The sequence below is a fragment of the Tateyamaria armeniaca genome, from assembly GCF_045797845.1.
GTDB classification, from domain to species: domain Bacteria; phylum Pseudomonadota; class Alphaproteobacteria; order Rhodobacterales; family Rhodobacteraceae; genus Tateyamaria; species Tateyamaria armeniaca.
Window position 1 is genome coordinate 853,841 of sequence record NZ_JBHDIY010000002.1, and the last position, 56,614, is coordinate 910,454.

General features: G+C 59.4%; 55 protein-coding genes and 4 pseudogenes (2 of these 59 cut by a window edge). 14 read left to right on the forward strand and 45 right to left on the reverse strand.

Features of this window, described 5'->3' with window-relative positions; translation table 11 throughout:
- The 9 genes from ACERZ8_RS04215 to puuE form a co-directional block, all read right to left on the reverse strand.
- Window positions 1-144, reverse strand: partial view of a DNA recombination protein RmuC gene (locus tag ACERZ8_RS04215; protein WP_407590881.1) — the beginning only. It extends 1,092 nt beyond the left edge of the window; only the first 144 of its 1,236 coding nucleotides appear in the window; it begins with the start codon at window positions 142-144; its stop codon lies off the left edge, out of view.
- On the reverse strand, window positions 141-1,937 hold the full coding sequence (gene mutL, locus ACERZ8_RS04220) for a DNA mismatch repair endonuclease MutL (protein WP_407590882.1): 1,797 nt from the start codon (window positions 1,935-1,937) through the stop codon (window positions 141-143). The genes ACERZ8_RS04215 and mutL overlap by 4 nt, the downstream gene beginning before the upstream one ends.
- Window positions 1,938-2,013: 76 nt before the next feature.
- Window positions 2,014-3,222, reverse strand: coding sequence for a urate hydroxylase PuuD (locus ACERZ8_RS04225; RefSeq protein ID WP_407590883.1), 1,209 nt, complete (start codon window positions 3,220-3,222; stop codon window positions 2,014-2,016).
- A gap of 119 nt (window positions 3,223-3,341) precedes the next feature.
- Window positions 3,342-4,352: a cytochrome d ubiquinol oxidase subunit II gene (locus tag ACERZ8_RS04230; RefSeq protein WP_407590884.1), complete on the reverse strand. Its 1,011-nt coding sequence runs from the start codon at window positions 4,350-4,352 to the stop codon at window positions 3,342-3,344.
- Window positions 4,353-4,356: 4 nt separating this feature from the next.
- On the reverse strand, window positions 4,357-5,745 hold the full coding sequence (locus ACERZ8_RS04235; protein ID WP_407590885.1) for a cytochrome ubiquinol oxidase subunit I: 1,389 nt from the start codon (window positions 5,743-5,745) through the stop codon (window positions 4,357-4,359).
- A 206-nt stretch (window positions 5,746-5,951) separates the two neighbouring features.
- Complete coding sequence (locus tag ACERZ8_RS04240; RefSeq protein ID WP_407590886.1) at window positions 5,952-7,271, reverse strand: uracil-xanthine permease family protein; 1,320 nt, start codon at window positions 7,269-7,271, stop codon at window positions 5,952-5,954.
- A gap of 45 nt (window positions 7,272-7,316) precedes the next feature.
- Window positions 7,317-7,805 carry an ureidoglycolate lyase gene (locus ACERZ8_RS04245; RefSeq protein ID WP_407590887.1) on the reverse strand — a complete coding sequence of 163 codons (489 nt, stop codon included), beginning with the start codon at window positions 7,803-7,805 and terminating at the stop codon, window positions 7,317-7,319.
- A complete protein-coding gene (locus ACERZ8_RS04250) occupies window positions 7,792-8,550 on the reverse strand; it encodes a bifunctional allantoicase/(S)-ureidoglycine aminohydrolase (RefSeq protein ID WP_407590888.1) in 759 nt (252 codons plus the stop codon). The genes ACERZ8_RS04245 and ACERZ8_RS04250 overlap by 14 nt, the downstream gene beginning before the upstream one ends.
- Window positions 8,551-8,599: 49 nt before the next feature.
- A complete protein-coding gene (gene puuE / locus ACERZ8_RS04255; protein WP_407590889.1) occupies window positions 8,600-10,018 on the reverse strand; it encodes an allantoinase PuuE in 1,419 nt (472 codons plus the stop codon).
- A 62-nt stretch (window positions 10,019-10,080) separates the two neighbouring features.
- Here puuE and uraH point away from each other — a divergent pair, with 62 nt between their 5' ends.
- Entirely contained in the window at window positions 10,081-10,440 is a 360-nt protein-coding gene (gene uraH / locus ACERZ8_RS04260) for a hydroxyisourate hydrolase (RefSeq protein ID WP_407590890.1), read from the forward strand.
- Here uraH and ACERZ8_RS04265 read toward each other — a convergent pair.
- Together ACERZ8_RS04265 and ACERZ8_RS04270 are read right to left on the reverse strand one after the other, a co-directional pair.
- Complete coding sequence (locus ACERZ8_RS04265) at window positions 10,437-10,889, reverse strand: RsmD family RNA methyltransferase (RefSeq protein ID WP_407590891.1); 453 nt, start codon at window positions 10,887-10,889, stop codon at window positions 10,437-10,439. The genes uraH and ACERZ8_RS04265 overlap by 4 nt on opposite strands.
- Before the next feature lie 88 nt (window positions 10,890-10,977).
- Window positions 10,978-12,180: an NAD(P)/FAD-dependent oxidoreductase gene (locus ACERZ8_RS04270; protein WP_407590892.1), complete on the reverse strand. Its 1,203-nt coding sequence runs from the start codon at window positions 12,178-12,180 to the stop codon at window positions 10,978-10,980.
- A gap of 87 nt (window positions 12,181-12,267) precedes the next feature.
- Between ACERZ8_RS04270 and ACERZ8_RS04275 the strand changes: the two genes are divergently transcribed.
- Window positions 12,268-12,756 (forward strand): peroxiredoxin, encoded by a 489-nt coding sequence (locus tag ACERZ8_RS04275; RefSeq protein ID WP_407594152.1) that lies wholly within the window; start codon window positions 12,268-12,270, stop codon window positions 12,754-12,756.
- Window positions 12,757-12,819: 63 nt separating this feature from the next.
- Here the strand turns inward: ACERZ8_RS04275 and ACERZ8_RS04280 are convergent.
- From ACERZ8_RS04280 to ACERZ8_RS04310, 7 genes and pseudogenes are all read right to left on the reverse strand, one after another.
- Window positions 12,820-13,675: pseudogene (locus ACERZ8_RS04280) on the reverse strand (mechanosensitive ion channel family protein).
- 5 nt (window positions 13,676-13,680) lie between these two features.
- Window positions 13,681-13,977 carry a 4a-hydroxytetrahydrobiopterin dehydratase gene (locus ACERZ8_RS04285; RefSeq protein WP_407590893.1) on the reverse strand — a complete coding sequence of 99 codons (297 nt, stop codon included), beginning with the start codon at window positions 13,975-13,977 and terminating at the stop codon, window positions 13,681-13,683.
- Window positions 13,974-15,161, reverse strand: a complete 1,188-nt coding sequence (locus ACERZ8_RS04290) for a GNAT family N-acetyltransferase (RefSeq protein ID WP_407590894.1) — start codon at window positions 15,159-15,161, stop codon at window positions 13,974-13,976. Before ACERZ8_RS04290 ends, ACERZ8_RS04285 begins: the two co-directional genes overlap by 4 nt.
- A 51-nt stretch (window positions 15,162-15,212) precedes the next feature.
- Window positions 15,213-15,980, reverse strand: a complete 768-nt coding sequence (locus tag ACERZ8_RS04295; protein ID WP_407590895.1) for a glycerophosphodiester phosphodiesterase family protein — start codon at window positions 15,978-15,980, stop codon at window positions 15,213-15,215.
- The gene (locus tag ACERZ8_RS04300) at window positions 15,977-16,435 is read right to left on the reverse strand and encodes a RidA family protein (protein ID WP_407590896.1); all 459 of its coding nucleotides are present in this window, start codon (window positions 16,433-16,435) and stop codon (window positions 15,977-15,979) included. Before ACERZ8_RS04300 ends, ACERZ8_RS04295 begins: the two co-directional genes overlap by 4 nt.
- A 72-nt stretch (window positions 16,436-16,507) precedes the next feature.
- Window positions 16,508-17,809 (reverse strand): HlyD family type I secretion periplasmic adaptor subunit, encoded by a 1,302-nt coding sequence (locus ACERZ8_RS04305; protein ID WP_407590897.1) that lies wholly within the window; start codon window positions 17,807-17,809, stop codon window positions 16,508-16,510.
- Window positions 17,806-19,541: pseudogene (locus ACERZ8_RS04310) on the reverse strand (type I secretion system permease/ATPase). The gene ACERZ8_RS04305 and the pseudogene ACERZ8_RS04310 overlap by 4 nt, the downstream one beginning before the upstream one ends.
- Before the next feature lie 215 nt (window positions 19,542-19,756).
- Here ACERZ8_RS04310 and ACERZ8_RS04315 point away from each other — a divergent pair.
- Window positions 19,757-20,464 (forward strand): MlaA family lipoprotein, encoded by a 708-nt coding sequence (locus tag ACERZ8_RS04315; RefSeq protein ID WP_407590898.1) that lies wholly within the window; start codon window positions 19,757-19,759, stop codon window positions 20,462-20,464.
- Between the two features lies 1 nt (window position 20,465).
- Entirely contained in the window at window positions 20,466-21,053 is a 588-nt protein-coding gene (locus tag ACERZ8_RS04320; RefSeq protein ID WP_407590900.1) for an MlaC/ttg2D family ABC transporter substrate-binding protein, read from the forward strand.
- Between the two features lie 23 nt (window positions 21,054-21,076).
- Here the strand turns inward: ACERZ8_RS04320 and ACERZ8_RS04325 are convergent.
- Window positions 21,077-23,231 (reverse strand): annotated as a pseudogene (locus ACERZ8_RS04325) (transglycosylase domain-containing protein).
- Window positions 23,232-23,483: 252 nt separating this feature from the next.
- Between ACERZ8_RS04325 and ACERZ8_RS04330 the strand changes: the two are divergent.
- Window positions 23,484-23,822, forward strand: a complete 339-nt coding sequence (locus tag ACERZ8_RS04330) for a P-II family nitrogen regulator (RefSeq protein ID WP_407590901.1) — start codon at window positions 23,484-23,486, stop codon at window positions 23,820-23,822.
- Between the two features lie 27 nt (window positions 23,823-23,849).
- Window positions 23,850-25,163 carry an ammonium transporter gene (locus ACERZ8_RS04335; RefSeq protein WP_407590903.1) on the forward strand — a complete coding sequence of 438 codons (1,314 nt, stop codon included), beginning with the start codon at window positions 23,850-23,852 and terminating at the stop codon, window positions 25,161-25,163.
- Between the two features lie 79 nt (window positions 25,164-25,242).
- On the opposite strand, the gene ACERZ8_RS04340 is transcribed toward ACERZ8_RS04335, so the two are convergent.
- The 3 genes from ACERZ8_RS04340 to smpB all read right to left on the reverse strand — a co-directional run bounded on the left by ACERZ8_RS04340 (window position 25,243) and on the right by smpB (window position 27,852).
- Complete coding sequence (locus tag ACERZ8_RS04340; RefSeq protein ID WP_407590904.1) at window positions 25,243-26,424, reverse strand: amino acid aminotransferase; 1,182 nt, start codon at window positions 26,422-26,424, stop codon at window positions 25,243-25,245.
- A complete protein-coding gene (sseA, locus tag ACERZ8_RS04345) occupies window positions 26,424-27,278 on the reverse strand; it encodes a 3-mercaptopyruvate sulfurtransferase (protein ID WP_407594154.1) in 855 nt (284 codons plus the stop codon). The genes ACERZ8_RS04340 and sseA overlap by 1 nt, the downstream gene beginning before the upstream one ends.
- Before the next feature lie 100 nt (window positions 27,279-27,378).
- Window positions 27,379-27,852 carry an SsrA-binding protein SmpB gene (smpB, locus tag ACERZ8_RS04350; RefSeq protein WP_407590905.1) on the reverse strand — a complete coding sequence of 158 codons (474 nt, stop codon included), beginning with the start codon at window positions 27,850-27,852 and terminating at the stop codon, window positions 27,379-27,381.
- Between the two features lie 185 nt (window positions 27,853-28,037).
- Between smpB and ACERZ8_RS04355 the strand changes: the two genes are divergently transcribed.
- The gene (locus ACERZ8_RS04355) at window positions 28,038-28,667 is read left to right on the forward strand and encodes a LysE family translocator (protein ID WP_407590906.1); all 630 of its coding nucleotides are present in this window, start codon (window positions 28,038-28,040) and stop codon (window positions 28,665-28,667) included.
- 57 nt (window positions 28,668-28,724) lie between these two features.
- Here ACERZ8_RS04355 and ACERZ8_RS04360 read toward each other — a convergent pair whose 3' ends face one another.
- Entirely contained in the window at window positions 28,725-29,543 is an 819-nt protein-coding gene (locus ACERZ8_RS04360) for a sulfotransferase family protein (RefSeq protein WP_407590907.1), read from the reverse strand.
- A gap of 141 nt (window positions 29,544-29,684) precedes the next feature.
- Here ACERZ8_RS04360 and ACERZ8_RS04365 point away from each other — a divergent pair, with 141 nt between their 5' ends.
- Complete coding sequence (locus ACERZ8_RS04365) at window positions 29,685-31,262, forward strand: DUF5928 domain-containing protein (protein WP_407590908.1); 1,578 nt, start codon at window positions 29,685-29,687, stop codon at window positions 31,260-31,262.
- A 148-nt stretch (window positions 31,263-31,410) separates the two neighbouring features.
- Window positions 31,411-32,508 carry a THUMP domain-containing class I SAM-dependent RNA methyltransferase gene (locus tag ACERZ8_RS04370; RefSeq protein WP_407594156.1) on the forward strand — a complete coding sequence of 366 codons (1,098 nt, stop codon included), beginning with the start codon at window positions 31,411-31,413 and terminating at the stop codon, window positions 32,506-32,508.
- A 1-nt stretch (window position 32,509) separates the two neighbouring features.
- Here ACERZ8_RS04370 and ACERZ8_RS04375 read toward each other — a convergent pair whose 3' ends face one another.
- The 10 genes and pseudogenes from ACERZ8_RS04375 to ACERZ8_RS04420 all read right to left on the reverse strand — a co-directional run bounded on the left by ACERZ8_RS04375 (window position 32,510) and on the right by ACERZ8_RS04420 (window position 41,916).
- The gene (locus ACERZ8_RS04375) at window positions 32,510-33,157 is read right to left on the reverse strand and encodes a DUF1523 family protein (RefSeq protein ID WP_407590909.1); all 648 of its coding nucleotides are present in this window, start codon (window positions 33,155-33,157) and stop codon (window positions 32,510-32,512) included.
- A gap of 11 nt (window positions 33,158-33,168) precedes the next feature.
- Window positions 33,169-33,432, reverse strand: a complete 264-nt coding sequence (locus ACERZ8_RS04380) for a hypothetical protein (RefSeq protein WP_407590911.1) — start codon at window positions 33,430-33,432, stop codon at window positions 33,169-33,171.
- Between the two features lie 3 nt (window positions 33,433-33,435).
- Window positions 33,436-34,770, reverse strand: a complete 1,335-nt coding sequence (locus ACERZ8_RS04385; protein WP_407590912.1) for a DUF6638 family protein — start codon at window positions 34,768-34,770, stop codon at window positions 33,436-33,438.
- Between the two features lie 360 nt (window positions 34,771-35,130).
- Window positions 35,131-37,066, reverse strand: a pseudogene (locus ACERZ8_RS04390) (ATP-binding protein).
- Window positions 37,063-37,314, reverse strand: coding sequence for a hypothetical protein (locus ACERZ8_RS04395; RefSeq protein ID WP_407590913.1), 252 nt, complete (start codon window positions 37,312-37,314; stop codon window positions 37,063-37,065). The pseudogene ACERZ8_RS04390 and the gene ACERZ8_RS04395 overlap by 4 nt, the downstream one beginning before the upstream one ends.
- Window positions 37,314-38,429 (reverse strand): hypothetical protein, encoded by a 1,116-nt coding sequence (locus tag ACERZ8_RS04400; protein ID WP_407590914.1) that lies wholly within the window; start codon window positions 38,427-38,429, stop codon window positions 37,314-37,316. Before ACERZ8_RS04400 ends, ACERZ8_RS04395 begins: the two co-directional genes overlap by 1 nt.
- A gap of 10 nt (window positions 38,430-38,439) precedes the next feature.
- Window positions 38,440-38,583, reverse strand: a complete 144-nt coding sequence (locus tag ACERZ8_RS04405; protein ID WP_407590915.1) for a hypothetical protein — start codon at window positions 38,581-38,583, stop codon at window positions 38,440-38,442.
- Between the two features lie 3 nt (window positions 38,584-38,586).
- The gene (locus tag ACERZ8_RS04410) at window positions 38,587-39,663 is read right to left on the reverse strand and encodes a hypothetical protein (RefSeq protein ID WP_407590916.1); all 1,077 of its coding nucleotides are present in this window, start codon (window positions 39,661-39,663) and stop codon (window positions 38,587-38,589) included.
- 153 nt (window positions 39,664-39,816) lie between these two features.
- Window positions 39,817-41,025, reverse strand: coding sequence for a M24 family metallopeptidase (locus tag ACERZ8_RS04415; RefSeq protein ID WP_407590917.1), 1,209 nt, complete (start codon window positions 41,023-41,025; stop codon window positions 39,817-39,819).
- Window positions 41,026-41,124: 99 nt separating this feature from the next.
- Window positions 41,125-41,916 (reverse strand): alpha/beta hydrolase, encoded by a 792-nt coding sequence (locus tag ACERZ8_RS04420; protein ID WP_407590918.1) that lies wholly within the window; start codon window positions 41,914-41,916, stop codon window positions 41,125-41,127.
- Between the two features lie 76 nt (window positions 41,917-41,992).
- On the opposite strand from ACERZ8_RS04420, the gene ACERZ8_RS04425 reads away from it, so the two are divergent.
- Entirely contained in the window at window positions 41,993-43,468 is a 1,476-nt protein-coding gene (locus tag ACERZ8_RS04425) for an NAD-dependent succinate-semialdehyde dehydrogenase (RefSeq protein ID WP_407590919.1), read from the forward strand.
- A gap of 37 nt (window positions 43,469-43,505) precedes the next feature.
- Window positions 43,506-44,306: a TylF/MycF/NovP-related O-methyltransferase gene (locus ACERZ8_RS04430; protein ID WP_407590920.1), complete on the forward strand. Its 801-nt coding sequence runs from the start codon at window positions 43,506-43,508 to the stop codon at window positions 44,304-44,306.
- A 70-nt stretch (window positions 44,307-44,376) separates the two neighbouring features.
- Here ACERZ8_RS04430 and msrA read toward each other — a convergent pair whose 3' ends face one another.
- Together msrA and msrB are read right to left on the reverse strand one after the other, a co-directional pair.
- Window positions 44,377-44,838, reverse strand: a complete 462-nt coding sequence (msrA, locus tag ACERZ8_RS04435; protein ID WP_407590921.1) for a peptide-methionine (S)-S-oxide reductase MsrA — start codon at window positions 44,836-44,838, stop codon at window positions 44,377-44,379.
- Between the two features lie 40 nt (window positions 44,839-44,878).
- The gene (msrB, locus tag ACERZ8_RS04440) at window positions 44,879-45,328 is read right to left on the reverse strand and encodes a peptide-methionine (R)-S-oxide reductase MsrB (RefSeq protein ID WP_407590923.1); all 450 of its coding nucleotides are present in this window, start codon (window positions 45,326-45,328) and stop codon (window positions 44,879-44,881) included.
- A gap of 125 nt (window positions 45,329-45,453) precedes the next feature.
- Between msrB and ACERZ8_RS04445 the strand changes: the two genes are divergently transcribed.
- Window positions 45,454-45,981, forward strand: coding sequence for a glutathione peroxidase (locus tag ACERZ8_RS04445; RefSeq protein WP_407594158.1), 528 nt, complete (start codon window positions 45,454-45,456; stop codon window positions 45,979-45,981).
- 238 nt (window positions 45,982-46,219) lie between these two features.
- Here the strand turns inward: ACERZ8_RS04445 and ACERZ8_RS04450 are convergent, their stop codons facing one another.
- From ACERZ8_RS04450 to ACERZ8_RS04460, 3 genes are all read right to left on the reverse strand, one after another.
- On the reverse strand, window positions 46,220-46,453 hold the full coding sequence (locus ACERZ8_RS04450; protein ID WP_407590924.1) for a hypothetical protein: 234 nt from the start codon (window positions 46,451-46,453) through the stop codon (window positions 46,220-46,222).
- Window positions 46,454-46,567: 114 nt separating this feature from the next.
- Complete coding sequence (locus tag ACERZ8_RS04455; protein WP_407590925.1) at window positions 46,568-47,107, reverse strand: YjbF family lipoprotein; 540 nt, start codon at window positions 47,105-47,107, stop codon at window positions 46,568-46,570.
- 143 nt (window positions 47,108-47,250) lie between these two features.
- Entirely contained in the window at window positions 47,251-49,263 is a 2,013-nt protein-coding gene (locus ACERZ8_RS04460) for a YjbH domain-containing protein (protein WP_407590926.1), read from the reverse strand.
- On the opposite strand from ACERZ8_RS04460, the gene ACERZ8_RS04465 reads away from it, so the two are divergent.
- Window positions 49,174-49,455, forward strand: coding sequence for a hypothetical protein (locus tag ACERZ8_RS04465; RefSeq protein WP_407594333.1), 282 nt, complete (start codon window positions 49,174-49,176; stop codon window positions 49,453-49,455). The genes ACERZ8_RS04460 and ACERZ8_RS04465 overlap by 90 nt on opposite strands.
- A gap of 3 nt (window positions 49,456-49,458) precedes the next feature.
- Here ACERZ8_RS04465 and ACERZ8_RS04470 read toward each other — a convergent pair whose 3' ends face one another.
- The 7 genes from ACERZ8_RS04470 to ACERZ8_RS04500 form a co-directional block, all read right to left on the reverse strand.
- Window positions 49,459-50,718, reverse strand: coding sequence for a UDP-N-acetylglucosamine 4,6-dehydratase family protein (locus ACERZ8_RS04470; protein WP_407590928.1), 1,260 nt, complete (start codon window positions 50,716-50,718; stop codon window positions 49,459-49,461).
- 414 nt (window positions 50,719-51,132) lie between these two features.
- Window positions 51,133-51,819 carry a sugar transferase gene (locus ACERZ8_RS04475; protein WP_407590929.1) on the reverse strand — a complete coding sequence of 229 codons (687 nt, stop codon included), beginning with the start codon at window positions 51,817-51,819 and terminating at the stop codon, window positions 51,133-51,135.
- Window positions 51,819-52,595 (reverse strand): NAD-dependent epimerase/dehydratase family protein, encoded by a 777-nt coding sequence (locus ACERZ8_RS04480; protein ID WP_407590930.1) that lies wholly within the window; start codon window positions 52,593-52,595, stop codon window positions 51,819-51,821. Before ACERZ8_RS04480 ends, ACERZ8_RS04475 begins: the two co-directional genes overlap by 1 nt.
- A 3-nt stretch (window positions 52,596-52,598) precedes the next feature.
- Window positions 52,599-53,846, reverse strand: a complete 1,248-nt coding sequence (locus ACERZ8_RS04485; protein ID WP_407590932.1) for a glycosyltransferase family 4 protein — start codon at window positions 53,844-53,846, stop codon at window positions 52,599-52,601.
- Window positions 53,847-53,898: 52 nt separating this feature from the next.
- Complete coding sequence (locus ACERZ8_RS04490; RefSeq protein ID WP_407590933.1) at window positions 53,899-54,885, reverse strand: GlxA family transcriptional regulator; 987 nt, start codon at window positions 54,883-54,885, stop codon at window positions 53,899-53,901.
- Window positions 54,875-55,273, reverse strand: a complete 399-nt coding sequence (locus ACERZ8_RS04495) for a thioredoxin family protein (RefSeq protein WP_407590934.1) — start codon at window positions 55,271-55,273, stop codon at window positions 54,875-54,877. The genes ACERZ8_RS04490 and ACERZ8_RS04495 overlap by 11 nt, the downstream gene beginning before the upstream one ends.
- A gap of 76 nt (window positions 55,274-55,349) precedes the next feature.
- Window positions 55,350-56,219 carry a DMT family transporter gene (locus tag ACERZ8_RS04500; protein WP_407590935.1) on the reverse strand — a complete coding sequence of 290 codons (870 nt, stop codon included), beginning with the start codon at window positions 56,217-56,219 and terminating at the stop codon, window positions 55,350-55,352.
- A 129-nt stretch (window positions 56,220-56,348) separates the two neighbouring features.
- On the opposite strand from ACERZ8_RS04500, the gene ACERZ8_RS04505 reads away from it, so the two are divergent.
- A protein-coding gene (locus tag ACERZ8_RS04505; RefSeq protein WP_407590937.1) for a DUF3179 domain-containing protein crosses the window boundary here: on the forward strand, window positions 56,349-56,614 show its start. The gene runs 1,102 nt beyond the window's last position; 266 of the gene's 1,368 nt are visible here — the first part of the coding sequence; its start codon is at window positions 56,349-56,351; its stop codon lies off the right edge, out of view.

The window sequence follows — 56,614 nt, forward strand, 5'->3', positions numbered from 1 at the left end:
CTCGGTTGCGCGGGCCGAGCGGGAGGCGACGCGCAATGCGGCGATCAGCAACGCAACGATCAACAGGGCCACACCTGCGCTGATCAATCCGGCCAGAACGAGCGGGTCGCTTGTGTCAATTGTCATGTCACCGATCTGGATCATGTGCGCCCGAACAGCCGTTCGATATCGGCCAGTTTGAGTTCGACGTAAGTGGGCCGCCCGTGGTTGCATTGGCCGGAATGGGGCGTCGCCTCCATCTCGCGCAAGAGCGCATTCATCTCTTCGGCCCGCATGCGACGGCCCGAACGGATAGAACCATGGCATGCAACGCGGGACAGGATCGCCTCAACCCGCGCCTGCACCGACTGGCTGGACCCAAGATCCGAGAGTTCGTCGAGGATGTCGTGGATCATCGCCTTGGCGTCGACTTCACCCAGAATGGCAGGTGTCTCGCGCACCGCAATTGCATCCCCGCCAAAAGGTTCAATGCCAAGCCCGGCACGTGACAACGCCTCGGCAATTTCCATCAGCCCGTCACGTTCAGCGGGAGACAAGGTTATGATTTCCGGAATCAGCAGGGCCTGCGCGGCGACGCCATTTTCGGCCATCTGGTTTTTCAGTTTTTCATATACCAGCCGTTCGTGCGCCGCGTGCTGATCCACGATCACCATGCCACTGGCGGTTTGCGCCACGATGTAATTTTCGTGCACCTGCCCGCGCGCCACGCCCAATGGCAAATCGGTTTCGTCGGCCTCGGCCGGTGTTTCAACGACCTGTGCGCTGAAATCCCGGGTCATCTCGGCAAACCCGGTCGAGGGGCGCGGGCCCAGACTGGGGCGGTCCATCTGGTAGATGCGCGGCTGCATCGGCTCGGGCTGCATCGCGCCCAGTGTGGCACTGGCAACGGTGGACGACGCGCGGTGTCCTGCATCGGCCAGCGCATGACGCAGTCCCGACACGATCAGCCCGCGGGCAAGGCCGGGATCGCGAAAGCGCACTTCGGACTTGGCCGGGTGCACATTCACATCGACCAGTTGCGGGTCGCAATCGACAAACAGCGCCGCCGCCGGGTGACGATCCCGGCTGAGGAAATCGAAATAGGCGGCGCGCAAGGCCCCGGTCAGCAGCTTGTCCTTGACGGGTCGCCCGTTCACGAACAGGAACTGCGCCACCGCCGCGCCCCGCGAATAGGTCGGCAAGGCGGCATAGCCGGTCAGGTGCAGCCCCTCGCGTTCCGTGTCGATGGCAATGCTGTTTTCCGCAAACTCGGCACCCAGCACATCCGACAGTCGCGCGCGCAAGGCAGACATGGGATCACGTGTCTGCGCCTCCGCCCGGAACACGGTGCGCGGGTCGCCCGAGACGTCACGCAATTCAAAACGGATGAACGGTTCGGCCATCGCCAAACGCTTGACCACATCGGTGATCGCCTGCGCCTCGGCCCGGTCGGTGCGCAGGAATTTAAGGCGCGCGGGTGTCGCATAGAACAGATCACGCAAGGTGATGACGGTGCCGGAATTGAGCGCGGCCGGTTTCACCGCAGACGTCTCACCACCCGCGACGGTGATCTCGGCGGCCGCTTCACCCGGTACGCGGCTGGTGATCGTCAGGCGGCCCACGGCCCCGAGGCTGGGCAGGGCCTCGCCTCGAAACCCGAACGTGTGGATGTTGAGCAGGTCAGATCCGTCGATTTTGGACGTGGCGTGGCGAGACAGAGCCAGAGGCAAATCCGACGGTGCAATGCCGCAGCCATCATCCGTGACCCGGATCAGGATTTTACCGCCGCCCGACACGTCGATGCCAATCCGTCTGGCCCCGGCATCTATTGCGTTTTCAACAAGTTCCTTGACCGCAGACGCGGGCCGCTCGACGACTTCGCCCGCCGCGATGCGGTTGACGGCAGCACTGTCGAGTTGGCGGATCACAGGACGTATGTTGGGGGTCTGATCGTTCATGCCACAAGACTTAGCATGCCGGGCTCCGATTCGACCACACCTTGCGGCGGGGCGGACGACACGTCCGCCTTACGGATCAGCGGCTGATCGCGGTGCGATACCACGCAACGATAGCCTGCCGCTCATCCTCTTCCATATAGCTCAGATTGGCCGGGGGCATTGCGTGGCTGATCCCGGATTGCAGATATACGGCGCGGGCATTTCGGGTCAGATCCGCCTCGGTTTCGAGCGCGACACCCTTGGGCGCCCACAGCAGCCCCGCCCAAACCGGTTCGGCGGCATGGCACATGCTGCACCGGCCCAGAACGATATCGTGGACCTCTTCGAACCCGTCAGCTTGAGCAAAGCGCGTGACCAACTGCGCCTCCCGCTCGGGGCTGGGCGCGACACTCAGCCAGATGATGGCGATGAAGATCAGGGCCGTCGCCCCCCATGTCCAATGCGGATTTTCGGCGCGCGCGTGATGGGTGTTGAACCAGTGCCGGATCGTGACCCCCATCAGAAAGACGAGGCTGGCGATGATCCAGTTGTACTCGCTCGCAAATGACAGCGGGTAGTGGTTGGACAGCATCAGGAAGATCACCGGCAGGGTCAGGTAATTGTTGTGGGTCGAACGCTGTTTGGCGATCTTGCCGTATTTCGCGTCCGGCGTGCGCCCTGCCATCAGGTCGGCGACAACGATTTTCTGGTTCGGGATGATCACAAAAAACACGTTGCCGGACATGATCGTGGCGGTGAACGCGCCCAGATGCAGCAGTGCGGCGCGACCCGTGAACACCTGCGTGTAAAACCACGCCATCGCAACCAACACGGCAAACAGCGCGACCATCAGCGTGGTCTGGTTCGCATTGACAAAGACGTTGCACAACTGCGTGTAGACGAGCCAGCCAAAGGCCAGGGACGCAAGCGAGATGCCAACGGCCTGCCATGGGGCGAGGTCCATCACATTGGGATCGATCAGGTAGAACTCAGCCCCGAGGTAATAGACCAGCACCAGCAGGACAAAGCCGCTGATCCATGTCCAATAGCTTTGCCATTTGTGCCAGATCAGCCCATCCGGCATGCCAGCAGGGGCCACGAGGTATTTCTGGATGTGGTAAAAACCACCACCATGCACCTGCCATTCCTCGCCATCCGCGCCGCTTTTGAGATTGCGGTCGCGGTGCAGACCCAGATCAAGCGCGATGAAATAAAACGACGACCCGATCCACGCGATGGCGGTGATCACATGCAACCATCGCACGGCGAATTCCGCCCATGCGCCCATTGCGGCCAAGTCATACATCTGCGGCGTCCCCTTGTTTCGACACCGAGAATAGACAGGGCCACAGGGATGCGAAAGGGAGGAAGGGGCTCTGCGCCCTGCCTTCCACCTCCCTCGTGGTATTTTTGGTCAGAAGAAGCCTAGTCGTAGCGCAGCTCGGCCGCCTTGCCCTTGAAGATCGTGTAAGCCAATGCCGTGTAACCCGCGATCATCGGCAACACGAAGACGGTTCCAACCAGGATGATGAACAGGCTTTCCGGTGCACTTGCCGCCTCGTAAATCGTGAGCTTTTCGGGCACGACGTAGGGGTAGAAGGAGTAGGCCAGCCCGCCGAAGGCGAGAACGAACAGGGCGATAGCATAAAGGAAGGGCGTGCGCGCGCCTGCATCCGTCGCGTTGGGAAGCCGTTGCAATGATCGCCAAAGAAGCCAGACCAGCAGCCCCGACAGGATCGGCATCGGTGCAAGCAGAATGATTTCGGGAAAGGTGAACCATTTGTCAAAGATCCGCGTGCTGACCAAAGGTGTGGCCAGTGATACGGCGCCAAGCCCAAGGACAAGCCCCCAGATGCCGCCCTTGGCCCAGTCCACGGCCTTGGACTGCAATGTGTATTCCGTTTTCAGGATCAACCAGCAGGCGCCGATGAACGAGTAGGCCACGGTGAGGAACACAGCTGTGATCATTGCGAAAACCCACGTGCCCAGAGTGCTTTCCAGCCCCATCACGTATTTGCCCAGCATGAAGCCCTGTGCAAGCGATGTCATGAGCGAGCCTGCAAAGAACAGCCAATTCCACGTGGCCTTGTGCGGCGTTGGGGCCTTGACCCGGAATTCAAACGCCACACCGCGGAGGATCAACCCAATCAGCATGATCGCGACGGGCAGGTAAAGCGCCGTCAGGATCGTGCCATGCGCCGAGGGAAAGGCCACCAGCAGCAAGCCGATGGCCAGAACCAGCCAGGTTTCATTCGCATCCCAGAACGGGCCGATCGATGCAACCATCATGTCCTTTTCGTCATCCGAAGCGAAGGGGAACAGAACCCCGACGCCCAGATCGAACCCGTCAAGCACGACGTAAACAAGGATCGACACGCCCATGAGCGCTGCGAAGGTAAACGGCAGCCATTGTGCCGGATCGCCAAATAGCTCCATGTCTTTACTCCGCAGGGACGGTGCGTGTGATCGCCTCGCCCGATTGAGGGGTGCGACGACGCGGAACGTCACCATGTGCCGCCTTGCGTGCGAGGTAAAACAGCACGCCGACATAGGCCGCAAGCAACAGGGCATAGATCGCAAGATAGGTCGTCAGCGTGATGGCCACAAAGGGTGCGGGCACGTCAGCCACCGCCATTTCGGTCGTCATCACACCCTGCACCAGCCAAGGCTGGCGTCCGATTTCGGTGGTGTACCAGCCCGCAAGCGTGGCTACCCAGCCCGAAAAGGCCATGGGCACCATGGCCAGCGTCATCAGCTTGGGCAGGCCGTCCGGTCCACGCCCCTTGCGCAGCATCAGGAAGGCCGCACTCCAACTGAGGAACAGCATCGCAAATCCGGTGCCCACCATAATGCGGAACGACCAGAACACGGGCGCCACAGGCGGGTGCGACACCTCGCCATCTTCGGTCACAAAATCATTCAGACCGGGCACGACGCCTTCGGCTTTGTGCTTGAGGATCAGCGAGGCCCCATTGGGAATGCCGACTTCAAACCTGTTCTCGCGCGCTTCTTCATCCGGCAGCGCAAAAAGCAGCAGCGGCACATTCGGCCCGGTTTCCCAGTTGCCTTCCATTGCCGCTACTTTCTGCGGCTGGTGTTCAAGGGTGTTCAGACCGTGCAAATCACCCATGAGGATCTGCAGCGGGATCAGCAATGCACCAAGGTAGACACCGGTTTTCAGCGTCACGCGCACCCCGTCCGAACGATCCCCCAGCAGCCAGCGGAACGCGCTGAAACCTGCCACAAGGAAAGCCACGGTCAGGCCCGAGGCCAGCAACATATGGGTGAAACGGTAAGGCATCGACGGGTTGAAGATGATCGCCATCCAATCCGTGGCAAAGGCGACGCCATCGCGCATTTCGTACCCTTGCGGTGTGTGCATCCAGCTGTTCAGCACGATGATCCAGAACGCCGACATGGTCGTCCCGAATGCCACAAGGAAGGTCGCCGTGGTGTGCAGCCAGCTTGGCACCCGGGAAAAGCCGAACAGCATGATGCCAAGGAACACCGCCTCAAGGAAAAAGGCGGTCAGCACCTCGTAGGCCAGCAAGGGGCCTGCGATATTGCCGACGGTTTCCATGAATCCGGGCCAGTTTGTCCCGAACTGGAAGGACATGGTGATGCCCGACACAACGCCCATCGCAAAGGACAGGGCAAAGACCTTGACCCAAAAGCGGTACGCTTCCATCCATTTGCCGTCGCCTGTCGCGTTAAAGCGCAATTTGAAGAACAAAAGCACCCAGCCCAAGGCGATCGTGATCGTCGGGAACAGGATGTGGAACGAAATGTTCGCTCCAAATTGAATGCGGGACAGCATTAGGGTGTCCATTTGAGCCTCCGGTGGTCAAAAGCTTCGATTATTGATGTCTTGACGCTCATGTAGGCCGCAAATCCCTAATAACATCATTGGTGCGACAGCATGCACAGCTTCAAAGGATGGGCGTATTGTCGCGGGCATTGAAATTTTTCGGCTGCAGGACGCAAAAAGCGAAGGCGCGTGCCTCCGCTTTCCGTTTTTGCGTGTCTGGATGGCTGCTAGACTTCGTCGGGCAGCAGCAGATTGAGGGCTATGGCGACAGCCGCAGTCGGGGCCACAGCGGACGTCATCAGCGTCTTGACCACACCCGGCAGATACTGGACCGCAGTCGGCACGAGGTTGAGGCCCAGACCGGCGGCGAGAGACACCGCAATGATCACCATGTTGCGCCGGTTCATGTTGACCTCGCTCAGCACGTTGAGGCCCGCAGCGGCCACCATGCCGAACATCACGATCACACCGCCGCCCAGAACGGGCAAAGGCATCGACGCGATGACAGCGCCGACTTTGGGCAAAAGCCCGCACAGGATCAGGAACAAGGCACCGATGGTCACGACATGGCGCGACATGATGCCGGTCATGCCGACAATCCCTACGTTCTGGCTGAACGACGTGTTGGGCAGCCCGCCGAACACGGCCGCCACCGCAGTGCCAAGACCGTCAGCATAGGTCGCGCCCGCAATCTCCTTGTCGGTCGCCTCGCGCCCGGCGCCTGCCTTGGTCGTGGCCGACGCATCGCCGACCGTTTCAATGGCCGACACGATGCTGACCAGCGTCACGGCAATGACTGCGCCAAGGCTGAATTCGAAACCGTAAGGCAGCGGCTGGGGCGTCATAAACAGCGACGCATTGGTCACGGCGCTGAAGTTCACCATGCCAAAGGCGATGGCCAGCAGATAGCCAACCACCAGCCCAATCAGGATCGCCGCGTTTGAAATGATCCCCTTGGTAAAGAATTTGAGCACAAGGGCCACAACCACAACGCTCAGCGCAACTGACCAGTGCATGAGAGAGCCGAAACTTTCAGCCTCCATCTGGAAGGTTGCTGCCCCGCCTGCGGCGTACTTGATCGCCACAGGGATCAGGTAAAGGCCGATGGCAAGGATCACGAGGCCGGTGATCAGGGGCGGAAAGAGAAAACGCAGATGCTGGATGACCGAGCCGAGGAAAAAGTGGATGACCCCGCCGATCAGACAGGCGGTAAGCGCGACGCTCAGCCCTTGTGTCGCGGCAATCCCTGCCAGCACACCCACAAAGGCAAAGCTGGTGCCTTGCATGATTGGCAAACGCGCGCCGATGGGCCCCAATCCGATGGTCTGGAACAGCGTCGCGATACCGGCAAACAGCATGGCCATCTGGATAAGATAGACCTGTTCCGGTCCGCCAAAGGCAAGTCCCGCCGCCCCGGCCACGATGATCGAGGGCGTCACGTTTGAGGCAAACATCGCCAGCACGTGTTGTAGCCCAAGGGGCACAGCTTCGATAAGGGGTGGCGTTTCGTTCGGGTCCGAATACACCCCGTCGGTCATGTCAGTCATAGATTTGTCCCTGGTTCAGGCCGTCTTGATCGCGGCTCGGGCAAACTATGAAACCACGCGATAGGGCGGATCAAGCGAAAACTCCTGCAGGTTCGCGCCCGGCCCGATCCGATCCACAACTGCAAACAAACCGGGCAGGTGCAGCGGCGTCAGCACACCATGCCATGTGCCGCGGTGCAGATTGATGCCCTGACCGGGGGCCGTCAGGAAGGCGAGCGGTTGCCCCGGCGTCCCGTCTTCATCAGGCGCGACGGTCACCAGAAACGGGTGTTCGGACATCGGGATAAAGGCCTGACTGCCCTTTGGATGCCGTTCCAGCAGATTAAGGGTGTAAGGCAATGTGCGGGGCGTCGCCTTGAACAGGCTCAGACCGGCCCGCCCATCGGTGAACTCCATCGACGCACGGTCGTGGAAGCGCCCGCACATGCCCTGGTTGATCATCTTGTCCGGCGCTCCGGCGCAGTCCAGCACGTCGCCGAAGGGCCCAAAAGCCTCTGCCGTCAGGGGCTGACAGCGGATGTCAGAGCGGAACATGCCGGTTCACATCCTTGTACAGCAGATAGCGGAAGGGTTCGGTGCCCGTCGCGATGCACGCTTGGGGGCAAAACGCACGCAGCCACATGAAATCGCCCGGCCCGACGCTGACCCAATCGGTGTTGAGCAGGTATTCCGCCGTGCCCTGCAGCACGTAAAGCCCGTGTTCCATCACATGCGTCTCGGCAAAGGGAATCCGTGCACCGGGCAGGAAGTTCACGAGGTTTACGTGACAATCGTGACGCAGGTCGAGCGGATCAACGAAACGCTGCGTGGCCCACGCACCGTCTGTTCCGGGCATCGGGACGGCGCGCACATCGGTTTCATGGGTGATGACCGGCTCAGGCAGGGTTAGCCCGTCGCCCTGCACAAAGCGTTTGCGCACCCAGTGAATGCCGCAAGGCACATCCTCCCGGTTCCAGAGCGTCCATTGCGCGCCCGGCGGGATGTAGGCGTAGCTGCCTGGCGTCATCACATGTACAGTTGCACCCAACGTCAGGTGCGCTGTGCCATGGGCCACAAACAGGATCGCCTGCGCGTCCATCTCCGGTTCTGGTGTGTTGCTGCCGCCCTCGGGGCCAAGCTCAATCGCGTATTGAGCGAAGGTTTCGGCAAAACCGGACAGCGGGCGCGCCAGTATCCATGCCCGCGTGCTGTCCCAACCGGGCAGGAACGAGGTGACGATATCGCGCTGCGTGACGGCGGGGATCACAGCATAGGCGTCAGTAAAGATGGCGGTGCCCACGGGCGAATTGCTTTGATCCGGATGACCCCCGGGGGGAAGGCGTAGGTGGTCATAGGGCCTCCAGCCGCAGACGCGCGATGCGTTCGACCTGCCGACAGGCTTCGGCAAATTCGGTGTCGGTGTCATTGGCGATGCGCCGTTCAAAGGCGCGCAGAATGCCCGCCTTGTCGTGATCTTTGACTGCGATGATGAAGGGAAAACCGTGCTTGGCCACGTAGGCGTTGTTGTGCGTATCAAACCGCTGGCGTTCATCGTCCGTCAGCGCATCAAGGCCCGCGCTTGCCTGTTCTTCGGTGCTTTCGCTGGTCAGCCGCTTGGCCGCCGCCAGTTTGCCAGCTAGGTCCGGATGGGCGCGCAGCACGTCCAGACGCTGATCATCCGATGCCGCACGAAAGACACGGCAAAGGGCGCTATGCAGCCCCTGCGGTGTGTCATGGGCAGGGCCCAGTTCCAGTGCATGTGCGCCTTCGGCAATCCATGGCGAGTGTTCAAAGATCCCACCGAATTTCGTAACAAAATCGGCGTGTTCCATCTGGTGCCAGTTGCGACGCGGCTTGGCTGGATGCGTCGCCGTCCAATGTGCGGCAATATCGGCCCGGCGGGCGCACCAGACACCTTCGTGTCCCTGCACATATTCAATGAACTTGCGCAGCGCCTGCACCCGACCGGGCCGCCCGATCAGGCGGCAGTGCAGGCCGATGCTCATCATGGCAGACCGCCCCGCCGCCCCTTCGGCATAGAGTGCGTCGAAACTGTCGCGCAAATAGGCAAAGAACTGATCGCCTGCATTGAACCCCTGTGGCGTGGCAAAGCGCATGTCGTTGCAATCAAGCGTATAGGGGATGATCAGCTGATCCTTGTCCGCGATGCGCGTCCAGTAGGGCAGATCGTCATCGTAGGTGTCGCTGATCCAGTCAAAGCCGCGTTCCGACGCCAGCGCCACGGTGTTGATCGAACAGCGGCCAGTGTACCAACCCTTGGGGCGTTCACCCGTGACCTCAGTGTGCAGTTTGATGGCTGCATCCATATCCGCAGCCTCGTCCTGAGGCGAATGATCCTTGTAGTCGATCCATTTCAGCCCGTGACTGGCGATTTCCCAATCCGCATCCTGCATCGCCTCGACCTGTGCCGGGCTGCGGGCAAGGGCGGTGGCGACACCATAGACGGTGACCGGCAGGCGGCTTTCGGTGAACAGACGGTGCAAGCGCCAGAACCCGGCCCGCGCGCCATAATCATAGATGCTTTCCATGTTCCAATGGCGTTGCCCGGGCCAAGGGGCGGCGCCCACGATTTCGGACAGAAACGCCTCGGATGCTGCATCTCCGTGCAGGATGCAGTTCTCGCCCCCCTCTTCGTAGTTCAGCACGAAAGACACCGCGATACGCGCACCACCCGGCCACGCCGCGTCCGGGCGATCAGGCCCGTGCCCGTAAAAATCGCGCGGGTAACGGGGGCTCGTGTCGGCCATGGACTTCCCTTCGGAAACGGAGTGAGATGCACATAATCTGAGCGATGAAGAGGCGGGATGCAATGGCTGCTGGATATCTGACCACCCATGTTCTGGACACGGCACGTGGCGTGCCAGCCGACGGGATTGCCATCGCGCTTTACCGTGTGTCCGGCAATTCCCACACAAAAATCGCCGAGGCGGTGACCAATGCCGATGGCCGGACGGACGCACCGATCCTGCCAAAGGGCAAGATGACCGCGGGACAGTACGAGCTGATCTTTTACTGCGGTGACTATCTGGATGCGCACGATCTGAACGACGATGCGGTCAAATTTCTGGATCAGGTGCCCATTCGTTTCGGGATCACGGACGAGGACGCACATTACCATGTGCCGTTGCTGCTATCGCCCTTTGGCTACTCGACCTATCGCGGCAGTTAGGTCCGCTCGATCAACGTGATGTGGGACGTGCCGAACTTGCGTTGATCCACTGGTGCAAACCCGTCGGGCGGGGCCATGAATGCACTTTCCTCCCAAACCACCAGCGCACCGGGGGCCAGCCAGTCGCGCACAGCGTCCAATGCACGCTCCCCAAGGCCTTTGTCATAAGGTGGATCGAGAAACACCAGATCAAAGGGCGCGCCGGGCCAAGGGCCGACACGTGTTGCATCGCCGCGCATGACTTGCGTCGCGTCCTGCGCCTGCAGCTTTGCAATATTGTCGGCAATCAGACGCTGCCCGACACGCCCATTTTCGACAAACACCGCATGCGCAGCGCCGCGCGACAGGGCCTCAAGCCCCAGCGCACCGGTGCCCGCAAACAGGTCAAGCACCTGCGCGCCCTCGATCACGCCACGGCTTGTCAGCATCGAAAACAGGGATTCGCGCACGCGGTCCGGGGTCGGGCGCAGATGCGCGCCGGGATCACCCTTGCCGACAGTTGCCAGGGTACCCCACGCCAGCGCCCGGCAATGATCCTCACTTCAGCAACGCCTTGAGGTCACTTGACGGGTCTGCGATCACATCTGCATCCGGGCTTTTGCCCGCCTCGATCAGGCGTTTGCCGATCATGTATCCGCGCGGATCGTTGGCCGCATCGACTGCCAGCAACGTGCCATCCTTGAAGTACCAGAACGATTTTGCCGCCCCGCCATCGCGAGTCACAACGTGGGTGTAGCCGGTGTTCAGGCCCGCGATCTGCAGTTTCACGTCATACTGATCCGACCAGAACCACGGGCGCGCGACGTAATCCTTGCCCGCGCCGATGATGTTCTCTGCCACGCATTCGGCCTGATCAATCGCGTTTGGCACGCTTTCAAGGCGGATGCGCGCGCCGCGATACGGGAATGACGCACAGTCCCCCGCCGCCCAGACGTGGCTGGCCGATGTCCGCCCTTGCGCATCCGTTGCGATGCCGTTGTCGATTGTGAGGCCTGCAGCTTCTGCCAGTGCGGTGCCGGGCGCGATGCCGACACCCACGATGACAAAATCCACATCCAAGGTGCTGCCATCGCTCAGGGCTGCCCCTGACACGGCCCCTTCACCGATCAAACGGTCAAGGCCCACACCCTCGCGAATATCGACACCGTGTTCAGCGTGCAAAGCGCGGAAATAATCACTGGTCTCGGGCGCGGCGACACGTTGCAGGATGCGATCCGCCATCTCGACCAGCACCACCTCCAGTCCCAGCTTGGACGCGACCGAGGCCGCTTCCAGCCCGATATACCCGCCGCCGACGATCAGGACGCGTGCGCCAGTCACAAACCTCGGGGCCATCGCATCCACATCCGTCAGATCACGCACAACGAACACGCCATCAAGATCACCGCCGATCGCAGCAGGCAGGCGTCGCGGCACCGAGCCTGTGGCCAAAACCAGATCGGAATAGCGCAACTGTTCGCCGCCTGCGGTAACTGTCTGCGCGTCCGTATCTATGGCGGACACTTCGGTGCCCAAACGCAGTGAAATGTCCTGGTCCGCGTAAAACGCCTCTGGGCGCAAAAACAGCCGCTCCAGCGGCATGTCACCCATGAGGTATGCCTTGGACAACGGCGGGCGCTGATAAGGCGGCGCTGTCTCGGCCCCGATCAAGGTGATGTCACCCTCAAAACCACCGTTGCGCAACTTGGCCACGCAGGATGCGCCCGCCTGCCCTGCCCCGATCACAACCACATGGTCCATCAAATTAACCTTTGTTCTCGCCCTTTGCCGACGCTCAGCCTATATCGCACAGCAAGACGCATGCAATTCCAAGAAAGGCCCAACACGATGGCAATTTCCCAAGGCGACACTCTTCCCGACGCATCTCTGGTCTATATGGGCGAGGACGGCCCCGAAACCGTCGCACTCAGCGACAAGACAAAAGGGCGCAAAGTCGTGATCTTTGCCCTGCCCGGCGCCTTCACCGGCGTGTGCAGCACGGCCCATGTGCCCAGTTTTGTGCGCACCAAGGATCAGTTCGCGGAAAAAGGCGTGGAAGAGATCATCTGCATCTCGGTCAATGACCCCTTCGTTCTCAAGGTCTGGGGCGAGGCGACAGGCGCGACCGAGGCTGGCATTACCATGCTGGGCGATGCGGATTCGGCGTTCACCAAGGCTATGGGCCGCGAATTCACAGCACCCCCTGCCGGGTTGATCAACCGTTCCAAACGCTACGCGATGGTGGTCGAGGACGGCACAGTCACGCTCCTGCAGGAAGACGAAAATCCCGGTGTCTGCGACGTATCCGGCGGCGAAGGCCTGCTTGCATCCATGTAAGCCCACGCCAATTCAGGCATGAAACAAAAGGCCCCCGATTTCCGGGGGCCTTTTTCATTTGGATCACTCCGCGGCCTGAATGATTGTGCGGGTCGGGAAAGGAATGGGCACGTCGGCATTGTCCAGCGCCTCCTTCACCCGGCGTTTCATATCCGCCTGATACTGAAAGTAGTCGCCGCTTTTGCACCAGACACGCACCAGAAAATCCACCGAGCTGTCATTGAGGTTGTTGACCTGAATGAACGGGGCAGGTTCGGAATGCGACCGCTCATCCGCCATGATCGTGTCGCGGATGACGTCCTCTGCCTGTTTGAGGTTGGCGCCATAGCCCACACCGAACGTCCACTCGACCCGGCGCGTCGGGTAGGTCGAGTAGTTGTCGATCACATTGCCCCAAACCTCGGAATTGGGGATGATCACCTGCACATTGCTCAGGTTTGCCAGTTCAGTGAAGTTCAGCGTGACATCCTTGACCGTGCCCATCTTGCCCGCGACTTCAACGAAATCGCCGATCTTGAGGGGGCGAAACAGGATCAGCATGACGCCTGCCGCCACGTTTGACAGCGTGCCCTGCAAGGCCAGACCAATGGCCAGACCCGCCGCACCAACAGCAGCCACAACCGACGTGGTCTGCACGCCGAACGTGTTGAGCACGATCAGAGCGGTGAACCCAAGGACCACGTAGCGCACGATGGACCCAAGGAAGTTGAACAGCGTGTCATCCAGATGCTCGGCTGCGCGCGCCGACGCGGGCCACGCGGCGGCCAAGCCATGCGGCGATGGTCCAGCCGACGATCAGAATCAGGATGACGGCCAGGACCGACCCCATGAAGGACACGAGGAATTCAAGCGACAGGTAGTCGCCAACGGTGTTGCCCGCCCATATTTCGATGGACAGGAATTGCTGCAATTGTTCCATGTTGATTACCCTGCCAGCCCGTCCATTTTGCGCGCCAGCTTGATGTCCAGCGGGCTCAGGCCATCGACATCATGCGTGGTCAACGTGACCTCGACGGTCTTGTAGACATTGGACCATTCCGGGTGGTGATCCCATTTTTCGGCCCAGATGGCCACGCGGGTCATCCAGCCGAACGCGTCAACAAAATTATTGAATTGAAAGGTCTTTTGAATGGCGTCACGCCCCTGCGTGACCTCCCACCCGGTTTTCAGAAGCGGATCCAGCAGGGTGTCCCGCGTCTCTTCGCTTAGGCGTTCTGTCATTCCTGTTCCTCGATCTTGACCCGTTTGAAGGGCCCATATTCCGTGAGAATTTCAATTTCTTCCTCGACCGCCTCACGCTCGGCCCTGAGGTAGTTGGCGATGGCGTCGGCAAAACCGGCGTCATTCACCCAGTGCAATGAATGGGTCTGCGTCGGCAGGTACCCCCGGGCCAGCTTGTGTTCGCCCTGCGCTCCGGCCTCGACCCGCGCCAATCCTTTGGCGATGGCGATATCGATGGCCTGATAATAGCACAACTCGAAATGCAGGCACGGGTGATGCTCCACACACCCCCAATAGCGCCCGTACAACGTCTCTGCCCCGATAAAGTTCAATGCGCCCGCCACATAACGTCCATCCCGCTCGGCCAGAACCAGCGCCATGTCATCCCGCAGGGTCTCTTGTGCGATCTGGAAGAACCGGCGGGTGAGGTACGGCGTGCCCCATTTGCGCGCGCCTGTGTCCTGATAGAATTCCCAGAATGCGTCCCAGTGTTCAGGTCGCAAGTCGTCGCCGGTAAAGGTGTGAATGGTCCCGCCAAAGTCCTGCGCCTGTCTGCGTTCCTTGCGGATATTCTTGCGCTTGCGGCTGCTGAGGGTCGCAAGAAATCCGTCAAAATCCGCGTATCCATCGTTCAGCCAGTGAAACTGTTGCGTGGTGCGCGCCATGAGGCCCAGTTCGGCACCGGCATCCCGCTCGCTTTCGGTGCAAAACGTGACGTGCAACGAGCTGAGGCTGTTGCTGTCGGCCAGTTGAACCGCCCCCTGCACCAGCGCCGCCAACCCCGTTTCCGCAAAATCGGGATGCGTCAGAAATCGCCGCCCGGTGGCGGGCGTGTGCGGCACAGCGATCTGCAGTTTTGGATAATATCGCCCGCCGGACCGCTCATAGGCATGCGCCCAGTTGTGATCAAAGATGTATTCGCCCTGGCTGTGCCCTTTGGCATACATCGGCGCGACTCCGATGGTTTGGCCCTGCATCACCGCTTGCAGATATTGCGGCTGCCAGCCTGTGCCCGGCCCCACCGAATTGCTGTCCTCAAGCGCCTTGAGAAAGCGATAGGTCGTGAAGGGATCGGTCGGACGTGCACCATTGACGGCCTCCGGACAGGCGCAGGCATCCCAGGTCGCCGCGTCAATGGCCCCGAGGCTGGGCAGCACACGAATTTCAATCTCTTGCTCGGACACACCGGTTCCCTATGGCCTGTGGCGTTCAATGTGTGGCGCGGGACCAAGGCTTCAACCGGGGTGGGCGGCCAGATATCCTTCAAAGGTCACATTCTCGGCGATCTTGCGCGCCTCGGCCTCGGCCTCTGGCGATTTGATGGTCCAGCACAGGATATTTGCGCCTCGCGCCTTCAACTCCGCAATGCGCGGACGCGCCAGATCTGCGGCCTCGTGACTGACAAAGCTAGCACCGACACGGTCATAATCCGGTATCTCGCGTAGGTGCGCGCAGACCGCCTTGGGCAGGGGCCAATCGTCGGGATCATACGCGCTGGTCACAAGACCACGTGGGATATCGGGACACAGCGCGCGCATGTGCGCAACGGAATGCGGATTGAACGACATGACCGCAACCGGACCTTCATAGCCCTCAAGGGCCGCAGCGGTGGCCGCCTCAAGCGGGCCGATCCGATCTCCCATTGCCCCATCCTGATCCTTGATTTCGATCAGCAAGGGGACACGGCCGGACACCATCCCAAGGACTTCGGGCAAGTCCGGTATCCCTTCACTGACGCCACGCAGAGGGGTATTGGACAACGCAGATGCTGACACCGCACGGACAAGGCCGGACCCTTCGGCCAGCCGATCCAGAGCATAGTCATGAAACACCATGGCCGCGTTGTCAGCGCTCAACTGCACATCAATTTCGATACCATATCCGTGCTCAATTGCGGCCTTGATGGCCGCCCGGCTGTTTTCAGGTCGGCCATCTCTCACATCGTGCAAAGCGCGGTGCGCCAACGGAGCGCCCAGAAAGGCGCGATCAAGGTGCGGTGTCATTTGATCTGAAAAATGCCTTCGATCTCGACCGCGACGCCAAGGGGCAGAGATGCCGCCGACACGGCCGAACGGCTGTGGCGTCCGGCATCGCCAAGGGCTTCGACCAGAAAGTCGGACGCGCCGTTGATGACCTTTGGCTGGTCCGTGAAATCAGCAGTCGAATTTACAAATCCTGTCAGTTTCACGACGCGCACGAGGCGTTCGATGTCGCCGCCGCAAGCCGCCTTGACCTGCGCCAGCAGGCTGATGGCACAGGTTTTGGCCGCTGTCGCACCGCCTGCCACGTCCATGTCCGCGCCCAATTTGCCGGTGATCAGGCCATCGGGCCCATTTGAAATCTGGCCGGACACGTAGACGATGTTGCCAACTTGCACGAAGGGCACGTAGTTTGCCGCAGGGGCGGGCGCGTCAGGCAATGTGACGCCAAGGTCGGAAAGGCGGGAAGCGATGGACATCTGGTGATCCTTTCTGGGTGTGTTTCTGATGCGGACGCTAGACGTAAGCCCTGCAACACAAAAGACCCAAGATCAGGATTCGCGAAACGCCCGGTTGAAATAGTCCGCCATTGGGCGGATCAGATAGGCAAGGGGCGACCGGTCAGCCGTGCGAATGAAGGCCTCGACCGGCATGCCGGGGATCAGAACCTGTCCTGCGTCCAACTTGGCCAACTCACCGGGGTTGAGGACAATTTCCGCCCGATAGTAAGTGGCGCCGCGCGCCTCGTCCTCGAACGCGTCGGCCGACACCAGTATCACCTGCCCGACAAGTTCCGGCGTTGTGCGCTGATCAAGCGCCGAAATGCGCAAGTTCACCTGCTGCCCGGCCACGATCTGGTCGATATGCAGCGGATCAACGCGCGCGGCGATGACCAGTGGGCGATCTTGCGGGATCAGAAACAAAAGCGGATCGGCACCGCGTACAACCGAACGACGCACTTCAACACGCATGTTGTGGACGATGCCGGAAACAGGTGCGCGGATCTCCATCAAGTCAATTTGCGCGGCGAGAGCCATGCGTTCCTGCTGCAATTCCAATTCGCGGGCGCGCAGGTCGCGCAGACGCGAAATGGCTTCTTCGCGCCGGTTTGAGGTCAGGCGCAGCACCTCGATCTCGATTTCCGTGATCCGTTGTTCGGACTGTGCGCGCGCAGCGGCCAGTTCGCCCAACTGCCCGTCAAGCGAGGCGGCCTGTCGTTGCAGCGCCAAAACCCCTGCCGCTTGGGTCAAGCCACGCGCCAGCAGACTTTGCTGCGCTTCAAGTTCCTGTTCGATCAATACCAACTGACGGGCAAGGGAGGCCTCTTGCGCGTTGATCCCGATAATCTGATTGCGGGTCTGCCCGATGCGTTTGCCCAGCTGTTCCCGTTGCCGGTCGACCGAGTCGCGCCGTGCAAAGAACAGGGCGCGCTGCCCGTCCATCATTTCGCGCACCTCTGCGCGGATCTGCGCGGCATCCACCAGCATCGGGTCGAACGTCACCGCGTCATGACCATCCCGTTCGGCAGCCAGACGGCCACGCCGCGCCATGAATTCGAACATCTGCCCTTCGACGATGGCAAGGCTCGACTGCATCTGCGCGACGTCAAGGCGGATCAGCAGATCACCGGTCTTGACGGTATCACCTTCCTTGACTGCAATTTCGGCGACAACGCCGCCGCTTGGGTGCTGCACCACCTGCCTGTTCTGATCGACCTCTATCCGTCCGGGCGCAATGATGGCGCCCGCGATCTGGGTCAGGGTCGCCCAAGCCGTAAAGCCACCCAGCAAGACGACCAATCCCACCAGCCCTAGCAAGACGGGCACCGTCGCAGGCCATCGTTTGTCGCTCATGCCACACCTCCGGCCCGGGCGGGCGCGCGCTGAATGTCATGGTGGTTCCTGATCATGGACTTGAGGATGTCGTCCTTGGGTCCGAACGCGGTGCAGGCACCACCATCCAGCACCAACAGCAGATCGCATTCCTGAATGGCCGCCGGACGGTGCGCCATGATCATGACCGACCGCCCCGCGGATTTGGCGGTGCGGATCGCATCGTTCAGCGCCTGCGTCCCTTCGTTGTCGAGATTGGAGTTGGGTTCGTCCAGCACCAGAATGACCGGGTCGCCATAAAGGGCGCGTGCGAGGCCGATGCGCTGGATCTGACCACCCGACAGACGCTGCTGCCCGGCGCGGATGCGGGTATCGTAACCGTCAGGCAGTTCAAGGATCATCCGGTGCGCATCGGCCTTTTGCGCGGCAGCCACCACCATTTCCGCGTACGGCTGCAAGGACAAGCGCGCGATGTTTTCAGCGATGGTGCCGTCAAACAGTTGCACCCGCTGTGGCAGGTATCCGATATGGCGGCCCAGCACGTCAGGTGCGTATTGATCCAATGCCGCATCATCCAGCCGGATCGACCCTGCCGCCGGGTGCCAGACCCCGTAAGACAGCGGGCCAGCGTGGACTTGCCCGCGCCGGATGGTCCGATCACACCCAGCGCCTTTCCGGGTGGCAGATCAAAGGCCAGCCCCCGCAATGCCGCCACCTTTTCACCGGGCGGTACAACCGTCAGTCCCTTGGCGACCAGATGCGCGGCAGGCACGGGCAAAGCAGTGCGCGGCGTTTCCGGATGCACTGCGTCCAACAGAACGCTCAAGCCATCCCAGCCGCGCAATCCGCGCTGCACAATGGGCCACTGGTTCAACATCACCTCGATCGGCGCAAGTGCGCGACCCAGCAGAATCGAACCGGCGATCATCGCCCCCGGCGTCATCTGCCCCTGCAACACCAGCCAGGCCCCAAGACCCAGCATCGCACTTTGCAGAAACAGGCGCAGAGTCTTGGTCAGGGACGAAAACCCGCCCCCGATGTCCGTCGCGCGTATCTGCTCTTCGAGCGCTTGACCGCGTGCCTGTTGCCAGCGATCAAACCCGGCATCGCGCATGCCCATGGCCTGTACCATTTCCGCCTCGACGCGCAGTTGATCGGACATCGTGTCAGCAACCTGACCGGCCTGCCCGGCCCGCATTTGCGGCTGGCGGGACAGCAACTGGTTGGACACGGCAATCACGATCAAAAGCGCACCACCCCCCACGGCCAGCCAGCCAAGCATCGGGTGAAACACAAAAATCACGGCGAGGAATATCGGCGTCCAGGGCAAATCGAAAAACGCCATCAAAACCGGCGAGGTCATCAGCCGCTGGATCGCCTCAAGATCGGCAAGGCCGGACTGTGTGCGGGTGTCCGGTGCAAGGGCCGATTTGCGCACAACCGCATCAAAAACGCGACGATCAAGGTCAGCCTGAAAACGCGCCCCGACACGCGCCATGATGCGTCCACGCACAAAATCAAGAAGCCCCATGACCCCGTAGAGGAACACGACCAAGAGCGACAGGGCGATCAGCGTTTCCTCGCTCTTGCTGCCGAGCACGCGGTCATAGACCTGCAACATATACATCGGGCCGGTCAGCATCAGCAGATTCGCAAACAGGCTGAACAGGCCAACAATCCAATACAAAGCGCGGCTTTTCTTGCGCGCAGCACGCAGTTCTGCCCGCCCGCGATGTGTCAGTTCGTGTTGCATCAGCACCTTTTCGCCCGCCCTCGGATCAACCCTGAGCGAACGCCAGCCATTGATCCCGCTTGGTGTCACGCAACGGCCACATGCGAGCAAATCGACATTGCGCCTTTTGCATTTTGCACAGAAACACTAGGTAATCGTTACGAAGTCGCCGGAGATTTTAATTGTCACTATTTGCCCGTCTGCACCGCGCCGCAGCGTTTGTGCTTGTTATTTCAATGTTGGGGGCGTGCGCCGGGTCAAATCAGACGGCTTTGACACCCGAAGGCATCAACGACCCCTATGAGGCGCAAAACCGCAAGGTGCACGCGTTCAACCGGGGGCTTGATCGTTCTATCGTGCGCCCTGCAGCGCTCGGCTATACGAAAGTGTTGCCTGACGAAATCGAAGAAACCATCGGCAATTTCGCAACCAATCTTGGACAGCCTTCGGTGATGGTGAACAGCCTGCTGCAAGGGGATCTGCGCGGCTTTGGCCAGTCTACATTGCGCTTCACCATCAATTCGACCTTCGGATTGCTTGGCTTTTTCGACCCGGCGACGGAATTCAAAATGGCCGACCATAACACCGATTTCGGCGAAACTCTTTTCGTCTGGGGTGCGGAAGAAGGCGTGTATCTGGAACTGCCTTTCCTTGGCCCGGCAACGACACGCAGCGCCACGGGCCGGTTTGTCGATCTGTTCACGAACCCGCTGACATACGTTCTGGAAAGCCCCGAGGAATATTACGGAACCGCAGCCTCTGTGGCTTCCGGCCTTGGCGCGCGCGGACGCTTTTCCGAGACGGTGGACTCAATTCTTTACGAAAGTGCGGACAGCTACGCACAAGCGCGACTGATCTATCTGCAAAACCGCAGATTTACTCTGGGCGATACGGAGTCCACGACCGATATCGACCCGTTTGAACTCGACACCGAGGGATTTTGATATGCAAAGACGTTATTTTCTGGCGCTGACAAGTGCCGCTGCGGTGGCCCCGGCGCTGCCTGCATGGGCACTGACCGAAGCCAGCGCCGAACAATTGATCAACACTGTCATCAAAGACATCAACAAGGTGATCGAATCCGGCAAAAGCGAAGGGGCGATGATCGCAGACTTTGAGCGTATTTTCGCGCGCTACAGCGACACGTCCTACATCGCCGCCTATGCGATGGGCGCTGACGGGCGCAGCGCCACAAATGCGCAGAAACGCGCGTTTTCAGATGCTTTCCAGGGTTACGTGGCGCGCAAATACGGGAAGCGGTTCCGGGAATTCATCGGAGGACGGCTTGAGGTCAAGGGCGTGCGTCAGGTCAAGAACTGGTTCGAGGTCGATACGACCGCCTTCCTGCAAGGCGAGGCGCCGTTCACAGTGACCTTCCATGTTTCCAACAGGTCGGGGCGCGATCTGTTCTTCAATATGTTCATCGAGGGCATCAACCTGCTTTTGACCGAACGGGCCGAGGTTGGCGCGTTGATCGACCGCAATGGCGGGAGCATCGACAAGATGATCAGGGATCTGGCGTCCGCCGGTTAGATCGCAACAACGGGATGGCGGGCCTAACGATTGCCGCCGCCAAGTATCTCACGCACAAGCATTTCGATCAGCCCTTCGGTGGTGCGCGGAACCTCGCGTTGCCGGGGTTGGGCGGGTGCGGGTTGCGGCTGTTGGACCTGCGATCCTTCCGGCGCGCGCATAGGCAGGCCACGTGCAGGCACGCCCTCGTGGACACGCACCATCGTTTCGCGCCAGATTTCCGCCGGTAGTCCGCCGCCCGTAACCCCGGTCAACGGGGTGTTGTCATCGTACCCCATCCAGACACCGGCCACGTAATCGGCGGTAAAGCCCACAAACCATGCATCGCGCGCTGCTTGCGTCGTGCCCGTCTTCCCCGCGATCTCGCGCCCGCCGAATTGGGCCCGCTGACCTGTACCCTGGCTGACGACTTTCTCCATCATCCAGATCAGTTCAGTGGCTGCCTTGTCCTGAATGACCCGTTCGCGGATACCACCGCCCGTGCCCATCAGCGGTGCGTCATCCCCTTGCAGGCGTAGATCGACTAGACCGTAGGGCGTCACCGACGACCCACCGTTCAGGATGCCCGCATAGGCCCCGGTCATATCCAGCAGCGTGCTTTCGGACGCACCCAGTGCCAGCGCAGGTCCGTCCGCCAGGTCGCTATCGATGCCAAATTCGCTCGCCACCCGGCGCACAAGATCGCGGCCCACGAATTCCGACACCTTGACCGCCGGGATGTTCAGCAGAATCCTGCAACGCCTGAGTCAGGGTGACCCGCCCTTTGTAATCATTCGTGTAGTTGCGGGGCGACCATGGGCCAGACCCGGGGATGTCGATGGTCAGCGGTGCATCTTCGACCGTATCAATCGGCGAATATCCCAGTTCGAGCGCGGCCGCATAGACGAACGGTTTGAAAGCAGAGCCAGTCTGACGCTCGGCCTGAATCGCGCGGTTAAAGACGCCGGAGGCCCGCGTTTCGCGCCCGCCTACCATCGCACGCACTGCGCCATCCGCGCTCATCACCACGACGGCCGCCTGGGCCTTGGACCCTTCCCGCACCTTGTTCTCGAAAACAAAATTTACCGCCTCTTCGGCAGCGCGCTGCAGGCGCTGATCGAGGGTGGTGCGGATGATGACATCTTCGACAGTGTTGCGGGTAAAGAATTCAGGGCCGGTCGACATCACCCAATCGGCAAAATACCCACCTGCGTTACGCCGGGCTGCGGGGGCCAATCCTGACGGGTTCTGCTGCCACTTCGCCACTTCGGCGTCAGACAGGTACCCCTGTTCGCCCATCAGGCGCAGGATCGTCGCCGCGCGGTCATGCGAGCGTTGCAAATCGGACGTAGGCGCCAATCGCGATGGGGCGGTCAGCAGACCGGCAATCATCGCGGATTGCGACGGGTTCAGATCAGACGCTGGAACGCCGAAATACCGTTGCGCCGCAGCCTCGGCCCCATAAGCCCCACCGCCCATGTATGCGCGGTTGAGGTAGATCGACAGAATTTCGTCCTTGGAATACTTGGCCTCCATCGCCAGCGCATAAATCGCTTCTTTCGCCTTGCGCTGAATCGAATTGCGGCGGCAATCAGCGACATAAGCGGCCTCGTTCTCCCATTCAGAGGGGACATATTCATCGCCCAGACACAACAGCTTGGCTGTCTGCTGGGTGATCGTCGATCCACCATGACCCGACAGGGGACCGCGCCCTTCGCTCAGGTTGATGCGCACAGCGCTTGCAATGCCCCGTGGGCTTAATCCGAAGTGGCGATAGAACCGCTTGTCCTCGGTCGCAACGACCGCGTCCCGAAGGGCCGGGGACACCGATTGCGCTGTCACTGCACCGCCGAACTGATCACCCCGGCGGGCAAAAATCTGATCTTGATGGTCCAGCAAAGTCACGGACCCGCGCGCGCGACCATCCAGCAGCGCCGTTACATCCGGCAGCGTGGTCCAATAATACCCGACGAACATCGCCAGAACGGCGCAGGCCGCGACAGTGACGCGCCAGGTGATCTTCCAGATCAGGCGCAGAATCCATCGAAACAGGCGGGTCAAGATATTGCCCGTCGGTTTTTTGCGCGGACTGCGCTTGCGCCGCGTCGGAGCGGCCTTTTTCGCAGCCGGTTTCTGGGTCTTCGCACCATAGCGACGCTCTGCCACCAAAGGCCGCTTGCCCTTTTTTGAATCACGCATCTGACGACCCCTGCCCGGCCTTTTGTTTCATGACACCATATCGACTTTGACGGGCATTGCCACGCCCCGACAAAACAGCATCACGATTCTTGTTTGCCCGATATTTGTGCAGACAAACGAATTTGCGCATTTTTTATGCACATGTCAAAGACCGGGGTCGCAAAATCCACCGCCAAATCTTTGCGCGCCCCCGCGAATGCCATCTTTTGCCCGCGTACCGCAGGGCGACCTGCCAATCTAAGGGGACACGTGGTGAAACTCATCATTGCAACGATCAAGCCGTTCAAGCTGGAAGAGGTCCGCGAAGCGCTGACCGAAGCCGGTGTGCGCGGTATGATGGTCACGGAAATCAAGGGCTTCGGCTCGCAATCGGGGCACACGGAAATCTATCGCGGCGCAGAATATGCCGTGAATTTCGTACCCAAGGTCAAGATCGAGATCGTCGTGGCAGAGGCCATGGCAGACCAGATCGTCCAGACCATCACAAACACAGCCCAGACGGGCAAAATCGGCGATGGCAAGATCTTTGTCCTCGACGTGGAACAGGCCGTGCGTGTGCGCACCGGCGAAACCAACGAAGACGCCATCTAAGCGCACCAACAAAGGGAAAAACGGAAAATGAAACTCACGAAATCTCTCCTCGTTGGCGCAGGCTTGACCGCTTTGCCGACGCTGGCGCTGGCACAGGATGCCGCCCCGGGCTTTGACGAGATCGGCCCCTATATCATGACAACCCTGCTGTTCTGCATGGCGGGTTTCCTTGTGTTCTTCATGGCCGCCGGTTTTGCCATGCTCGAAGGCGGGCTTGTCCGTTCCAAGAACGTCACGATGCAGATGACCAAGAACATCGCGCTCTTTTCAATCGCGGCGATCATGTACTGGCTGGTCGGCTTCAACACGATGTATCCCGGCGACTTCAACGGTTACTTCGCCTTGGGCGGGCAAACCGTGCTGGACGCCGTGGGCGTGTCGGCGGCGGATGCGGCCCTTGACTATGCTTCGGTCGGGTCGGACTTCTTCTTCCAACTGGTGTTTGTCGCTGCGACCGCATCCATTGTGTCGGGTGCCGTGGCTGAACGTATCAAGCTCTGGCCCTTCCTGATCTTCGTCATTGTCTTGACCGGTTTCATGTACCCCATCTCCGGTTCCTGGCAGTGGGGCGGCGGCTGGTTGTCCGAAATGGGCTTCTCCGACTTTGCTGGTTCAACTGTCGTGCACTCCGTTGGTGGCTGGGCCGCTCTGGCAGGTGTGATTGTTCTGGGGCCTCGCGTTGGCAAATACGGCAAGGACGGCAAGGTGACACCAATGCCCGGTTCGAACCTGGCGCTGGCCACTTTGGGTACGTTTATCCTGTGGCTGGGTTGGTTCGGCTTTAACGGCGGTTCGCAGCTTGCGATGGGCACCGTGGGTGACGTGTCTGACGTGTCGCGCATCTTTGCCAACACCAACATGGCCGCGGCAGCCGGCGCTGTCACAGCCCTGGTCCTGACGCAGATCCTCTACAAGAAGCCTGACCTGACCATGGTGCTGAACGGCGCGCTGGCGGGCCTCGTTTCGATCACTGCCGAGCCTCTGGCACCCACATTGTTCGGGGCGCTGTGGATCGGTTCCGTGGGCGGTATCATCGTGGTTCTGGCCATTCCAATGCTCGACAAGTTCAAGCTGGACGACGTGGTTGGCGCGATCCCGGTTCACCTCTTTGCAGGTATCTGGGGCACAATCGCGGTGGTCTTTTACAATGGCGATGCAAGCCTTGTCACACAGCTTACCGGCATCGTGGCTTATGGTGTGTTCACCTTCGTCGCCTCGCTGATCGTGTGGTTCATCCTCAAGGCTGCCATGGGCATCCGCGTCAGCGAAGAGGACGAAATCAACGGCCTCGATATGTCCGAACTGGGCATGGAAGCGTACCCCGAGTTCTCCAAGGGCTAAGGGCCGGCGAAACGTCTAAGAAAATCAAAAAGGCCGGGCAGCAATGTCCGGCCTTTTTCATTTAGCGTACAATGTGTCTTCAGACGCCCGAAGCGATGATCGCATCTGCAAGAATTGGCACCGACTTCGCGTTCAGCCCGGCAATGTTCATACGGCTGTCGCCGACCATGTAAATCCCGTGCTCTTCGCGCATTTTCACGACCTGCTCGGGTGTCGCGCCGATGCGGGAAAACATGCCACGGTGCTGCGCGAGAAAGCCAAAGCGATCTGACCCGGCGCGCTGCTGCAAGGCCTGCGCCAGTTGTTCACGCAGACCCAGCATCGACAGGCGCACGTCTTCCAGCTCTGCCATCCAGTCAGCACGCAAAGCGTCATCATTGAGGATCATCGTGACCAGACGCGCCCCATGATCAGGCGGGAAGGAGTAGTTCTGCCGGTTCAGAAAGGCCAGCGTGCCTTGGGACACCGCTTTGTCGGTGCCATTCGCAACCATCATCAGAATGCCGGTGCGTTCGCGGTAAATCCCAAAGTTCTTCGAACAACTCGCCGCAATCAGGCATTCGGGCACGGCCGCCGCAACCGCACGCGTGGCCGCGGCATCCGCGTCCAGCCCGTCGCCAAAGCCCTGATAGGCGATGTCGATCATCGGCGTGGCCCCGGTTTCGAGAAGGACCGCGATCACTTCATCCCATTGCTGCGGCGTCAGGTTGGCCCCTGTCGGGTTGTGACAGCATCCGTGCAGCAATACGACGTCACCCGCCTTGGCAGTCTTCAGATCGGCAATCATGCCATCGAAATCCACACCACGAGTCGTGTCGTCGAAATAGCGGTAGCTCACGCTTTCCATCTCAAGAAACTTGAGGATCGACAGGTGGTTGGGCCAGGTCGGGTCGGATACAAAGACGCGCGCATCCGGGTTGGTCATCTTGATCAGCTCGAATGCCTGACGCACAGCGCCCGTGCCACCGGGTGTGGCCGCGGCAGAAATTTTGTCACGCGCCACGGCGTCGCCCAGCACAAGGCTGATCATCGCGTCGGAAAACGCTGGATCACCGGCAAGGCCCACATAGGACTTGGTGGTCTCGGCCTCCCACAGCTGATGCTCCGCCGCCTTGATCGCACGCATGACCGGCGTGTTTCCCGTGGCATCCTTGTAAACGCCAACGCCAAGGTCGACCTTGTCGGCGCGCGGGTCTTCGCGAAACATCTGCACAAGCTGCAGGATAGAATCCGGTTTTTGGGCGGTGAGGTGTTCGAACATTATGCGTCTCCTGTGGCGACGGGAACGGTGGGGAACATGCCCCATTCGGCCCACGACCCGTCATAAAGCGACCAACTGTCATGGCCGAGGCGTTCAAGGGCCAGCGCAAGGATCGCCGCCGTGATCCCCGACCCGCATGTGGTGATCACCGGTTTGGTGACATCAATGCCAGCTGCTTCGAAAACAGCACGGGTGTCTTCGGGAGATTTCATCGTCTTGTCGTCGTTCAGCAGCGCCGTATAGGGCACGTTGCGCGACCCCGGAATGTGACCTGCGCGCAGCCCCTCGCGCGGCTCGGGGGCATCGCCGCGAAACCGTTGCGCGGCGCGGGCATCCACGATCTGGGTAGTCCCAAGCTTGGATGCCTGAGACACTTGGGTCACATCGCGCACAAGGTGGTTCTGAAAGCGGACAGTCAGGTGGCGATCCTTGATGACGGGCGGCATATCCTCGGTCTCGCGCCCCTCGGCCTGCCATTTGGGCAGACCGCCATCCAGCACGGCCACATCACGGTGGCCCATCAGGCGAAACAGCCACCACACGCGCGCGGCACTCAGCAGGCCTGCGCCGTCATAGACCACGATCTGGTGCCCGTCACCGACGCCAAGTCCGCGCATCCGGCTCATGAACTTTTCCGCGGGCGGGGCCATATGGGGCAGATCAGACCGGGCATCGCTGATTTCGTCGATGTCAAAGAACCGGGCCCCGGGGATATGTGCCGCCTCGTATTCGGCGCGCGCATCGCGTTCTGCGTCCGGCAGATACCACGACGCATCCAGCAGACGCAGATCAGGATCCTTGAGATGGGCGGCCAGCCACGCGGTCGAGACAAGTGTTCTGGGATCGTCGGACATAATCATGCTCCGGAGGCTGCAAAAAACGCCCTTGGGTAGCGCCCCGTGCCATGTCTGGCAAGAGGGAGCAGGCCACGCATCACGGCAAATGAGCGCTATTTCAGCCCTGCTTCAAAAGGCGCTGTTTCTGGCGTCCCCAGTCGCGTTTGGCCGATGTGTCACGCTTGTCATGCAGCTTTTTACCCTTGGCGATCCCGATTTTCAGTTTCGCCATGCCCTTGTGGTTGAAGTAGAGGACAAGTGGGACAAGCGTCATGCCCTTCCGCTGGGTCTGGTTCCACAGGTTGGACAGTTCCTTGCGGCTGACCAGCAGTTTGCGACGGCGGCGTTCTTCATGCTTGAAGGATTTCGCCTGCAGATAGGGGGCGATGTACGAGTTCACCAACCACAACTCGCCATCTTCAACGGCGGCATAGCTTTCGGCGATATTGGCACCACCCAGACGCAGCGACTTGACCTCAGAACCTTCAAGGATAATGCCACATTCGATGTCATCCTCGATGGCATAGTCAAACCGCGCGCGCCTGTTCTCTGCGGCGATCTTGTAGTTCGGATCTGATTTGCCTTGTGCCATGGGAGTGGGATGTAGGCTGTGGGGTGGGATCGTGCAAGGGGATCAGCCTCGAGGCCACCGATCGCGAGGGACGCGCCAAAGGTCGTTTTACCAAACGCGGACACTGCAAATTCAGGCCTGTGCCTTTCCTCTTTACAGTTTTTCAAAGCTATGGCTGGCTCGATCAAAAGTAAGGACGGGCATCCATGGATCTTCAAATCTGGCTGGCATTTGTTGCAGCCTCAATCGCACTTCTACTCATCCCCGGGCCGACAGTTCTGCTCGTTCTCAGCTATGCGATCAGCCAAGGGAAACGAGTCGCCCTCGCCACAGTCGGAGGGGTCGCACTGGGGGATTTCATCGCCATGTCGGCGTCGCTGGTCGGGCTTGGCGCCCTGGTTTTGGCCTCTGCAACGCTGTTTACCTTGTTGAAATGGATCGGGGCGATCTACCTCGTTTATCTCGGCGTCAAACTCTTCAGAAGTGCGTCTACCACAGCGCTTGGTGACTTGGAAAATGTCACGCATACCAGTGCGACCAGCGTATTTGGCCATGCCACGGCCGTCACCGCGCTGAATCCAAAGTCCATCGTGTTCTTCATTGCTTTCGTTCCGCAATTTGTCGTCTTGGACGATCCGCTGTTCCCGCAATTTGCAATTCTCGTCGCAACCTTCGTTGGGCTGGCCGCGATGAACGCTCTGGCTTACGCGCTGTTGGCGGACAAGCTGCGTTCCAAAATTGCGCGCCCGTCCGTGCTGGCATGGTTTTCGCGGCTTGGTGGCAGTGCCCTGATTGCCATGGGTGTGGCGACAGCCGCGTTCAAACGGGCCCAGTAGCGGGCATGCAGTGCACGTTGGGACGTTGACCAGTTAACAGGTGACCGTGAACGACGGTTAGTCGCCCAGCTTTTTGTGCACTTCGTCCAGATCAATCTCGGCAATGGGCATCTTGTTGCCCGGATTGTCAAAATCGTATTTGAACAAATCAAAGTCGCGTTTGTAGATTTCGCGGACCAGATGCATCGACAGGTCGTCAAAATAGTCCTCGACCGGGTGGGCACGTTTGGGCCCGTGCCCTTCGCTTTCATTAAAACGGGGGATGTCGGCAATGTTGACGGCGTGGGGCGTTTCAATCGCCTTCATGACATCTTCCATCCCGTCGTTGAACTTTTCAGTCCACACAATCTTGTCGTAGGTGCCGCCGTTCACGATGAAAGTCGACACATGCCCTGACATGGCCGACCAGTGAATGTCGGGATCCATCGGGCGCCGCCAGCGGATTGTGTCGCGCGCGAACAGCAGAAAGCGGCGAAAGGATTTGATTTGGTCAAAGTCCTGCTTGCCGTCCGGGCCGCCGACATCGATGCCGTATTTCTGGATCAGGAGCGGCACGAGGTTGCCGCGATAGCGTTTGCCATTGCGCTGGATGCCGCAAATCTTGTCAAAGAAGGAACTGAGGATGCGGGTGTAGGGGTTGCGCACGCAGGTAAAGGCATACGATTGGTGCGCCTTGACGTTGCTGGTGATCATCGGCTGACTGTCTTCGAGCGCCCATTTGTGCATCCCGCCTTTAGCATCGTGGATGTCGCCATCAAAGAACGCACCATGGTCGGAATAGTACATGATCTGCCCGATGGTCGAGCAGGCGCATTTGGGCACCACGCGGTAAACCACGCTTTCGCTTTGTGTCATCCAGGTACCAGGAAAACCCATACTGCCCGTTCCTTATGCGTGCTGCGTTTCTGTGCAGCTTGACTTGTAACTAAAAAACCAAAGAAATCCTGTTTATTCAATCACTCCTTACCTTTATCTACGTAAACAATCATAGGTAAAGAGGCAGTAAAGTTTCCAAATATGGCTAAAATCGCCTACATCCTTCTGTGTCACAAGGACCCGGATGCCGTTGTCAAACAGGCAGAACGGTTGACCACGGCTGGCGATTACATGTCGATCCACTTTGATGCGCGTGCCGACCCCGCCCATTTCAAGCAGATTTCCGCCGCTCTCAAGGACAACCCAAATGTCACCTTTGCCCATCGCCGCATTCGCTGTGGCTGGGGCGAATGGAGCCTTGTTCAAGCCACGCTGTACGCTGTCGAATCCGCGGTCGAGGCATTCCCCCGCGCCACGCATTTCTACATGCTGTCGGGCGACTGTATGGCGATCAAGACCGCACAATACGTCCATAATTTCCTCGATGAAAACGACGCCGACTTCATTGAAAGCTTCGACTATTTCAAAAGCGACTGGATCAAGACCGGGATGAAAGAAGAGCGGTTGATTTACCGCCACTTCTTTAACGAACGCAGCCATAAGCGACAGTTCTATGCGAGCATGCATTTGCAGCAACGCCTTGGCCTGACGCGCAGCATTCCGGCGGATGTCGATGTGCAGATTGGCAGCCAGTGGTGGTGTCTGCGCAGGCGCACCATCGAATGGGTCCTTGATTTCACTCGCCAGCGCCGTGACGTGATGCGCTTTTTCCGCACGACCTGGATTCCGGACGAGACGTTCTTTCAGACTGTTGTGCGCCATGTCGTACCCGAAGACGAAATTCGATGCCGTACGCTGACCTTCCTGTTGTTCAGTGACTACGGGATGCCGGTGACGTTTTACGATGATCACTACGACCTGCTGCTGGGTCAGGATTTCCTCTTTGCCCGCAAGATCAGCCCCGAGGCGCTCGACCTCAAACGCCGTCTTGGCCTACTCTACGCGGCTAAAGATGTGCCTTTCCAAATCTCCAACGAAGGAACCAGCCTGTTCAAGTTCCTGTCCGGGCGTGGCCGGATCGGGCGCCGCTTTTCCACGCGGTTCTGGGAAACCGAAAGCACGCTGGGGCGCAACCGCGAATTGCTGATCATCATCTGCAAGAAGTGGCACGTGGCCAAGCGGATGCTGGAACGCATACGGCAGATGACCAACGTGCCCGCCATCGAATACCTCTTCAACGAAGAACACTCGCCCCTGCCCGATCTGGGCGGCATACAAACCACGCTGGAAAAGCGCACGCGCCACCGCCGTGCGCTGATGCGTATGCTGTTTGACTACTACGAAACCGACCGACTGATCGTGTGCATGGACCCGGGCAACCTTGATCTGCTTGAGGATTTCGCAGGTGACCGGTCGATCACGCGGATGCTGGAAATCCAGTGCAACTTTACCGACGAATACCTTGTCGGTCACGCGATGCGGGTTGGACTGGCGGGCGAGCAAACCGGGGCAGAAACGATCGAGCGGCTGTTGCCCACGATCCGCAACGACATGATCTTTGAATCTGACCGCATCCGAGATGCAGATTTCGAACATCTGGGGCGCATTCAGGAATCAGCTGATCTTGACGACAATGCACGTGCGTTGGCCCAATTCCTGTCCGTCCCCGAGGACAAGGCGCGCGAGATCGCCGAGGTTGACTATCTCTTTGCCGACTAAGTTGGGAAGGCGACGTTAGGGCGACGGATGGTGTCTGAGGCGAAGGTAAACTGGGCTGGTTGGTCTAAGCCCGTGGTTTCCGCGCAAACAAATATCGCTCGAACACCTGCGCCGGACCGCTTAAGCAGGCGGGCATGACCAATGCCCCCTGACCCTTTTTGCCATCACATTGCCCGGCCTCGAAACCACACTTGCTGAAGAAGCCCGCGGCCTTGGTTTCGAGGTGACGGGCACCGAGGCGGGTGGCGTTACGATGGCGGGCGACTGGTCAGAGGTGTGGCGCGCCAACCTTGAACTGCGCGGTGCGACGCGTGTACTTGTGCGCATTGGCGATTTCATGGCCTTCCACCTCGCCCAACTCGACAAACGCGCACGCAAGTTTCCATGGGGCGATGTGTTGCGCCCCGATGTGCCGGTGCGGGTCGATGTCGCTACGTCTCGCAAGTCGAAAATTTACCATGCCGGTGCCGCAACCCAACGGATCGAGGCCGCTTTGCGCGAAGAGGCTGGCATGACCATCGCCGCAGATGCCCCCGTGATCCTCAAAGTGCGCATCGACGACAACCGCGTGACCATCAGCGTCGACACTTCGGGCGAGCCCTTGCACAAGCGCGGGCACAAACCTGCCGTGGGCAAGGCCCCGATGCGCGAAACACTGGCCGCGATGTTCTTGCGCCAGTGCGAGTTTAACGGGACGCAAACGGTGTTCGACCCTATGTGCGGATCGGGTACCTTTGTGATTGAGGCGGCAGAGATCGCCGCGGGGCTGCAACCGGGCCGCTCCCGCCGCTTTGGATTTGAGCACCTGACCACCTACGACCCCAACGCCGAGGCGCTGCGCCGCACGACCCGCCTGCGTGCCCCTGATGCCCGGTTCTATGGGTCAGACCGCGACGCAGGCGCCATCGATATGGCGCAGGCCAACGCGGAGCGCGCAAGCGTGGACGATCTGGTCACATTTTCCGCCGCCAACGCAGGCGAGGCGACACCGCCCGCCGCCCCGCCGGGGCTGGTGATCGTGAACCCGCCCTACGGCACGCGGATCGGCGATAAAAAGGCGCTGTATCCGGTATATGGCCGTCTGGGGCAGGTGTTGCGCGAACGATTTTCCGGATGGCGGGTGGGCATTGTCACAAGCGAAGGCGGGCTTGCCACCGCCAGCGGGCTGCCATTCCTGCCGGACGGACCCAGCATTGCCCATGGCGGGTTACGTGTCAGGCTTTATCGCACTGATCCGTTGCCCTGACCTATTTGGCTTTCCACGTGTCCAGCCAGCGCCGGATGCGGCCCCGTTTGGCGCTGACGGCATCGCCTGCCGCCTCCCAATTGTCCTGCAACTCTTCGAGCTTTGGATCGATCCGTGCGCGGCGGAACCGCCGCCACCGGACCCAGATCGCATAGAAAAACGCGGCAATCAGGGTCAGGACGATGATGTTGATCCACGGGATTCCCTTGGATGCTTCCGGCCCGTCGACCGGTCGGATCGAGATGGCATTGGGGAAAATCGTCAGGAATTCGTTGCGCCAGCCGTAATGCGTAAGCACGTACCATTCCGGGGCTGCGCGGGTTGAAACGGCGTCAGCGGCCTCGGTGAACAGGTTTGAGGTGTCAAACTTGAAATAGGGCGGCCAACTCCAGCCGGTGTCCTCGTTGCGATAGACCATGGGGCGCCCGTTGGCCTGCACGGTTTGCAGGAACTGGACGTCGCGGTTGATCAACCCGTCGGACTGTTCATCCGGGCGCGACCAGAACATGCGCGTCCAGTCGTTCAGATCCTGACGCTCCTCGAACACCCGCACAATGCGCACGATGTCGCGCTGCGGCAGGGTATAGTGCAGAAAGGCCGCGAAAAAGACCCAGAAGGAGATCAGTATGGTCCAGCCGATATAGCGCATATGGGGTTCCTTCAGGCGAAGTTCACAAGGTAAATGATAAGACAGACAAGGGACATGGGCACCACATAGACGCCCAGGATCAGTTTGCGGCGCAGCGATCCGTCGTATTCGACAAGGCCCGCGCGCACGTAGGATTCACGCGGGATGTCGAAATCGCCCGCGTCCCATTCCGCCTCCAGCCGGTCACGGGCCCGCGAACGGGAATAGAGTGACAGCGACAGATAAATGACGCTTAGCACCACAAAGGCGATAAAGAGCAGTCGAACTAGTACCATATCCTACCTCCGTACAGCGCCCCACGGACCGACGCGTGCAATTAGGTCGAGGGGTTCGGGTTTGGGGGCCTCCATCGGGGCATCATGCCCGAACAGGGCCGCGCGGGCGCCTGCCTTGTCCGCCTTGTACTCGGCTTCGAGGAAGCGCGCGACATATTCCTTTTTCGCGTCCGGCCAGTTGGCATAGGCCGCATACAACGCTGGTTTGTGACAGATGAACAGCTGCCGCACGTCATGTGGCGACAGTTCGGACAACAACATATTGATCAGGTCAAGCTCGGGCGTCGCAGCGGCGCGAAGCGTGTAGAAATAGGCCGGGTGGTCGGACGAGATACGCGGCCACTTGCCACCGTTTTCCGCCCAGTTGACCAGCTCTGCCAGCCCGTGAAATTCGTCCGGCAAAAGGGTGCTGTGGCGCCGTGCAAGCATCCGCATATCGCGCCGGGTGGTCCCGTTCAGATCCACGCCTGCCTCGGTCACGGCCGACACAAGGATAAAGTCCATCTTTTGGCGCAGGATCGCCGCCCCGTCGATGCCGCGCGCCTTTACGATAGGTTCGACCAGGTCGTTGTACTCAAGGAATTTGGCGATCTGGTTCCGGTCGCCCAGATCAAAGTTGTATTTGGTCGGCACTTCTTCCGGCTTGTCCCCGGCGGCGATGGTCGCGGGGTGATCGAGCGTCTGAAAGATGTAAAGCCCGCCGAAATGCGCCGTCCAGAAATTGCCCTGCTCCACCTTGAGCGGTTTGAGCGTCACAGGGTTGCGGGTCACGTCCCCGGTTTCCCCGGCAAGCTCGATCATCCGGGCGATCAGCACGTCATCAAACCACGCATCCTCTTTGCGCAGAAAGGTGTCGACTTTGTCCGCCAGCGTACCCGCATTGCGCACCGTGCCGCTGGTCGTGTCCGCTTCGACTGTGATGGCGCGGATGTCGAACAGGCGCGCAGGGTTCGAGATGTCGTAAACCGAGTTGATGAGTTCCCCCGCCACCGCATCGCGCGCAGTGAGCGCAAAAAGGGCCGCCTCGTTTTCCGCGATGAACTGTTTGAGGATGCCATGGCTGGTCGAGAATTTGGCGTCGAGCAGCGGGCAGTGCCGTTGTTCGGTCGACAACAGGATGAACTGCCGGTTGACCCCGTTGTGGTTGAGGTAAAGCGGGTCGTTCAGGTCCGCACCCACCTCGGGCGAAAAGCCGGAGATGTCGATGTAGAAATCGGTCAGGCTGGTGCGCTTGCCGGTGAGGTGTTCCAGCGCGCGGTTGTAGCGCTCCACCAATGCAGGCGATGCGACGTGAAAGAGGTTGCCATACATGAGACCGGATTGGATGAGGCGGATCATGATCCCTCCCCCGCGCCATGTCCTTGCCCCGCAGCACCTCGACTCGCTGCGCCATGTTGAACCATGCAAGCGCCACCATCGGCACCCATGCGATGGCGAACAGGGCAGAGTTCTGCAGAGCGATTTCAGCGACCAGCAGCGGGCCACTGACTTCCAGCGCGCCCCGATAGGCGGGGGTGTCGAAGGCCACTAGAACCAGAGCGGACACCGCGATCAGGGCGAGGACGCTGAACAGCACGCCCAAACCGACGCGTTTATGCGCGCGGGTGTCTTCGGGCACCAGCATCTTGGGCAGAACCCACCCCAACGCGCCGAGGATCAGCAGCGGCAGGCCTGTGTTCCATATGTTGGGGGTATCCGTCACCCTTTGCTCTCCAACCACCGCTTCTTGGCCTCTTCCTGACGCCCGAAATCGCGCACCATCGCCTCGATGGCGACTTCATCCGACTTGTCCGCATACCGGAATTCGCTGTCCGCATAGCGGTTGATTTCCTGCACGACCATGTCGACCGTGATCGGCACGCGCAGTTCAGAAATCATCGCCTTCTTGCCCTCGTAATCCTTGAACAGGAACAGCTCGGGGTTTTCCATCCACTCGTCAGGCAACTCAAAGTCCATGGCGCGGACTTTGACTGCATCCGTGATGTTCTTGATTGCACGGCCCGTGAACCGCTCGTCGGCCTCTTGGATGCCTTTCAGGTACGTGCCAAGTTTGGCAATCGTATCCAGATCGCCGATGTCGGAGTGTACTTGGTCAAACACTTTCATCAGCCCCTCTTCATGCGGGCGGGCGTGCGACTCGAAGGACGCGGCAACCGCCTTCTTGATCTCTTGCGCCGAAAAGACTTCGTGCTGACCCACGGGGATGTCGTGGTTCTTGCCCATCAGCAGGTAGAGGATATCGATGTAATCCTCGCGGGTTTGCGGCCCGTCCACAAGGAACCGCGCGCCAGCCCGTTGGCGCAGCGCGTCGTCCACGTTTTCGGGGTAGTTCGAGAACATGCCAAAGGTGCAATTGCCCCGCACGACCGTGTTGGCCCCGGCAAAGCTTTCCATCAGCACAGCAGTGATTTCCAACTGTCCCGCGCTGGACTGCCGGTCGCCGCGCTTGCCCGCAAGCTGGTCGATATCGTCGATGGTGCCAAATCCGATGGCCCCGGGATCAAGCACATTGTTGATGAATGCCTTGGCATTTTGCCCCGACTTGCCCTGATAGCTGTCGATGTTGTCGGTCGAGAGGTTCTGATAGCGGAACGGATAGCCTGCGACCTGACAATAGTCGTTCAGCAGCCCGGCCATCATCTGGATCAGCGTCGTCTTGCCCGTGCCCGGCTTGCCATCCCCCATAAAGGTAAAGATGAACCCGCCCAGCTCCGCAAACGGGTTCAGGCGGCGGTCAAAGTCGTAGGCCATCAGCATCTTGGCCAGCTTCATCGACTGGTACTTGGCGATGTGGTTGCCCACGACCTCGTTCGGTTTCTTGAAGGTCATGGTCAGCGTTGTGGATTTCGCCTTATGCGCAGGGGAAAATCCCTGCACGGTGAAATCATCCGCCTCGACCCGCCAGCTGGCGGCGGTAAAGGGCGCAAGGCGCGGCGCGTTCTGGGCACGCAGGGCGACTTTCTCCATCAGCGCCTCGGCATAGGCGGTGAGGGTGGCGACAAGATGCGTGTCGTCAGGCGCATGTGCGGCAATGTCCTGATCCAGTTCCCAAAGTGCGCCGTGCAGGGCGGTCTGGCCGTTGTCGGTCAGCACTTCGTCGACCTCGCCCACCTCGACCGTCACTTCGGTCTGATGCGCAGACAGCAGGTAAGCCGTGGCATTGCCAAAGACATAGAGGGTGATCAACGCCTCAGCCCCCAGCAGTTCGGCAAACTCGGTCTTGCGGGCGGCGGGCAGTGCCCCTTCGAGGTTGGCGCGTTTCAGATCGCCCAGTGCCCGAGACACCCGCGTAGTTTTCGGCCACGGCAAGGGCAATTGAGATGGCGCGGCGCAAGGCATTGAGGGCAGTGGCCTGCACCGGCGACATCAGCGCATCGTCGTCATCGGCTCCTTCGATAGTGGCAAGCAGTTGCACGGCCCCTGTGGGCGTGCTGCGGCGTGTCACCAACCCCGGCGTCGTGGTGCGGAACCGGCGGCGCGTACCGATGCCAGCAGAACGCTCCGCCTGCGGTGCCTCCACCCCCTTGCCGATACGGGGTGCGTGATCGAAGCCTTGCAACATCGCCAACGCCATTGGGTAGTGCGCCACGATCTCGGCCTCGCGAAGTTCCATCTGGTCAGATGTCTGGCTCATTTCTTCTTTCCTTTCCGGCCACCCAACCAGCCGCGATAAACGATGTAATTGATGGCGAGCCACATCGGCAGTCCCGCCACGACAATGAACCTGACCGAGGAGCTGTAGCGCTCACCCCGTTCGACCAGACCCGGAAACAGCAGCCAGATCAGGGCCATAGCCAACCATACGGTACCGAAGGCATAGTGATCCTGCCTGCGCCGTTTGAGAAAGGCGGGAAAGCCGCTCTTTGTCGTCTTGCGCGCCATCAGTACCTCAACACCCGGCCTGCCGGGCTGACAACGAATTTGCGCACCGAGGCAAATCCGGGCGGGTTCATTTCCTCAAGCGCTTGAAACGGCCGTTGCGGCAGCACGATGGAGCGTTCCATGCGCGTGGTCCCGGTTTCGGCGCCGCGCCCGGCGAAGGGGTCGAGGGCAAAAACCTCGCGTTCAACGGATGAAAACCACCCCGCCCGTTCTGTCATCACGCGCTCCGATCGCAGATCTTCCTCGGTCCAGACAAGGGCCCAGTCCTGCCCTTCGGGCGCGCGGGCGGTTTCCAGCACTTGGCTAATCGGGCCTGACTGCTTGGTAAAGGCAGACGAATACATTGGGCCCAAATGAAAGCGACGCAGACGTTTGGGGTGGAGGTCGCCAAAATCCTCGTCGAACCCGGTCGCAATTGTGACGAGCTTCAACCCGCCCAGAGCCTGTGCCATCAGGTGCGCCTGCGCCTCGGGCCAGCGGCGCTGATCCTTTGGCAAGGCCGTCGATCCGGTGTCCTCAAGCTCCATCATGTAGACAATCGGCAAGTTCACCTGACTGTCATAGACCGCCCAGTGCAGCCGAAACGTGCGGCGCTGTTCGCTGATATTGCCCGTCCACACAATCTGCGGATCATTGCGGGGCCAGAACAGATCGCCGCGCAGCAGCTCTTCGTAGTATAGCCGCTGGGACAGCGCAAACTGCAGTTTGGTGGGCGGCGTGCGCTCGCTGATGATCACCTCTACCATCTGCTTTTTCAGCTCGTCCGCCGACGGCATACCCGCCAGATGACGCTCCGCCTGCTGGGCGTCGCTGGCCATGGTGATGATCTCTTCGGCCGCCGGAAACCCGGATTCAATCGCATCAATGGCGAGGCTTCCGAAAAAGCGACCCGTGTCGCGGCCCACCAGCAGGTACTTTTGCGACAGCGCGCGAAAGGTAAAGGTCAGCTCGGTGATGTAGCGGGTGAGGATGTTGACCTCATCCCGATTGAGATCACCCTCGGCTTCCATCACGCCGGCGACACGACCCAGATGAGATGTGATCGTCTCGAATTTCTTGAAATAGCGGCGCGAGGCGAACAGGTCAGTGAGGCCGATGGTTTCTGTGTTGGTCATGCGGGTCCGTTCATCCGCGTTTTCGACTCAGCAGATACAGCCCCGCGATCCCGCAGAAGAACCCGACCGCGTTCACCCAAAGCGGTGCGCCGAATGCGATAGTAGCGATGAGGCAGAGGATAGAGACCGCGATGGCCGCGAGACCGAGTTTCATGGTCTAGCCCCCATACGCATTGCTGTCGTGCTTCTCGACGATCTGCGCGAACCGGCGGGCAAAGCGTTCATCGGCCTTCGCCTTCTGCTCCAGCACGTCACGGGCAAACACCATGTGATCCTCATGCGCCTCCAGCATATCGGCCATCTTTTTGTTGGTTGCGGCACCGATTCCGGCCATGGCGGTCTGCGCCTCTTGATCCGTTTTCACACCGATTTCATTGATACGGTGGGCCACGTCCTGCTGCTGCGCCGTCTTCAACGATTTGGTCAGCGCATCATAGAGAACGACACGCTGCTTGGTGTCGGTCTGCAGCTTGTTGATCAGCACCATCTGCGTCGCTGCCTGGTTCTGCAGCGAGTCGATCCAGGTTTTGCCCTTTTCGATGTAGCGCTCAAGCGTCTGCGACTTGGCCAGCTTGACCTGTTCGTCCTGCACCATCTGGTTATACTTGCTGTTCAACTCGGCCAGTTCCGTTTCCAGCGCAGTCCGCTTGGCCGCATCGGTTTCCGAGGCGATCTTATTCTCCAGCGTGATGATCTGCGGGTCCATCGCCTGGATGTCGCCTTGCAGCGCCGCCAGTTCCTGAACGGTCATCTCACGTTCGTCCAATGTTTCGGTCAGATTGCCCTCGACCTTGACCTTCTGTTCTTCAAGCATGGCCAACTGACCCTCGAGCAGTTGCACAATCACGTCGGATTTCGAAATCAGGTCCTGCAGCTTGTCGTCAATCGACGCGCTGCGCACGCGTTCTTGCCGCATGGATTCAGCCTTGGCCCGGGAAAAGATGCCAATCAGGCTTTCCATGCCCGTCTTGTTGCGCATCTCGTCAAAATCTTTGGAAAAGGCCGCCGTCACATCGTCCAGACCCATGATCAACTCCGCGATGTTGGCGTTCATCACGTCAGTATGGGCGTGCACGTCTTCCAGCGTCGCATTCTCGATATCGATGGAAATGTCATCGCCTGACTTCATCTTGGCGCGCGCAACCTCAATCCTGCTGGTCAATTCAGCGATCTTGGACTGGGCTTCCGCCACCTGATCCTGAGATTCTTTCACCTGGCTTGCGAAGTCGGCCATATATTTCTCCCTCGTTTCAATTAGTTGAGACTAATATAGGTAATGTTATGCCAATTTACATCCATTGACACTCACGATTTAGCCGATAGTTGCAAAAAGCCCGCGCCATGGGAAGGCGCGGGCTTGGCTTGAGCTGGCAAAATCCGGCTGCGTTCATCCGACCACGTTATGCTCGGGGCCATAGGGGAACCCGGTGATGTTTTCCGCGCCATCTTCGGTGATCACGAGAATGTCGTGTTCGCGGTAGCCGCCAGCGCCCGGTTGACCGTTAGGTATGGTCAGCATCGGCTCCATCGAAATCACCATGCCGGGTTCCAGCACCGTGTCGATATCCTCGCGGAGTTCCAGCCCGGCCTCGCGGCCATAGTAGTGCGACAAAACCCCAAACGAATGCCCGTAGCCAAAGCTGCGATATTGCAGCAAGTCGCGTTCAGCGAAGAAAGCGTTCACGGCATGAGTCACCTCGGCACAGGTCACACCGGGTTTGAGGAGTGACATGCCCAGTTCATGTGCGCCCACATTCGCCTCCCACAGCTTGAGGCTGGCGTCGTCAACGGTTTCGACGAACAGCGTACGTTCCAGCGCCGTGTAATAGCCCGAAATCATCGGAAACGTGTTGAGGGACAGGATATCACCGCGTTCCAGCGCCCGCGCGGTGACCGGGTTGTGCGCGCCATCGGTGTTCAGACCAGACTGAAACCACACCCACGTGTCGCGGTATTCGGCATCAGGGAAGCGTTTGGCAATCTGCAACTCCATCGCGTCGCGGCCCGCCATGGCCACGTCAATCTCACGCACACCAACCTTGATCGCATCGCGGATTGCATAACCGCCCACATCAGCCACCTGCGCGCCATGGCGGATCAGCGCAATCTCAGCGTCGGATTTGTGCATGCGCTGGCGCATTGTGGTGTCGTACAAATCGACCGTCGCCACAGGTTTCAGGAAATCCTCCAGCTTGCCCTGCTGAAGCAATGTCAGGTGGTCGGATTCAACCCCAATCACGCCGCCCTCGCCCGTCACTTCGCGCACCGCGCGCCAGAAATTGTCGCGCTGCCAGTCGGTGTAGGTGATGTTGTCGCCATGGCAGCGGCGCCATGGCTGGCCTGCATCAATACCTGCGCTGATTGTCACACAAGCATCTTCGGTTACGACGCAGGCGTAAGGACGCCCGAATGCGCAGTAGAGAAAGCCCGAGTAGTAGGCGACGTTGTGCATCGAGGTGAAAACGGCGGCGGTGGCCCCTTGGGCCTCCATCCGGTCGCGCAACTCGGCGATGCGGGCGTCGTATTCGGCGGCCTCGAACGGCAGTTGGGCCTGTTCACCATTGTGAAAGCGAAAGAATGCGGGGCGAGTGGTCATGCCTGACCCTCCTTTTTACGAGAAGGTCCCGGCGTGCAGGACATTTCAGCGCGAAAGTGCAGGCGACGCCATCGCCTGCGGCCAAGGCGATGTTGCCGATCAGCGCGCGGTCGTCAAGCGCTGGATCATATCAGATGACGGGTCTTTCAACGCATCGATGATGTTGAAGTGATGTTTGTCCGGGACAATGACATGACCACAGCCCCACGCATCAGCCAACCAATGCGCCTGATCAAGGAATGCGGGGCGTTCCCCGGCTCCCACCCATACCGACACCGGCACATCAGGTGCTGGCTGATGCACCGGGCTTTCGGCGCGCGCCATGGCCGTATCCATCCGGAATTCAGCATTCATGCTGGTGCGCAGGAACGGCTCAAGGTCGGACAGTGGGGACATCGGCGCCACATAGGACAGGCGTTTCAAAACTGAGGCGGGCAGCATGCCCGGCGCCAGCATCCGCGCAACAAGGTGGCCGCCTGCCGAATGCCCTGCAAGGCTGATCGGGCCGGTGCTGTCATCGGCCACCTGCATCACCGCCTGCGCGATCTGTTGCGTGATACCCGCGATACGGACACTTGGGCATAGGTCATAAGAGGGCATCGCGACGGCCCACCCCTTTGCCAGGGCACCAGCAGCAAAGTGCGACCAATAGGTCCGATCAAACTTTAGCCAATAGCCGCCGTGCACAAAGATCAACGTGCCTTTGGCCGTCCCTTCGGGCGAAAAATAGTCCAGCGCCATGCGGTCGGACGGCCCATAGGACACATCCAGTCGCGCCCTTGCACCCAACTGTGCGCGAAAATCGGCCGCCTCCTGCGCCCAGCGCGGCGGATAGGCCTCAGCGCCTTCAATATAGGCGCCATTGGCATACGCATCGTCCAGATCTGGCATGATCCCTCCCGGCTTTGGAACTGGACAATCCTACCTTGTGTTGAAAGAGATGCACCAGACTCGAAAGGAAGCTGCCATGCTTGATCAAACGACAGACCTGAAATCCTTGCTGAAGGACCCGACGCTTCTGGAAACCCGTGCCTATGTGAACGGCGCGTGGATTGATGGGGCCAACGGGACCTTTGATGTAACCAACCCCGCACGCGGTGATGTGATCGCCGAAGTCGCCGACCTGAGCCGCGAGCAAGTGGCCGAAGCCATCGCAGCCGCCGAGGCGGCCCAGAAGGAATGGGCCAAATGGACCGGCAAGGAACGCGCCGGCGTCATGCGCAAATGGTTCGACCTGATGATGGAGAACCAGGACGATCTGGGCACGATCCTGACGGCTGAACAGGGCAAGCCACTGGCCGAAGCCAAGGGCGAGGTCGCCTATGGTGCGTCCTTCATCGAATTTTTCGGCGAAGAGGCCAAGCGCATCTATGGCGAGATGATACCCGGCCACCAGCGCGACAAGCGAATCATGGTGCTGAAACAGCCCATCGGTGTGGCCGCGTCGATCACGCCATGGAATTTCCCCAACGCGATGATCACCCGCAAGGCTGGCCCCGCGCTGGCCGCTGGCTGTTCTTTCGTGGCGCGCCCGGCCAAGGAAACTCCATTGTCTGCCATCGTGATGGGCGTGTTGGCCCAACGCGCAGGCATCCCTGCGGGCGTGTTTAGCGTCGTACCATCCTCTTCATCTTCGGCCATCGGCAAGGAATTCTGCGAGAACCCTGCCATACGCAAGCTGACCTTTACCGGGTCAACTGAAGTCGGCCGCATCCTGATGAAACAGGCCGCCGATCAGGTGATGAAATGCAGCATGGAGCTGGGCGGCAACGCGCCGTTCATCGTATTTGACGACGCCGACCTGGATGCAGCCGTTGAAGGCGCGATCCTGTGCAAGTTCCGCAACAACGGACAGACCTGCGTGTGCGCCAACCGCATCTATGTGCAGGCCGGTGTCTATGACACCTTTGCGGAAAAGCTGAAGGCGCGCGTTGCTGCGATGAAAGTCGGTGACGGGCTCGAAGCGGGCGTGGACCTTGGCCCGTTGATCAATCCGGATGCCTCCGAAAAGGTTGTTGAGCACATCAAGGACGCCAAGGATAAAGGTGGCAAAGTCATTCTGGGCGATGCGCAGGACGATATGGAAGGCAACTTTTTCGCGCCCACCATCATCACTGGCGTCAAACAGGATATGAAAGTGGCCAGTGAAGAAACCTTTGGCCCGCTGGCACCTCTGTTCAAGTTCGAAGACGAGGACGACGTGATCGCCATGGCCAATGACACGATCTTCGGTCTGGCCTCGTACTTTTACGCCAAGGATCTGAGCCGCGTCTACAAAGTGGCCGAGGCGCTGGAATACGGCATCGTAGGTGTGAACACAGGGATAATCTCGACCGAGGTGGCGCCGTTCGGCGGGGTCAAGCAATCCGGCCTCGGGCGCGAGGGATCACACCACGGCATCGACGATTATCTGGAAATGAAATACGTGTGCTTGAGTATTTAATCTCGCTGGAGTGGCACTAGCCAGGTAAGGGAAGAAAATGAAGATCGGGCAAAATTTCGCAGCATTTGGAACTGCGCGCGCGGAACGGAGACGGGCCAGAGCATTGTTTCCAAAGGACCCGATTGGATATGCCGACGAAAAAGCGGCACGCACGGCCATTGCAAAGGTGCGCGATCGCACGATGATCGCGTATCCTGCATTGACCTCGTTGTGGGAAATGATCCGCCATTGTGAACTGAACGAAATCCCCGGTGCGTTTGTTGAATGTGGCGTCTGGAAAGGCGGTGTTGGCGGTTTCATGGCGCTCGGAAATCTGGCCATGAGCAGCCGTCGCCGACCCATTCATTTGTTCGATGCGTATGACGACATCTGTGAACCGGATCCGGAAGTGGACGGAGAGCGGGCCGTAAGCGAAGTGGAAGCACTGTCTGGGCGTAGCCGGTCAACCTTGAGCGGGAAAATGGAGCCACTGACCGGGGTTTATGACAGCTTGGGAGGTGCTGGAGATGCGGAAGTCGTGCGCAGATTTGTCGCTGATGACTTAGGCTATGGCGATCAGAACACACATATTCACAAGGGCTGGTTCCAAGACACGGTGCCAGCGTCGGACACAGGTCCAATTGCAATTTTGCGATTGGACGGAGATTGGTACGAATCCACCAAAGTATGCCTAGAGAACCTATACGATAGGGTCGTATCCGGTGGATTTGTCATTATTGATGACTACGGGACCTACGAGGGGTGCCAAAAAGCTGTGGACCAGTTTATCGAAGAACTCGGCCATCCTGTTTTTCTGAGCTTCGTCACACCTGATGTGCGATACTTTATCAAGCCGTAAACGCCGACCAGCGACGTGGCCGAATACCTGACCAGATGCCAGGCATTCACACCGGTTTTGCCCAAATCACCTATTCGGCGGCGCGCCGTGGCAGAACCCAACCGGGGCGCACGAAGTGGCAGGTATAGCCGTTCGGAATACGCTCAAGGTAATCCTGATGCTCGGGCTCCGCTTCCCAAAAGTCGCCAACTGGCTCGACTTCGGTCACAACCTTGCCGGGCCACAGACCTGATGCATCGACATCTGCAATTGTGTCTTCGGCCACCTGCTTTTGCTCATCATCCACATAGTAGATCGCCGAACGGTAGCTCAGACCACGATCGTTGCCTTGCTGGTTCGGTGTGGTCGGGTCGTGAATCTGAAAGAAAAACTCCAGCAATTCGCGATAGGACATCACCGCCGGATCGTAGATGATTTCGATCCCTTCGGCATGGGTGCCATGGTTGCGATAGGTCGCGTTCGGCACGTCGCCCCCGGTATATCCGACGCGGGTCGCCTTGATCCCCGGTTTCTTGCGGATCAGATCCTGCATGCCCCAGAAACACCCCCCGCCAGAACTGCGCGTTTGTCACTCATGCCACATCCTCCACTTGGTTCAGATATTCGCCGTACCCCTCTGCCTCCATATCGTCACGATGGACAAAGCGGAGCGAGGCCGAATTGATGCAATACCGCAGGCCACCCCTATCCCGCGGTCCGTCCTCGAACACATGGCCCAGGTGACTGTCCCCATGCTTGGAGCGGACTTCGGTGCGGATCATGCCCAGCGATGCATCGCGCAACTCTTCCACATGTGCGGGCTCGATCGGTTTGGTAAACGACGGCCAGCCGCACCCGGATCTGTATTTGTCCGATGATGCAAACAGCGGCTCGCCCGACACGATATCCACGTAGATACCGGGTTCCTTGTTGTTGAGCAGCTTGCCAGTGCCGGGTCGTTCCGTCCCACTTTCCTGAGTCACATAGTATTCTTCGGGCGACAGTGTCGCGATAACGTCCGGGTTTTTGGTGTATTGGGTCATGTTTGCCTTTCCCGTGATGTGTCGGGGTCTGCCTCATATTTGGGGCATTTGCGTTCAATTGAAAGAGGGTGACGCTGGCGGAGTTTGAACTAGCTATAACGCATCGGATGTCAGGAGAGGATCGCATGTATCGCGCCATCGTTGCCCTAGTATTCATGTTCGTCGGCCAACTTGCGGCCGCGGGTATGCCTGATGTGTCGTTTCCGTCGATTGACGGCGGGCAAATTCATATGTCCGATTGGGACGGGCAACCTGTTTTGGTCGTCAACACCGCATCACAATGCGCCTTCACCGGCCAATATGCAGAGTTGCAGGCCTTGTACGATGCCTATCGCGCGGATGGGTTGATCGTTCTGGCCGTTCCGTCAGACGATTTTCGCCAGGAACTGGACAGCGCGGAAGAGGTCAAGGAATTCTGTGAAATGAACTTTGGTTTGGACATGCCGATGACCGATATCATGCAGGTGAAAGGCGCTGATGCGCACCCGCTTTATCAGACCGTAAAGGATATTACTGGCTTTGTACCGAAGTGGAACTTTAGCAAAATCCTGTTTGCACCTGACGGGGAAGTGATCGCGACGTGGGGCTCTCGCACGCCACCAATGTCAGCACCGATCAGGCGTGCGGTGACGGATGCGCTGACAAGGCAGTGATGACATGGGGCATGTCCTAATCGACTGAACCGATTGTGTCGGAGAGCCCTTTGAGATCAGGATGGCCTGTTTTTAACGTAAGCCTGACACTCGACCCGCGAATGCTCCGTTCATTGCACGTTCGCGAAATGTCCGACCGTCTGCCAAAACCCATCGACTAAAAAATATCATTTGGGCAAAAAGAAAGGCGTGCTCAATTGCACGCCTTTCCGCTCAAATCATCATGGCTTCGAAGCGTTCAGTTTGTCGAGGTGCTCGACGCAGTAGAGACAACAAGCATCGAAGCCGCACTTGCGACAGACGCCGTTGTCGAACTCGCGGCGTTCAGAGAACCAACCGCCTGACCTTGCACAGATTCACCGCCTGTGCTGCCGGCAACAAGAATGTTCAACGGGATATCCTGCGCGAATGCCGCAGTTGAAAAAACGGTTCCCAATGCCGCTATGGAAACGGTACGCAGTGTCTTTTTCATGCCATTGGCTCCTCTGAAATACAGAGGAAGATTTAAGTCAGATTTGATGAAAACGCAATCTGACAGGCCAAAAACCTGAACAATTGGTTAACGCGTTATCGTCCTATGTTACCCCTACTTCTTCAAAAGACGCGTCTTCATGTAGCCAAGCGAGGGGCCAGCCCATTGCCGCGATTGCCAGACAGTTGAATCCTCTGGATCGACCCAGAAATTATAGGTAACGGCGTTACTGCCTGCGGCACATTCCGCCCTTAAACGAAGGGTTTTGATCAGCCGTTGAACGATCTCAAGCGTTTCCGGCCCCACGACGGTCATGTCACAGGCCAAGTCCACGCGTTCTGTACCATTCTCACCGGTAACAACGTAAATCTGGTGTAGCCCCGCAGAAGGCGTGCGCAATGTCAGCAATTTGATCATGGACGTTGCCTGCGTGGATCCGATGTCGTTGCCTAAACCGCGCGTGGCAATCAGCACCCCCTCACGGAACACAAGTTGAGAACCATCAGCGCTGCGCCAGGTTCGCAATTCTCCAAGTTCAGGATCAAGGCGATCCGAATATAGTGACAGGATTGCGACCGTGCCCGTCCGTTCCAAAGTAACTTCCAACGTGGGTGTTTTCAGGCCCGCAAGAAATTGTGGGGTGAGCGCGGGCAACTCGACTGCATCCGCCTGTGACGACCGCATACGATCAGCAAGGCTGCGCGGCTCCGAAGACCTTGCAAAGGGGTCGTCGCCTGCGCCCGAACATCCGAACAGGAAAGACACAGCCAAGACCACTACTGCCCGTATCGGAAACATCATTGCCACACCCTCCCCCAGTCGTTGCTCAGATCTGTCAGCTGCCCGCTCCGTATTTGCTCGTAGAGACGACCGGATACGTTGAGACGGGCGCCACCGTCGCGCTGCACGGGCCGGATTGTGGTGCTCAGCGATTGTCGGGTCGGGCGCCCGGTGAACCAGCTCAAAGGGATTGTGACGCTGATGCCCTTGTCAAAAGACCCCTCGCCGAATTCCTCGGATGACACGTCGGTCAGAGTAAAAAAGCCGCCGACGCGCCAGCCATTCGCAAATCGCCGTTCCAGAGAGACTGTGACGCCCACGTCCCCGGCCAGGTATCGCCCGACATCAACTTGGCCAAAATACCCGTTACCAAAATCGTAATATGCAGAAAGATGGCCCGTTGCGACTTCGTAATCCTGAAATCCAAAACGCTGGTTGAAATCACGTTGCTTGACGTAGTTCACCTCGATCCCCAGCCCAAGGCGACTGGCGGCGGGTTTCCACAAAAACTCGGCGGAAACACCACCAAACATCTGTTCCAGATAGCCGACGCTGATCCGGGCATAGGTGTTTTTCCCGGGCTTCCATTGCTTTGACAGAACCAACCGTTCGAGCGTCGTATCCGCCGCGCGGACATACAGCAGCGCGTCGGTCCGGACGCGGGGCAAAACGGAGTCAGACAGTCTGGAGGCGTTTTTGATCGTACCGACAACGCGGTGGCGCACTTCACCCATCAATTGCCATCCCGGTGCGAACCTGTAGCGTGCCACAGCAGCAATTCCGACGTCTGCGCGAACGGGTTCGTCCGGGTCAAAAAAACTGGGACGAATGTAGGGGCCTATGGCCCAGCTGAAATGCGGATACAGGCTGTCGACCTGTGATGTGTTGCCGGTAGGGGCTGGTGCTGCGTCAGCAATCACTATGCGCGACAACAATACCTGGCTTGCATTCGGTCTGAATTCCAGCGTTTCGAGGTCGCGGCGCGACACTGTCACTTTCGACACCGCCAGCCCGTTGGTGACCAGTACGATGTCGAAGATCTCTATCGAAGGCGGCAAGATGCGCGCCATGGCACGGCCCGTGCGGCCGACCACGATGGCGAAGTTGTCGAACCGATCGCTTGAAACACGCGCTTCGGCCCGCGTGGCAGATACAGATACACTGAGCAAAACGATCTGGTCCTGCTCCAGTTCTGGCCTCAGGGCATTGCGGATGACAATCGGCGCATTGTGCGCGGCCATCCATCCGGTGTCATATGCTGCCGGATTAACCAACCTTTCAGGTCGAACAATGACAGGCCGCGGGCCTTCCAATCGGTACGGCGCTGCGGGGGTCTTTGGATTGAACTGAAGGTGCACGTTCACCCCAACTTCGGACCCATAAAGCCAGTAGACCCCAATCCGGACCGCCTGGCGCACCTGGTATTCGAGACCAAAATTGAGGTTTGACTCTCGTGCAAATACGCCGCGCGATGTTTCAGGCAGATATGCGTCGGTTGCGTATTCGACCTTGAAGCCAAGCCGTTCGTTGGCCTGCCATTCGATACCACCAAAAACTGCCATGGGACCGCGAAACCATTGATCAACCGCAGGCTCACCGCCCGGATCGCCGGGAACAAATTGCGGCCTGTTTGAGCCAAACGGCGACCCGAGCGCACTTGAGGTGCCCAGTCGTCCCCAACCCAATCCAGCTGTGACTTTTAACGAGCGACCAAATCGAAAAGGGCGATCAAATGTCTTTGTCGCGACAATGTATTCGCTGGCATAAATTCCGGTGCCTGCAAAGTCCTGAAGACCGATGGTAACCGCTGGCGCGATCCGCCCTTCCTTGATCAGGAGGTACCGAAAATCAAAACTGCGATCCCTGTAGGTGCCAAAGCCATCAGAATTCCAGTCCTGAATGCCGACATACCGGAACGTCACAGATATGCGGGGGGAAAATTGAAACGTGAAATTCGTACGGGTTTGACCCGCAAAACTGGAAACACCGATCGCAACTTGGCTGTCCGGGAGCGCTTCACCGCTGGGCATATCAATCAGGCCGGGGACGCCAAAAAATTCAGCGAGGGTGAGGTTGTTGTGACCTCAGTCGTATCTCGAACCTGTGTCTGCGCAGCGGACAGTGTGGCAGCACAGCAAAACACGATCAGGAGATGGATCAATTTCAGCTGGAACGGCATGGCTGTCCAACATCCGCGCGACGGCGGCCAAATCCAACTTTGACAATCATTGATGCCCCACTTCCAACTGGTTATTGCCAAAGGATTTTGAAGCAAATCCAGGTTTTGAATCGTGCTTGCGAAGAACGGGAGAGATGGGCTTTGGAGGACTTGTTCTGTCTGCGAGGCCCTCGACCCAACGGCAGGCATTTGTCGCGGCACCTTCCTCGTCCTCGTCGGCCAGCGCTTGGCGCAACGCCCGCAATGCGGCAGCAACCTCGAACTCGCTAAGACCTTTTTCAATGGCGGTGAAGATCTTGGGGTGACGCGTCCCGGCGCGTTGCCCGGTGTGAGTAAGTTCCTCACTCATTTTTTCGCCACACCGCAGACCAGTGAACTGAATTTCTATGTCGCCAGTTGGATTGTCTTCGTCACGAACACTCAAACCCGCGCAATGAATGACGTGTCGGGCAAGCGCGTTAATTTGAACGGGTGGTCCCATGTCCAGCACAAACACTTCGCCTCCCTTCGCAAGGGACCCGGCATGCAGAACCAGATGCACCGCCTCTTGCACGGTCATCAAATAGCGCGACACATCGGGGTGCGTAACAGTCACGGGTCCCCCCATGCGCACCTGTTCCTGAAACAGCGGCAAGACAGACCCGGACGACCCGAGGACATTCCCGAATCTCACGATTGCAAAAATCGGGCTGCATGATGTGTCCAACCGCTTGGCAAAATCCTGCACGACCAATTCACAAAGCCTCTTGGACGCGCCCATGACATTTGTTGGCCGGACAGCCTTGTCCGACGAAATCAGCACGAAACGTTCAACACCCGCCGCGACAGCCTCGGTGATCAATGTGTGGGTGCCCATGACATTGTTGGACAAGCCGGCAAGTGGGTTCTGTTCAACAAGTGCCACGTGTTTGTAGGCGGCGGCGTGCAGGATCACCTGTACCTTGTGGCGACGCAGCGTGCGGCGCACCTTTGGGCCATCGCAAACCGATCCCAGCACCGGCACGACTTCGATGTTAGTGTCAGCGACAGCCGCTAGAATGGTGCGATGGATTTCATAAAGCGCCATTTCGTTGAGTTCGAACAAAACGATCTTTCTGGGTTTGCAGGCGAACACCTGCCGCACCAGTTCTGAGCCGATGGAACCGCCCGCACCGGAAACCAGCACAACACGATCCTCGTAGGCCTTCGCCTCGTCTCCCAGAGATGTGTCGATCTCATCCCGTCCAAGGAGATGTTTGGCATCCACAGGCGGCCACGTGGGAGCGCTTGAGACTTGAGTATTCAGCGCACTCAGTGTGGGCGGCACCTGAAGTGGGCTCGTCGATTTGTGTACGTTGCAAAACGCTTGGACTTGTAACCCAGAGACATACAGATGTCGGGTTGCCGGAATTCGAGCCACCTTTAGACCGCACATGGTAATAAGTGATGAGGCTGCGAAAACGGCCACAAGATCAAATTCGGCCGAAAGCCCGATGGCGTGGCAAAGCAATGCTGTCAGCAATGTCACAAAACACGTGAAAACAAGCGCAGCAGGGACCGCAAAGCCGTCTGTGAGAGACAAGCGCGACCAGGTGAATGGCAGGGGTTTTGTCAGACCAATCATCGCGCCCTCTTTTGTGGCGCATCACGACGTTTACGTCAGGAGATGCAGCATCAACGGTTCTGTTCCAGTGCGCGATCTGCCTTGACACATCGCGGGATCACCATTGCGCACTCAGGCTTAAGGCCGCGTTAAACGGGGTGCCATTTGTCCGCGCGGTCGCGCGTTGAGTGGATTGAAAGCGCGTCGGGTATTGGGCGGCACGCGCAGCAGCGTACCGGCTGTTTCAAGCGCGAGACGAAAATCGTACCCAATGCTTTGATTGCGCTGATAAATCAGGTCAAGGCGCGCTTTGCGCGGGACACAGACACGGGCATAGACCGCATCGGTTTGTTGCGCCGTCCGGCAGCGGGCAAGAATGCGCGATTCGTGTCTGTGAAACCGCAAGGTGGCAAGCCCGGTCACACCGGGGCGCGACGCAAGAACCTGCGCATAAAGGTCAGGGAATCGATCCACATATTCACGCAACGGAGGGCGCGGACCAACAAAGCTGATGTCGCCTTTGAGGATGTTCCAGAGTTGGGGCAACTCATCAAGCCGGGTCGCTCGCAGCTTAGCACCAATGGCCGTGATCCGCGCCCGCTTGTCTCCTCCGGAAACGCCACCGTCGCAATCCACCTCGGTCATGGTGCGAAACTTCCACAGCCCAAAGCCTTGCGTGGGTGTTTTCATACGCTCGGCCACATAAAAGACCGGGCCATCCTGCGCCCGCCAGATCAACCATGCAATACAGACGATCACCGGAGCGAGGAGCACGATCAAAACACCCGCAAAAACCACGTCCAGTGTCCGTTTGTACCAAGTCATCAAGCCAGCCTGTTTTGCCAATCCGAAACAATGCCGTCCGGGGTATCCTCCGAAGTCTTAAATCCGGTGAACGCCTGCAAATTCGTGGTATCAAGGTTAACAGTTGGTATCGTATCGCGCGTGGCAGGCCGGGGCGTCCACGCCAAACCAGCTGCATCCAGAAGCGCACCCATTTCCACGCAACCCGGGGCCGCCACGTTCAGAATATCAGGCAAGGTTGCAGCCGCCGCAAGGTCCAGCAAAGTGCGCGCCAAGGCATGAGGCCCGATATAGCTGCGACGAGGCGTGGTGCCATCCGGCAGTGCGTCAAGTTTGAACGCAGGGTGCCAACCGCCCAGAATGGCGTCAGCGCCGGCCACGTTTCCAAGGCGCAGAACGCAGTTGGGGTGGGCATGCCGTGCAGCGGCCCGTTCCATGGCAAGCTTCGCACGCGCGTATTCGTAAAGCGGAGCAGTTGGCCCATCTTCGGTTAACAGCCCCGGCGTGTTCCCGTAAACCGCCGCGCTTGAGAACAGCAGGACTCTCCCGGCACCCACCTCCTGCGCTGCATCCAGCGTGCGGATGGCAAGGTCAGAGTTCATCCCTAACCGGTCAGAACAACCTTGAGTGACGCCCGCCATACAGATAACGCAGCCTGCACCGCGCAGGGCGTTCCGCAATGCCTCGCCGTCGCAGATGTCAAGGCCAGCACGATCAAGCCAAACGGCATCGTCTGAAATGATGGGTTGGAGAAGCCTTCCCAGCTTCCCGCCTGCCCCGAGAACGATGATACCCACGGGCTAAGGCACCGGAATGCGCAGATCCTCTGGCACCAGCGCATTCATCTGTCGGATATGTTCGGGCAGGCACACTGTCAGGAAATCGTAGTTGTCGACAACGTGCTGACGCGCGGCGGGCCCGAGATGGGCAAAATCCGCAGGCCGCGCCAGAATCTCAACCACCTGTGCGGCCAGCGCCTCGGGATCAAAGAAATCGACAAGCTGGCCCGTTTCGCCGTGCGTCATGACTTCTCGCACAGGGGCGACGTCGCTGGCGACGATAGTGGCCTGCATCGACATGGCTTCGAGCAGTGACCAGGACAACACGAAGGGCATGGTCAGATAGATATGGCACGCGCTGATCTGAATGATCTGCTGATAGTTCTTGTAGGGAACCTGCCCCAGAAAATGCAGCCGGTCCCAGTCCAGCAAGTGACCCACCTCAGTCTCCATCTGGCCACGCAACCCGCCGGGATGCTTGGATTTGCCGCCATAGGACGCATCATTGCCGCCAATCACCAGGATGCGGGCGTTCGGGCGCGCCTTCTGGATCGATGGCAACGCGCGCATGAACTGGTGAAAGCCGCGCGTGGTTTCCAGATTGCGGGCCATGTATGTCACGATCTCGTCTTCCGCCGTCAACGGGCGACCGATACGACCCAGTGTCACGCTGGCCTTTGCATCGGGCACCAGTTTGTCGGTGCGGATGCCGTCGTGACACACGTAGATTTTATCGTGAAAGCTGGCTGGAAACCGATCCCGCTGCCAGATTGTCGGGCTGTGGCCGACATCGACAGCCTCGATGTTGAGCAGTGGAACGACGTTGTGGCCATGCATGATATAGGGCGCGTGATCGCTGACCTCATCCTTGGGATCGAACCCCACGGGTCCACCGCGCACGGAATAAAAGTATTCGAAAAACCCGATCATCGGCGTCTTGGGCAGCACTTCGCGGAAAAAGCTCATCTCGCCCCAACCGACATGACCAATGACGATGTCCGGCGTGAACCCTTCGGCCATGATCTTGCGCAAGGCAGTGACAGCCCCAAACCCGTTGCCCGCCGCCGTTTCCCACGTTTTGGACAGGGCATACGCATCCTCGCCCGGCTTGTGATGCGTTTTGTAGACAACAGTGCGCACGCCGGTGATCTTTGGCGCATTGAGGCGCTGGGTCAGAAACACAATCTCGTGCCCGCCTTGCGCGGCCAGCCATTGCACCAGTTCGCGGTATTGGCCCGGCATGTTCTGGTGCACAAAGAGTAGTTTCATCAGATCCTCGCCGCCTTGTTCCGTGGATAGCGTCCACAAGCGTTCCACACAATCACGGGTGTGCAGGCCATATGGCTGCTGTACCGCGTTTTTCTTGCCCGGGGCTTAATCCAAACGCAGCCCGGTAGCTTTTGGAAAAATGGGACAGGGATTGAAAACCACAGGCCACGCATATGTCCGTTACGCTCAGGCTCGTCTGGCGCAGCAATCCGCGCGCCTTTTCCAGACGCATCCGCAGGTAGTGCCGCTTGGGCGCGACGTTCAGATGTTTGGCAAACAGACGCTCAAGCTGACGCGTGCTGATCGACACGAGGGCGGCGATTTCATCCGGGCGTAGCGGGTCTTCGAGATTGTTTTCCATGATCTGAAGCGCCATGCCCAGCTTGCCATGGGCAAGATCAGGACGCGCGCGCCGCGACAGGCGCTGTCCGTGTGTCGCCATGCGCGGGTCGGTATAGACCATTTGGTCCGCCACCCATGTCGCCAGATCAGTCCCGAAATCCACTTTGATCCGCGCCAGCATCATATCCATTGACGCCGCCCCGCCCGCCGTCGTGAACACGCGCCCATCCACAGAAAACAGCGAATTTTCGATAATCACGTCGGGCAGCAGTTCAACGAGAGCGTCATAGTATTCCCAGTGGGTCGTGACGCGTTTTCCGCTTAGCAACCCGGCAAGAGCAAGCGTATAGGTCCCCGACGACAAAGCGCCGAAATCCATACCCTTGCGCGTCTCGCGGCGCAGCCAGTTCAATACCGGTCGGGTGCTGCCGCCCGCCGCATTCTCGCCCGCGCAGACCACAAGGGTTTCGTGCCGATCCAGCGCGGGCAGGGCGGCATCAACGGCGCAGGTCACTCCGTTATAGGCGGGCACAGGCGCATCCGTTTCACCGATCACCCGCCAGCGATAAAACACCTGACCGGAAGGGTGCCGATTGGCGAGGCTTAGCGCCTCAAGGGCGCAGGCAAAGCCCAGTTGGGAATACCCGGGAATCAGCAGAAAGGCGTAAGACTTGGGTGCGGCACCCTCAGGCGGCAAGGGCGGTGTCCAGAAGGGCGCGCACCTGCCGGGCATAGGGTTCATTGACCAGCCGCGCGACTTCCTTGCCGTTTTTCATCACCAGCAGCGTCGAGCGGCGTTCAACCTTGAGCCGTTCGGTCAGTTGCGACTGACCGAACGTGTCCCAATTCACATCCACGAATGTCAGTTCCCCATAGGCCGGGTTTTCGGCAATGGCCTCTGCGATCAGATCAGCCTTGATCTGGCACGTCAGCGACCAGCTTGCGCGGTAGTTCAAGATGACCACGCGGTCCGTCTCGCGCAGATCGCGCCAGACTGCTGGAGAAAAATCCTGCGAGGGGTAGGCAAATGCCAGCGATGGAACACATGCGGCAACAGACGACAGCAAAAAGGTACGGCGGTGCATGACGGCGCTTTCGAAAATAACCAAACAACTCTGGCGCAGGATATGAAAGCGGACATTCAGTGCAAGGGGGCAGACATCAGGTTTTCGCGGCCCGTGACAATTGCACCGCAAGGATGCCGGCGGCAATGACAGCGACACCAATCACGTCCCTCGCCCCCAACCGTTCGCCAAGCAGTAGCGCCGCAATGGCCACCCCGAAGAACGGGTTGAGAAAGTGGAATGTGGCCGCTTTGGTTGCCCCGATCCGCGCGACCAGTGCAAACCAGATCCACGTGGCCAGCAACCCCGGCGCAAGGGTGGTATAGGCAAAGGCGGCGATCAGTTCGGGCGTCACGTTGACACGGATGGTTTCCGTCAGGGCCGAGGCGACGGCCAGCACGCCCGCGCCTACGAACATCTGCAAGCCGACGACCATCATCAGGTTTCCGCCCGCCGACATGGTCCGCATCGATAGAGTGGCGACGGTCAACGCGATGGCAGCGATCAGGCAAAGGACAACGCCATAAATGTCCACGCCCGCCTCCATCCGCGCGGACATGATCAGGGCCACTCCGCCGATCCCGAGGATCAGACCGATGATCCCGATGGCAGGCAGGCGATCACGAAACACGACCCATCCCGCAAAGGCGACCATCAACGGCATTGTCGACGCGATGATCGAGGCCAGCGAGGCTTCGACCGTCTGCATCGCATAGAAATTGAGACCGAGGTAAATGGCGTTCTGGCACACACCAAAGATGATCGTTGCGCGCCACTGATCCCGCGTCAGGCGCCACGTCTGCCCCAGCATCCGCGCAATGCCCACGCCAATCAACCCGGACAGAAAGAACCGCAGGGCAAGCGAGGCCAGAGGCGAGGCATCAGCCACGATGATGCGCGCCGAGGTAAAGGCCGACGACCAGATCAGGGCAAAGGTCAGCCCCATCAATAACGCGCGAATATCCATGCCTGCCCCTTTTGCCGGGACGTTCGGGGAAATGGCGCGGGGATGCAAGGCACCTCGATCACAACCCTTTTGGGTGCACGTGATCGACAAGGGGTGCAGAAAAGGGGCCAGCCATGCGGAGGAACGCTCATGAAACTCAGTCGACGTCAATTTGCCGGTCTTGCACTGTCGGGGGCCGCCTTGCCACGCGCTGCATTGGCGCAGGATTTGACACCGGCCGAAGCGCAGCGGGCTGCCATCTTTGGCACATCATCCGAATTCCGCGAGGCGATGGCGCTCATAGAGGCGCGCGGTGACAGCGACATGGTGGCGGGTCTGCTCTTGTCGCTCAGGTTTTCGCGCGCCCGTGCGCCGCGCATTTCACAAACGCTGGAGGCTTTAACCGGAGAGGATCA

Bases quoted from the DNA above. Each gene is read 5' to 3' on its own strand.
- ACERZ8_RS04385 (WP_407590912.1), bottom strand. From the start codon at position 34,770: ATGATCCGCCTCATCCAATCCGGTCTCATGTATGGCAACCTCTTTCAC.
- ACERZ8_RS04275 (WP_407594152.1), top strand. From the start codon at position 12,268: ATGGCAATTTCCCAAGGCGACACTCTTCCCGACGCATCTCTGGTCTAT.
- ACERZ8_RS04405 (WP_407590915.1), bottom strand. From the start codon at position 38,583: ATGAAACTCGGTCTCGCGGCCATCGCGGTCTCTATCCTCTGCCTCATC.
- ACERZ8_RS04485 (WP_407590932.1), bottom strand. From the start codon at position 53,846: ATGAAACTACTCTTTGTGCACCAGAACATGCCGGGCCAATACCGCGAA.
- ACERZ8_RS04360 (WP_407590907.1), bottom strand. From the start codon at position 29,543: ATGGGTTTTCCTGGTACCTGGATGACACAAAGCGAAAGCGTGGTTTAC.
- sseA (WP_407594154.1), bottom strand. From the start codon at position 27,278: ATGTCCGACGATCCCAGAACACTTGTCTCGACCGCGTGGCTGGCCGCC.
- ACERZ8_RS04240 (WP_407590886.1), bottom strand. From the start codon at position 7,271: ATGACTGACATGACCGACGGGGTGTATTCGGACCCGAACGAAACGCCA.
- ACERZ8_RS04420 (WP_407590918.1), bottom strand. From the start codon at position 41,916: ATGCCAGATCTGGACGATGCGTATGCCAATGGCGCCTATATTGAAGGC.
- ACERZ8_RS04335 (WP_407590903.1), top strand. From the start codon at position 23,850: ATGAAACTCACGAAATCTCTCCTCGTTGGCGCAGGCTTGACCGCTTTG.
- ACERZ8_RS04305 (WP_407590897.1), bottom strand. From the start codon at position 17,809: ATGAGCGACAAACGATGGCCTGCGACGGTGCCCGTCTTGCTAGGGCTG.
- ACERZ8_RS04270 (WP_407590892.1), bottom strand. From the start codon at position 12,180: ATGGACCATGTGGTTGTGATCGGGGCAGGGCAGGCGGGCGCATCCTGC.
- ACERZ8_RS04235 (WP_407590885.1), bottom strand. From the start codon at position 5,745: ATGGACACCCTAATGCTGTCCCGCATTCAATTTGGAGCGAACATTTCG.
- smpB (WP_407590905.1), bottom strand. From the start codon at position 27,852: ATGGCACAAGGCAAATCAGATCCGAACTACAAGATCGCCGCAGAGAAC.
- ACERZ8_RS04445 (WP_407594158.1), top strand. From the start codon at position 45,454: ATGTATCGCGCCATCGTTGCCCTAGTATTCATGTTCGTCGGCCAACTT.
- ACERZ8_RS04225 (WP_407590883.1), bottom strand. From the start codon at position 3,222: ATGTATGACTTGGCCGCAATGGGCGCATGGGCGGAATTCGCCGTGCGA.
- ACERZ8_RS04475 (WP_407590929.1), bottom strand. From the start codon at position 51,819: ATGACTTGGTACAAACGGACACTGGACGTGGTTTTTGCGGGTGTTTTG.
- ACERZ8_RS04365 (WP_407590908.1), top strand. From the start codon at position 29,685: ATGGCTAAAATCGCCTACATCCTTCTGTGTCACAAGGACCCGGATGCC.
- ACERZ8_RS04425 (WP_407590919.1), top strand. From the start codon at position 41,993: ATGCTTGATCAAACGACAGACCTGAAATCCTTGCTGAAGGACCCGACG.
- ACERZ8_RS04320 (WP_407590900.1), top strand. From the start codon at position 20,466: ATGCAAAGACGTTATTTTCTGGCGCTGACAAGTGCCGCTGCGGTGGCC.
- msrA (WP_407590921.1), bottom strand. From the start codon at position 44,838: ATGCAGGATCTGATCCGCAAGAAACCGGGGATCAAGGCGACCCGCGTC.
- ACERZ8_RS04430 (WP_407590920.1), top strand. From the start codon at position 43,506: ATGAAGATCGGGCAAAATTTCGCAGCATTTGGAACTGCGCGCGCGGAA.
- ACERZ8_RS04315 (WP_407590898.1), top strand. From the start codon at position 19,757: ATGTTGGGGGCGTGCGCCGGGTCAAATCAGACGGCTTTGACACCCGAA.
- ACERZ8_RS04450 (WP_407590924.1), bottom strand. From the start codon at position 46,453: ATGAAAAAGACACTGCGTACCGTTTCCATAGCGGCATTGGGAACCGTT.
- ACERZ8_RS04355 (WP_407590906.1), top strand. From the start codon at position 28,038: ATGGATCTTCAAATCTGGCTGGCATTTGTTGCAGCCTCAATCGCACTT.
- ACERZ8_RS04400 (WP_407590914.1), bottom strand. From the start codon at position 38,429: ATGACCAACACAGAAACCATCGGCCTCACTGACCTGTTCGCCTCGCGC.
- ACERZ8_RS04230 (WP_407590884.1), bottom strand. From the start codon at position 4,352: ATGGAGCTATTTGGCGATCCGGCACAATGGCTGCCGTTTACCTTCGCA.
- ACERZ8_RS04380 (WP_407590911.1), bottom strand. From the start codon at position 33,432: ATGGTACTAGTTCGACTGCTCTTTATCGCCTTTGTGGTGCTAAGCGTC.
- ACERZ8_RS04340 (WP_407590904.1), bottom strand. From the start codon at position 26,424: ATGTTCGAACACCTCACCGCCCAAAAACCGGATTCTATCCTGCAGCTT.
- ACERZ8_RS04500 (WP_407590935.1), bottom strand. From the start codon at position 56,219: ATGGATATTCGCGCGTTATTGATGGGGCTGACCTTTGCCCTGATCTGG.
- ACERZ8_RS04410 (WP_407590916.1), bottom strand. From the start codon at position 39,663: ATGGCCGACTTCGCAAGCCAGGTGAAAGAATCTCAGGATCAGGTGGCG.
- puuE (WP_407590889.1), bottom strand. From the start codon at position 10,018: ATGGCCGACACGAGCCCCCGTTACCCGCGCGATTTTTACGGGCACGGG.
- ACERZ8_RS04300 (WP_407590896.1), bottom strand. From the start codon at position 16,435: ATGTCCATCGCTTCCCGCCTTTCCGACCTTGGCGTCACATTGCCTGAC.
- ACERZ8_RS04285 (WP_407590893.1), bottom strand. From the start codon at position 13,977: ATGACAGAACGCCTAAGCGAAGAGACGCGGGACACCCTGCTGGATCCG.
- msrB (WP_407590923.1), bottom strand. From the start codon at position 45,328: ATGACCCAATACACCAAAAACCCGGACGTTATCGCGACACTGTCGCCC.
- ACERZ8_RS04495 (WP_407590934.1), bottom strand. From the start codon at position 55,273: ATGCACCGCCGTACCTTTTTGCTGTCGTCTGTTGCCGCATGTGTTCCA.
- ACERZ8_RS04295 (WP_407590895.1), bottom strand. From the start codon at position 15,980: ATGACACCGCACCTTGATCGCGCCTTTCTGGGCGCTCCGTTGGCGCAC.
- ACERZ8_RS04375 (WP_407590909.1), bottom strand. From the start codon at position 33,157: ATGCGCTATATCGGCTGGACCATACTGATCTCCTTCTGGGTCTTTTTC.
- ACERZ8_RS04395 (WP_407590913.1), bottom strand. From the start codon at position 37,314: ATGGCGCGCAAGACGACAAAGAGCGGCTTTCCCGCCTTTCTCAAACGG.
- ACERZ8_RS04460 (WP_407590926.1), bottom strand. From the start codon at position 49,263: ATGCCCAGCGGTGAAGCGCTCCCGGACAGCCAAGTTGCGATCGGTGTT.
- uraH (WP_407590890.1), top strand. From the start codon at position 10,081: ATGGCTGCTGGATATCTGACCACCCATGTTCTGGACACGGCACGTGGC.
- ACERZ8_RS04415 (WP_407590917.1), bottom strand. From the start codon at position 41,025: ATGACCACTCGCCCCGCATTCTTTCGCTTTCACAATGGTGAACAGGCC.
- mutL (WP_407590882.1), bottom strand. From the start codon at position 1,937: ATGAACGATCAGACCCCCAACATACGTCCTGTGATCCGCCAACTCGAC.
- ACERZ8_RS04245 (WP_407590887.1), bottom strand. From the start codon at position 7,805: ATGTTCCGCTCTGACATCCGCTGTCAGCCCCTGACGGCAGAGGCTTTT.